Genomic DNA, 57,218 nt, shown 5'->3' on the forward strand with positions numbered 1-57,218 from the left:
GGCGGCCGTGCCCGGCCCACGAGGGCGCTCGGCCACTGCGCACGCCGGGCGATCAGACGGAAGACGAGCGAGACGATGACCGTGATCAGCGCGGCGGCGGCCACGGCGATCGCGATCGATACAGCCAGGGCGATCCAATCCTCCCACACGGGGCGACTCCTTCCTGTCGGAGCGACCCAGGCTAGGCGCCGACCCCCACCGCAGCGCAAATCGAGCGGCGGCGCGGGGCGGTGCCGGCGGTGCCGGAGGCGGCGGGCGCGGCGGAGGTCAGGCGCGCAGGCGCGCGCGCAGCGCGGTGAGCTCGTCGCCGGTGAGCCCGCCCGCCTGCTGCAGGTAGGCCGCCGCGCCGCCGTGCTCGGCATCGAGCCAGCCGAGGGCGTGCGTGATCGCGGCAGCGGGGGAGCCGGTGACCAGCTCGACGATCTGCGGGGTCAGCGGCGCCCCGAGGCGCTCGACCATGGCGAGCATCCCATCGGCCCACGGCCCGGCGAGGTTGTCGGCGCTGGCGGCGTAGTCGGCGGTGATCGCCGCGCGGTCGACGCCCACGGCATCCAGCAGCAGCGCGACGGCCACGCCGGTGCGGTCTTTGCCGGCGGTGCAGTGCACGACGACGGCCGTCGGCGCCTCGTCGGTGGAGGCGGCCACGAGCCGGGCCACCTCGGCGAAGGCGGGGCCGCTGTGCTGCAGCATCCCGACGTAGAGCTCGCCCAGCGTGGGCAGGGAGGCCATGGCCTGCGCCAGCACGGCCGGGTCGGCGCCGCCGGCCTTCATGAGGTCCTGCGCCATCGACGACATCGCCCCCTCGAGGATCGACAGCTCCACGACGTGGAACGGCCGGTCGCCGGGGAGCAGATCGGGGGCCATCGCCCGCTCGGTGGGCGTGCGGAAGTCGACCACCACGCCGATCGGGCTCGCCGACAGGGCCGCCAGGCCCGCCGGGGTGAGCGACTGCAGTCCGTCGGAGCGCAGCAGCACGCCGCTGCGCACGACCCCGCCGCCCACCAGCGGCAGGCCGCCGGTGTCGCGGAAGTTGTGGGTGCCCTCTATCACGATCGCCATGGCGCCGGGCTGGGCCTCACGGCGCCAGACGCGTCGGGCCGCGGAACAGGAAGGTGACCTCGCGGATCGACGACTCGCCCAGCAGCAGCATCAGCAGGCGCGCCAGGCCCATGCCGAACCCGCCGTGCGGCGGCGCGCCGAAGCGGAAGAAGTCGAGGTAGAAGTCGAGGTGCTCGGGGTCGAGCCCCTTCTCCTTGGCCTGCTCGATCAGCACGTCGACGCGGTGCTCGCGCTGGGCGCCGGTGGTGATCTCCACGCCCTGGAACAGCAGGTCGTACGACTTCGTCAGCCCCGTCTCGGCGTCGCGCATGTGGTAGAACGCACGGATCTCGGGGTGGTAGTCGGTGATGAACACGAACTGGTGCCCGTAGGTCTCCAGCGCGTGCGCGGCGATCTGACGCTCGCCCTCGGGGTCGAGGTCGCCGTCGGTGCGGGGGATCTCGTAGCCGCGGGCGGCGACGATCTCGCGCGCCTCGGCCAGCGGGATGCGCGGGAACGGCACCGCCGGCACCACGACGTCGACGTCGAAGAGCTCCTTGATCTCGGCGCCGTGCTTGTCGGCGACGGCCTGGATGGCGGTCTGCAGCAGTTCCTCCTGCATCCGCGCGACGTCTTCGTGCGAGTCGATCCAGCTGATCTCGGCGTCGATCGAGGTGAACTCGGTGGCGTGACGGCTGGTGAACGACGGGTCGGCGCGGAACGCGGGCGCGATCTCGAAGATCTTGCCGAAGCCGGCCGACTGGGCCATCTGCTTGAAGAACTGCGGGCTCTGGGCGAGGTAGGCGGTCTTGTCCTCGAAGTAGTCGAGGCTGAACAGCTCGGCGTTGGACTCCGACGGGCTCGCCATGAGCTTGGGGGTGTGGATCTCGATGTAGTCGCGCTCGATCCAGTAGGAGCGCATCGCGTGCTCGAGGGTCGTCTGCACGCGGAAGATGAGGTTGTTGCGGCGCTGACGCAGGTCGAGGAAGCGCCAGTCCATGCGCTTGTCCAGACCGCTGTCGGCGGCGATCGGCGTCTCGGGCAGGGCGGATGCCGCCACGTCGAGGCCCGAGATCTTCACCTCGACACCGCCGAGCTTGACGCGCTCGTCGTGCTTGAGGGTGCCGGTGACGGTGAGGAAGGTGCCGGTGGTCAGCTCGGAGATGAGCGACGTGAGCGCGAGCGCGTCGGCATCCTGAGCGGCCGCATCGGCCTCGTCGACCGCCGGGCGCGTGGCCGGATTGACCAGCTGCACGGCGCCGGTCTCATCGCGGAGGATGACGAACTGCACCTTCTTCTGATCACGGACGGTCTCCACCCATCCGGACACCGAGACGGGGCCGTCTTCACGGGACTGCAGCTGGCTGACGAGAACGCGTTCACTCACGGGGGAACAGTCTACGTTCAGGTTCCCGTTACCTCGGGTCCGTAGCCTCGGGCGTTATGACGACCGGTACCGACGGCTCCTGGCTCACCACGCTCGTCGACGCCGTCGTCGGCCTCATGCACGTGATCGGCGCCCCCGGCGCGGGGCTCGCGATCGCGCTCGAGAACCTCTTCCCGCCGCTGCCCAGCGAAGTGATCCTGCCGATGGCGGGACTGGCCGCCAGCCAGGGCACCTTCACGCTGTTCGAGGCCATCGCGTGGACCACCGCCGGCTCGGTGGTGGGCGCCCTCGCCCTCTACGCCCTCGGCGCGTGGCTCGGCGTCGCACGGCTGCGCGCGATCGCCGCAAAGGTGCCGCTGCTGCACCCGGAGGACATCGACCGCACCGTCGCGTGGTTCACCAGGCACGGGAGCAAGGCCGTGTTCTTCGGCCGCATGATCCCGCTGTTCCGCAGCCTCATCTCCATCCCCGCCGGGGTCACGCGCATGCCGGTGTGGCGCTTCACGCTGCTCACCCTCGCCGGCAGCGTCGTCTGGAACAGCGTGTTCGTCGTGGCCGGGTTCCTGCTGGGCGAGTCGTGGCACGTCGTCGAGCAGTACGCCGACATCCTGCAGTACCTCGTGATCGCCGCGGTCGTCGCCGGTGTCTCGTGGTTCATCGTCGTGCGGGTGCGGCAGGTGCGCGGGCGCCGTCCCGACCTCGACGCCGCCTGACCGCCGACGCACGCCGGTCGGGCGCCGGGCGCCGGGGCGGACCGGGTTCGGGGTCCCTCCGAACCGGGGGTCTCCCAGGCTGTCCATAGTCCCCCCGCCCGTAGAATCGAGGGGTGCCTGCCGACCGTCTCCACCTCGTGCGCCATGGAGAGGTCCACAATCCCGAGCGCGTGCTGTACGGCCGCCTCCCGAACTACCGGCTGAGCGAGCCCGGGCGGGGCATGGCCCGCGCCGCGGCGGAGTACGTGCACGGGCTCGAACGTCCCGTCACCGCGCTCTACGCCTCGCCGCTGCAGCGCACCCGCGAGTCGGCCGAGCCGTTCACCGAGCTGTTCGGCCTCGACCCGGTGATCGACGAGCGCGTCATCGAGCCCACCAACGTCTTCGAGGGCACCCAGATGCGCCGCGCGCTGCGCGATCCGCGCAACTGGCGCCACCTGCGGGCGCCGTCGATCCCGAGCTGGGGCGAGCCCTACCTCGACGTCGTCGCGCGCATGGACGATGCGATGGACGACGCCTGGGATGCCGCGCCGTCGGGCGACGTCGTCGTCGTCTCGCACCAGCTGCCGATCTGGATCACCCACCTCTCGGTGGCGGGGCTGCCGCTGCGGCACGACCCGCGGCGGCGCCGGTGCAGCCTGTCGAGCATCACCAGTTTCGAGCGCGTGGGCGACGTGTGGCGCGAAGTGTCGTACGCCGAGCCGGCCGCCACCGGCGGCGCCGTGGATGTGGGGGCGGTATGAGAATGCGCAAGATCACGGCATCCGTCGCGGCGGTGCTGCTCGCGGTGGGCCTCGCGGCCTGCACGAGCCCGAACGACTCGCTCGCCGACCAGTACAAAGAGGGCAGCAACAAGGGCTTCGTCTCGGGTGACGGCCGGGTCGAGGAGATCCCCGCCGATCAGCGCGGCGAGCCGATCGTGTTCGACGGGGTCACCGTCGACGGGTCGCGCCTGTCGAGCGACGACTACGCCGACGAGGTGCTCGTCGTGAACTTCTGGTACGCCGCGTGCGGTCCGTGCCGCGCCGAGGCCCCGATCCTCGAGGGCGTCGCCGGGGCCACCGCCGAGGCCGGTGCGTCGTTCCTCGGCGTCAACATCTACGACGGCTCCGAGCAGGCCGCCTCGTTCGAGAAGACCTACGGCATCACCTACCCGTCGCTGCTGGCCGATGAGGATGCCGAGCTCAAGCTCGCCTTCGCGTCGGTGACGACCGTGATGGCCGCGCCCACCACGCTCGTGCTCGACCGGCAGGGGCGCGTGGCCGCCCGCTTCGTCGGCGCCGTGCAGAGCGAGTCGATCCTGCGCACGGTCATCGAGGACACGATCGCGGAGGATTCGTGAATCCGGGCGCGATCGTCTTCGACGGCGCGCTGTGGGTGGCGATCCCGATCGCCGCACTCGCCGGCCTCGTCTCCTTCCTCTCCCCGTGCGTGCTGCCGCTCGTGCCCGGCTACCTGGGCTTCCTCGGCGGCGCGGCGGCGCCCCGCACCGGCGGCACGCGCACCCGCACCCGCTCCCGGCTGGTGCTCGGGGTGCTGCTGTTCATCGCCGGTTTCACGCTCGTGTTCGTGTCGATGGGCATCTTCGCCGGCACCGTGGGGCGCTTCTTCATCCAGTACCAAGAGCTCATCACGCGCGTGCTCGGCGTCGTGGTCATCGCGCTCGGTCTCGTCTTCATCGGCGTCTTCGGCTTCGCTCAGCGCACCTACAAGCCGCAGGTGCGCCAGAACCTGGGACTCGTCGGCGCCCCCCTGCTGGGCATCGCGATGGGCGTGGGCTGGGCGCCGTGCATCGGCCCGACCCTCACCGCCATCCTCTCGATGGGCATCAGCCAGGCCGACCCGTGGCGTGCGGCGCTGCTCGCCGTCGCCTACTCGCTCGGCCTGGGCATCCCGTTCCTGCTGCTCGCGGTCGGTTTCGGCTGGGCGACGCGCTCGGTGAGCATCCTGCGGCGCCACATCCGCGCCGTCAACATCCTCGGGGGGATCCTTCTCATCGTGCTCGGCATCCTGATGGTCACCGGCGTCTGGACCGCGATCATGTCGCAGCTGCTGGGGGTGATCGGCGGTGTCGAACTCCCGATCTGACGGCTCGTCGGGCCGCACCGACCCGTTGCGTCCCTCCGACCACGCGGATGCCGCCGCTCCCGCCGCCGACGGCATCACCCAGCCGGCCCTCGGCGTCGTCGGCTGGCTGCGCTGGGCGTGGCGTCAGCTGACGAGCATGCGCACCGCCCTGGTGCTGCTGCTCATGCTGGCCGTCGCCGCGATCCCCGGATCGATCGTGCCGCAGCGCAGCGCCGACCCCAACGGCGTCAGCCAGTTCCGCGTCGACAACCCCGACCTGTTCCCGATCCTCGACGGCATGCAGCTGTTCGACGTGTACACGTCGGCGTGGTTCTCGGCGATCTACATCCTGCTGTTCATCTCGCTCATCGGATGCGTCATCCCGCGCACCAAGCACCACTGGCAGGCCCTGCGGGCCCGGCCGCCGCGCACCCCCGTGCGCCTCGCGCGCCTCGACGACCACGCCGAGGTCGTCGTGCCGGTGGCCGCCGGCGATGACGCCGTCGTCGCCGCCGGCCGCGCCGTCGATCTCGCCCAGGCCCAGCTCAAGCGCGCCGGCTACCGGGTGGAGCGCTACGACCGCGGCGACGTGGCATCCGTCTCGGCGGAACGCGGATACCTGCGCGAGACGGGCAACCTCGTCTTCCACGGCGCCCTGGTGGGCGTGCTCATCGCCGTCGGCATCGGCGGCGGGCTCACCTACACGGGGCAGACAGTCATCACCGAGGGATCGAGCTTCGTCAACTCGCCCGGCCTCGGCTACACCTCCTTCAACCCGGGACGCTTCGTCGACACCGGCGCCCTGCCGCCCTACACCGTCACCCTCGACAGCTTCGACGTCACCTACACGCCCCTCGGCGAGCAGGGCCAAGGGCAGGCCGGCGACTTCGCCGCCCACGTGACCGTGCAAGAACCCGGCGAGCAGCCCGAAGAGGGCAGCATCCGCGTCAACCACCCCCTCGGAGTGGCCGGGGAGCGGCTCTATCTGATGGGCAACGGCTATGCGCCCTCGATCACCGTGCGCAACCCCGACGGCGAGGTCGTCTACCGCGAAGACGTCGAGTTCCTGCCGCAGGATGCCAACATGACCTCGCTCGGCGTCGTGAAGGTGCCCGACGGGCTGGCCCAGCAGGTGGGCCTCGTCGGCTTCTTCTATCCGAGCGCGGCCAACCTCGCCACCGGGGCGATCAGCTCGGCCTTCGGCGACCTGCTCAACCCGCTGCTCACCCTCGACGTCTACGTCGGCGACCTCGGCATCGACGACGGCACGCCCCGCAACGTCTACGCCCTCGACACCGGCGACATGACCCAGCTCACCGGTCGCGCCATCGACGTCGACTCGATCGAGCTCGCGCCCGGGCAGACCAGCGACCTGCCCGACGGGCTCGGCACGATCACGTTCGAGGATGCGACCCAGCAGGGCGCCCCCGAAGCCGTGAAGCGCTACGTGTCGCTCTCGGTGCACCGCGACGTCGGCGCGCCGTGGGTGCTCGGCTTCGCCGTGCTCGCCCTGGCGGGCCTGCTGGCCGCCCTGTTCGTGCCGCGGCGACGCATGTGGGTGAAGGCGACCCCCACCGGCGGCGCCCTGCACATCGAGTACGCCGGACTCGCCCGCGGCGAGGACCCCGCCATCGCCACCGCCGTCGCCCAGCTGGCCCGCGAGCACGGGGAGGCGCTCGCGGGCGCTGGTGCGGGTGCTGGTGCTGGTGCTGGTGCTGGTGCTGGTGCTGGCGCTGGTGCTGACCGTGAGGGGCGCCCCGGCGACCCCGCCTCCGAGACCCCTCCGAAAGTAGACTGACCCGCATGCCCGACACCGGCCTCTCGCTCGACGACATCTCCAAGCTGCTCGTATGGACGGCCGTCGCCATCTACACGCTGGCCTTCATGGCCTACGCGATCGATCTGGCCCGACGCTCCGACCAGGCCGCGAAGATGAAGGACGTCGCCACCGCCCGCACGCTCGTGGGCGTGGCATCCGGTGGCCGCTCGCAGACGATCGACGAGGTGCGCGCCGAGGAGGCCGACGCCCAGACGCAGCTGGAGGCGGGGCTCGGGTCGCGCCGGCGCTACCTGTGGGCGCGCATCGGCACGTCGCTGACCGTGCTCGGGTTCCTGTTCCACGTCGGCGGCGACGTGCTGCGCGGCATCGCCGCCGAGCGTGTGCCGTGGTCGAACATGTACGAGTTCGCCCTCACCGGCACCATGCTGATCGTCGCGGTGTACCTCGTGGTGCTCTTCCGCTACGACCTGCGCTTCCTCGGATCGTTCGTCACCGGGCTCACCATCGTGCTGCTGGGCGGGGCGATCCTCGCCTACTACGTCGAGGTCGTGCCGCTGGCCGATCCGCTCAAGAGCGTGTGGCTGGTCATCCACGTGTTCGTCGCGTCGCTGGCCACCGCCTTCCTCGCGCTGGCGTTCGCCCTGTCGGTGCTGCAGCTCATGCAGAGCCGCCGCGAGCGCCTGGCGATCGCGGCCCTCGACGCGGACGAGGGTGACAAGCCCCGCCGGCAGGGGCCGCGCTTCCTGCGCACCCTGCCCTCCGCCGACGCGCTCGAGTCGCTGGCCTACCGCTTCACGATCATCGGCTTCATCTTCTGGACGTTCACCCTCATCGCCGGGTCGATCTGGGCCAACGACGCGTGGGGTCGCTACTGGGGCTTCGACACCAAGGAAGTCTGGACCTTCGTCGTCTGGGTGCTCTACGCCGGCTACATCCACGCCCGCGCCACCCGCGGCTGGCGCGGCACCCGCTCGGCCTGGCTCTCGATCGTCGGCTTCTCGGCCGTGATGTTCAACTTCACGATCGTCAACCAGTTCTTCAAGGGCCTGCACGTCTACAGCGGCCTGAACTGAGGTTTCGGGGGCCTCGGGGGTTCTCGGGGGTTCTCGGGGTTCCGGGATCCTGGGGGTCCCGGTTCTTGCCGAGTGTCCAAGACACGCGGCATCCGTCGCGCGCGTACCGCGTGTCTTGGACACTCGGCGGGGTGTTGAGCGCCTGACGTCGGGTGAGCTGCGGGCAGCAGGGGTCTGACCGATCCGGCCGGCCTCTGCCGGGTCGCTGGGGCGGCGCCGCCTGCCGGCGCGTGCCCGGATGCCGAGTGTCCCGGTTCTTGCCGAGTGTCCCGGTTGATGCCGCGTGTCCCGGTTCTTGCCGAGTGTCCAAGACACGCGGCATTTGTCGCGCGCGTGCCGCGTGTCTTGGACACTCGGCCCGGTGGGGACGCGCGGAGCGCGACGGCGTGCCGAACGCGGAGGCTCAGGCGCGCCAGCCGTGGGCCGCCAGCGCGCGGCGCACGCGCGGGACGATCGTGCGGTGCGGGTCGTCGAGGTGGTGGGCGAGCACCCGCACTATCGCCCAGCCCTCGTTCTCGATCTCGGCCCAGCGGTCCGCGTCGCGGCGGAACTGGATGCCGTCGGCGTGCTGGCGCCCGTCGTACTCGATGCAGGTGCGCCAGCGCGGATAGGCGAGGTCGAGGCGCGCCACGAAGCGGCCGCCGGGCGTGCGCAGCGTCCAGTTGAGGTCGGGTTCGGGCAGCCCGCTGCGCACGAGGACCAGTCGCGTGCGGGTCTCCTGCGGCGATTCCGCGCCGGCGCGCGCTTCCTCGAGCGCGAGGGTCAGCGCGACCGCGCCGCGCTGACCCGGCCTGATCGCCGCGGCGAGCTCCTCGGCGGGCAGCCGCAGCGCGCCGAGCAGATGATCGGCGGCGATCACGAGGTCGTCCTGCCGCAGGCGCCAACCGAGCTGGGTCCAGACGGTCACGGCATCCGGCACGGGCATGCCGTCGATGAGGGTGAGGGCGGACGGGTCGAGTCGCAGGCGATGTCCCTGCACGCCGTGGGTGCGCGGCTCGCGGGTGGCGAGGATCGCGCCGACGTGCAGCGGCTCGTGGGTCGCCGACGCCGGCAGCGGGATGCCGTGGATCGCCGCGGCGGTCGAGTGCGTGAACACCTGTGTCGGGGTGAGGCGGGGCAGCAGCAGCCGCGCGCGTTCGACGATCGTCGTGTCCGCGGCATCCAGCGGCGCCCGCACCGCGTGGAACGGCGCGACGAGGTCGCGTGCCCGCAGCCTGCCCGCGGGCACCTCGAGCGCGCGGGCGTCGGCGGGCGTGAAAGCCACGCCGCGCAGGGCGACGGGAAGCGGAGTCGGGTGCATCCCGGCATCCCACCGCACGCGGCGCGCGGATTGTTCCCGGCATCCGCGATCTGTGGAGTGTTGCGCGAATCTCGGCGTGGGGGAGGAAGCTGCGGCCCCCACGCGAGGGCGGGACGATGCCGCACGCACCCCCGCGAGTGCGAGTGTCCAAGACACGCGGCTCGGGGCGAGTGGATGCCGCGTGTCCTGGACACTCGGCAGGCGCAAGCGCAGGCGCAGGCCCAGGGGCAGGGATATTGGGGCGGGGCCGGGCCGTGCACCCCCGCGAGTGTCCAAGACACGCGGCTCGGGGCGAGTGGATGCCGCGTGTCTTGGACACTCGACAGGGACAGGGGCAGGGACAGGGGCAGGGGCAGGAGCAGGCGCGCGAGCAGGGTATGGGGTGGGGCCGGGCCGTGCACCCCCGCGAGTGTCCAAGACACGCGGGTGGGGGCGAGAGGATGCCGCGTGTCTTGGACACTCGGCAGGACGGCGACCCGCCGGCGCCAACACCCACACGGCACCCGCGGGCCAGACGGGAACGGGGGAGGGGGCGGGATGCCGTGGCATCCCGCCCCCTCCGGAGCGCAGCGCGCGCGGGTCAGGCCAGGGCGGGCGAGGCCTTGAGCAGGGCGGCGGCGCTGGTCGTGCGGCGGCGGGCGACGGCGATCACCGTGACCACGAACGCGAGCGCGCCCCACACGATCATGCCGATCAGGCCCGCGGCCACGCCGGTGGCGGGGGTGAGGGCGGCGAGCATCGCGTTGTAGGCGGGGGTGGTCGGCATGAGGCCGGCGACGGATGCCAGCACTCCCGGCGCGGTCGAGACGATGCCCGTGGCGACGGCGAGCACACCCACCAGGGCGGCCAGCCACCGGCCCGCGCCGCCGAACACGGCGACCAGGGCCTGGTTCACGGCGGCGAACACCATGCCGGCGACCACGCACAGGGCGGCGAAGACCCACCAGGTGCCCGCGTCGTATCCGGCGGCGATCTGCACGATGCCGGCCACCAGGGCGCCCTGGGCCGCACCGATGCCGGCGGCGGGCAGGAGGCTGCGCGCGGCCAGCGCGATCGACGGGCGGCGCGAGGTGAGCGCCCCGCGGGGCACCGCCTGCAGCGCGACGAACGAGGCCAGGCCGCCGAACCACAGGGCGAGCATCGTCAGGAGCGGGATGGCGGAGGCGCCGAAGAAGTCGGATCCGATGCCCTCGGCGGCCACCGGGTCGGCGACCACGCCGGCGAGGTCCGTGGCCTCGGCGTCGGTGTAAGAGGGCACCTGGTCGACGGCCTGCGACAGCCCGTCGGCCAGCGACCCGGTGCCGTCGGCGACCTGCGCGACGCCGTCGGAGAGCTGCGTCGCGCCGTCGGCGAGCTGGGTGGCGCCGTCGGAGAGCTGCGTGGCGCCGGTCGCGATGCCCGAGGCTCCGGTCTGCAGCTGCCCCGCCCCGTCGGCCAGGCGATCGGCGCCGGTGGCCGACTGGTCGATGCCGCCGGCGAGCTGGCCGAGGCCGCCGGCCAGCGTGCCCACGCCCGCGCCGAGCGCGTCGAGCTGCCCGGCGATCTGCTCGGTGGCCTGCGTGTCGAACTGCGTGAGTCCGCCCTGCAGGCCCTGGGCGAGCGCCTGGGTGCCCTGCGTCGCGGCGACGAGACCGCCGGCGCCCTGCATGTCGGTCACGTCGACCGCGGCGGTGAGCTGGTCGCAGTAGGCCGGGGCGGCACCGGATGCCACGCAGCCGTCGGACAGCAGCTTCAGGCCCGCGAGGTACTGCGTCGTGCCCGACGCGGCGGCGGCCGCGGTGGTCGCGGTGCGGTCGGCGACGTCGGACAGTTCGGCGGGAACGAGCCCGGTGGCGCGCAGCTGCGCGGCGCCGCCGGTCGCGCCGTCGGCGATCTGCTGGGCGCCCGCGGCGGCTTCGCGGGTCTTGCCGGCGATCGTGCCGAGGCCCCCCGCGAGCTGGGTGGCGCCGTCGCCCAGTCCGCCGACGCCGTCGGCGATCTGCGTGGCGCCGTCGCCGAGCTGCGACGCCCCCGACGCGAGCTGGGTCGCGCCGTCGGGCAGCTGCGCGGCGCCGTCGGCGGCCTGTGCGGCGCCGTCGGCGAGCTGGTGGGCGCCGTCGGCGGCCTCGCCCAGCTGGTCGCCGAGCGTGGTGAAGCCGAGGAAGACGTTCTCGAGGTAGACCTCCGACAGCTGCCGGCCCATGAGCGCGGCGGCGGCCTGGGTGACCTGGGCGGTGATGGCGTCGTCGACGATGAGGCTGTCGGGCGAGGTCGAGACCTCGATGGTCGCGCGCTCGGGCGTCGATCCGGGCGCCGTGGAGGTCGCGGCGGCCGAGAAGTTCTCGGGGATGGTGACGACGGCGTTGTAGGTGCCGTCGGCCAGTCCCTCGGCCGCGTCGTCGGCGTTGGAGATGGTCCAGGTGAGGTTGCTGGGCACCTCGTCGGACCCCTCGACCAGGCCGGCGGTGAGCTGGCGGCCCAGCGGCGCGGTCTGCCCGTTGATGGTGACCGGCTCGTCGTCGTTGACGACGGCGACGCTCATCGCGTCGAGACGCTCGGTGGGGTTGTACAGCGCGGCGATGAGGATGCCGCCGATGACGACGGGCAGCAGCAGCACGCCGACCAGGGTCAGCCAGGTGACGGGCTTGCGGGAGCGGGCGCGTTCGATGGGGAGGGTCATGAGGAGATCACCTGCGAGTCGATGGAAGTCTCGGTGGGTCGGGTGCGCAGCGCCAGCGAGGTGATGCCCGGGCGGTGCGCGTCGGAGAGGATGTCGAGGGCGGGGCCTTCGCGGCGGGCCGACACGACGAGGGACAGCGGCACCGCGGCATCCCCGCGGCGCGTGCGTGGCGACGCGGCCGCGTCGCGCAGGATGGCGGCGGCCTGGTCGCGCTCGGCGCCGGTGAGGGTGTCGAGCCCGTCGATCACGGCGAGACGGGTGCGCCCGCCCACCGCGCGGCGCAGTTCGCCGAGGGGGTCGGCGGCACCGTCGAGCAGAGCGACGCCGACGTGGGCGCGCACCCAGGCGGCGCGACCGGGCAGCAGGTGCCCGCCCACGCGCAGGCGCCCCGCGCTCGGGTCGACGCGACCGGCGACGGCGAGCACGAACGCCCGCCCGGCGCGGGGATCTGCCGCCGTGACCAGCAGCGTGCCGCCGTGGTCGATGCGGAAGTCGGCATCCGAGAACAGTGTGATGTCGCCGGTGCGCGACCCGCCTTCGGCCGCGACGCCGACGCCCTCGCCCACGAGGGGTCCGGTGTAGCCCGGCTCGGGCCACTCGGCGAGCTTCAGCTCGCGCTCGACGGCCTCGCCCTCGATGTCGAAGTGCGGCAGCACCCGGTCGAGCCAGCGCGGCATCCACCACGCCTTCTCGCCCAGCAGCGCCATGACCGCCGGCACCAGCGTCATGCGCACGAGGAACGCGTCGACGGCGATGCCGACCGCGAGTCCCAGCGCGATCGGTTTGATCGAACTGTCGCCCTCGGGCACGAACGCGGCGAAGACGGCGAACATGATGACGGCGGCGGCGGTGACGACGCGGGCGGATGCCGTGAAGCCGCTGCGCACGGCGGCGATGGCGGTGGCGCGGTCGGCGCGGCCGCCGCGGGCGCGGCTGCTGTGCACGTAGTCCTCGCGCATGCGCGAGACGAGGAACACCTCGTAGTCCATGGCCAGGCCGAACAGCACGCCCATGAGGATGATCGGCATGAAGCTGATGACCGGCCCGGTGCGGGTGACGTGCAGCGCCTCGGCGAACCAGCCCCACTCGAACACCGCAGCCACCACGCCGAAGGCGGCGAGGATCGACAGCAGGTAGCCGAGCGTGGCCTTCAGCGGCACCCAGATCGAGCGGAACACGATCATCAGCAGGACGAACGAGAGCCCGACCACGAACAGGCCGAAGGGGAGCAGGGCGGCGCCCAGCCGGTCGGAGATGTCGATGCCGACGGCGGTGAAGCCGGTGACCTTGAGGTCGACGCCGTACTTCTCCTGCCACTCGTCGTGGTGCGAACGCAGCTCGCGCACGAGGTCGGCGGTGGCGGGGTCGTCGGGCGCGGTCTCGGGGATGATCTGGATGAGCCCGGTGTCGGCGGTCTCGTTGGGGGTCGCCAGGGCGACCTCCTTGACGCCGGGGATGTCTTCGACCTCGGCCTTGAGATCTGCCATGAGGCCGAGCGGGTCGGTCGAGGTGACGATGGTGCCCGCCATCACGAGCGGTCCGTTGGAGCCGGGGCCGAAGTACTCGGCGTTCAGGTCGTAGGCCTGGCGGGCTTCGCTGGAGGTGGGCTGCACGCCCGCGTTGGGCAGGGCCAGGTGCAGGCTCGCGGCGGGGATCGCCATCACGCCGAGGGTCACGATCACCGCGATGGTGGTGACGATCGGATGCCGAGTGACGAGCATCACCCAGCGGTTGGGGCGCTTCGCCGCGGCCGCCGGTGCGGCCACGGCATCCGCGTCGGTGTCCGTCGCTGCGGCATCCGTCGCGACGGCCTCGGTGCCGGTGCTGTCGGCGGCGGGGGCGGCGCCGCGACGGGGCGTGCGCACCCCGCGGCGCAGCATCCCGTAGCCCCAGCCGACGACGCGGCCCTTCGAGAAGCCGAGGAGGGCGGGGGTGAGGGTGACGGCCACGAGCACGGCGATGGCGACGGCGACGGCCGCGGCGATGCCCATCGTGGTGAGGAAGGGGATGCCGGCGAAGCTCAGCCCGATGAGGGCGATGAGCACGGTGACGCCGGCGAAGACGACCGCCGAGCCGGCGGTGCCGGTGGCGCGGGCGGCCGATTCCTCGGGGTCCATGCCGGTGCGCACCTGGTCTTGATGTCGCGCGACGATGAACAGCGCGTAGTCGATGCCGACGGCGAGGCCGAGCATGATCGCGAGCATCGGGGTGGTCGAGGAGATGGTGGCGAACGCCGTCGACACGTAGATGAGGGCGATCGCGAGGCCCACGCCGATGAGTGCGCTCACGAGCGGGAACCAGGCCACGGCGAACGAGCGGAACGTGATGATCAGCACGAACAGGGCGATGAGCACGCCCACCGCCTCGATGATCGACAGCGCCGGGATCGAGGTGGAGAACAGGTCGCCGCCCAGCGCCGAGCGGGTGCCCTCGGGCGCTGCGGCGCGGAAGTCGTCGGCGGCGGCGGTGACCGCGTCGATGGTCTCGTCGGAGACGCTCGTGGCCTGCCCGTCGAACTGCAGCTGCACGATGGCGGCCTGGCCGTCGTCGGAGATGAGACCCTGCACCATCTCGTTGTAGGGGTCGGTGACGGCGGTGACGCCTTCGATGTCGCCCAGGGTGCTCGCGACGGCCTCGATGTCGCCGCGCAGCGGCTCGTCTTCGACCGAGGTGCCCTCAGGGGCGACGACCACCAGCTGCGCGCTGGCGCCGCTGGCCTGCGGGAAGGTGCGGTCGAGCAGCTGGATGCCCTCCTGCGCCTCGGTGCCCGGGATCGAGAACGAGTTGTCGGTGCTGCCGGCGAAGAGCGCGACACTGCCGCCGGCGATGCCCAGGAGCACGAGCCACGAGACCAGCACGCGCCAGGAGTGGCGGTAGGACCAACGGCCGAGGGAGTACAGGAGTGTGGACACGGGCGCTCCGGGGTGGGTGGGTCACGGACGATCGATACAGCGCTGTATCCAATACATAGATGTATCCTAAGGGCGTCACGCCGTGCAAGTCTGGGCAGTGGGTGTGAACATGGGCAGCAGGAAGGAGCCGCGATGACGGAGACAGCCACCCGCGCCGGGTCGCGCCGCCGCGAACAGACGCGCGCCCGCCTGCTCGACGCCGCGCACGAGGTGTTCGCCGAGGTCGGCATGGATGCCGCGTCGGTGGAGACGATCTGCGAACGTGCGGGCTTCACCCGCGGCGCGTTCTATTCGAACTTCGAGTCGAAGGACGAACTGTTCATCGCGCTCGTGAGCCAGCTCACCGAGGCCAAGCTCGAAGAGGTCGCCGTGCGCGTGCGCGACCTCGGCCCCCGCGACAACGTCGACCCCGCCCTGCTCGTGCACGAGGTGATCGGCCGCGGCGTCGGAGCCGACCTCGAGCCGCACCTCATCAGCGAACTGCGCACCCAGGCCCTGCGCGACGCGCGTCTGGCCGCCGCCTACCTCGGCTGGCAGGATGCCATGGCCGGCCGGGTCGGCGAGATCATCCGCCTGGTGGTCGACGCCTACGGCCTGCGGATGCGCCTGCCGCTGGACGAGGCCGCGCGCCTCCTCGTCGACGTGGCCGACGACACGTGCACGCGCGCGCTGCTCGAGGGCGCCGACGCCGACGAGGTCACCGTGCAGCTCAATGCCCGCATGGAGCGCGTCGCGGCGCTGCTGTTCGACCCGCCCGCGGCCTGACCGCGGGTCGCGACCCGGGGTGGCGTCAGTCGCGGCATCGCGACCCGGGGCCGACCATGACGGCATCCGAACGCCGGCGGATGCCGCGGCGTCAGGGCGTCTCGAGGGCGTCGATGCGCCGCGGCTCGGGGATGCGCCCCGGCTCGGGGAACAGCAGGAGCGCGAGCCCGACCGCGACGGCGGCGCCCACGAGCTGCGCGCCGATGAACGGGACGGCGGAGGCGGGCGCGATGCCGGCGAAGGTGTCGGTGAAGATGCGCCCGACGGTGACGGCGGGGTTGGCGAAAGAGGTCGAGCTGGTGAACCAGTAGGCCGCGCCGATGTAACCGCCGACGGCGGCGGCGATCACCGGCACGCTGCGGTGCGCGCGGGTGAGCCCGATGATCAGCAGCACCAGGCCCGCGGTGGCCACGACCTCGGCGAGGAAGGTCGCCGGGGTGGCCCGCTCGGTGCGGGAGATCGCGGAGGGGACGGCGAACATGGCGTCGGCCAGCACCGCGCCGCCGACCGCGCCGATGAGCTGGGCTGCGACGTAGACCAGCAGTGCCGTGGGCGCGAGGCCGGTGCGGTCGCGGCGGCCCAGCACGGCGTCGGCGAGCGAGACGACCGGGTTGAAGTGCGCACCCGAGACGGGTGCGAGCAGCAGGATCAGCGCCCCGAGTCCCAGTGCGGTCGCGGCGGAGTTCTCGAGCAGTTGCAGCCCGGCATCCGTCGACAGCCGCGACGCGGCGATGCCCGAGCCGACGACGACGGTGACCAGCAGGCCCGTGCCGAGCAACTCGGCCAGCGCCCGTCGCCACAGGGGCGTGCGGGTGAGGGCGGGGGAGTCGACGGTCACCGCGGGCCGGTCACGACCGGTCGCCGGCGGGCGCCAGCTCGCCGATGAGAGCCTCGACCCGACGGCGGATGTCGTCGCGGATGCGCCGCACGGTGTCGGCATCCTGACCGGCGGGGTCATCGAGCTGCCAGTCCTCGTAGCGCTTGCCGGGGAAGATCGGGCACGCGTCGCCGCAGCCCATCGTGATCACCACGTCGGACTCCTTGACCGCGTCGACGGTGAGCAGCTTCGGGGTGTTCGCGGCGATGTCGATGCCTTCTTCGGCCATCGCCTGCACCGCGACCGGGTTGATCCGGTCTTTCGGCTCGGAGCCCGCCGACAGCACCTCGATGCGGTCGCCGGCGAGGTGCTGCAGGTAGCCGGCGGCCATCTGCGAGCGTCCGGCGTTGTGGACGCAGACGAACAGGACGGTGGGCGTGTCGCTCATGGTGGTCTCGTTTCCGTGGTCGACAAAAGCATAGATGAAGATCTATGGGTCACGACGCGACGGATGCCGCATCGCCGGGGAACAGTTCGTCGAGGAGCGCACGCACGCGACCGTCGATGTCATCGCGGATGCCGCGGACCACGCTGAGCGGCTTGTCGAGCGGGTCTTCGAGATCCCAATCGAGGTAGCGCCGGCCCGGATAGACGGGGCACGCGTCACCGCATCCCATCGTCACCACGACGTCGGCGGCCCTCACGGTGTCGTCGGTGAGGGGCTTGGGGAACTCGGCTCCGACGGCGACGCCGATCTCGTCGAGGGCGGCGAGGATCGCCGGGCGCACCTCGGTCGCCGGCGCCGACCCGGCACTGCGGACGATCACGCGGTCGCCGGCGAGCCGGCGCAGGATCGCTGCCGCGAGCTGAGAGCGCCCCGCGTTCTGCACGCAGACGAACAGCACGGTCGGCACCTCGGAGGCGGGGTGGGCGGTGCGCTGCAGGTCGTCGAGGCGGGTCGCGGCGAAGGTCGCGGTGCGGGAGGCGAGCAGTGGTGCCGTCCCGGCGGCGGCGAGCAGGTCGCGCGACTCGGCGACGCAGCGGGCGACCGTCTCGCGGCTGACGGTGCCGCGATAGCGCGCGGCGAGATCGTCGACCACGCGTCGCCAGTCGGGCTCGTCGACCGTGGCCGGGGCCGTGCCCAGCAACGCACGGATGCGGCTCTGACGGTCGGGGTGGAGCGAGTACCAGGTGCGGCGCCCCTCGCGCTGGCGCACCACGAGACCCTCAGCGTGCAGGGCTGCCATGTGGTGGCTGACCGTGGGTTGGCGGAGGTCGAGGTGCTCGGCCATCTTCCCGACCAGCGCGCGCCCGTCGGGGGCGTCGTCGATGAGGCGCAGGATCCTCGTGCGCGTGGGGTCGGCCATCACGCCGAGTCCGGCGCCCCGCGCCTGCGAAGTCATAGACGCGAGTCTATGTCTCGGGGTCGACGGGGTGGTCGTGCGGCGGCGGGCGCGGGGTGGGCGCGGGGTGGGGCGGGCGGGCGGGTCAGCGTCCCGCGAGGCCGCTGCGCCGTTCGACCAGGATCGTGTCGCGCCACCGCCCTGCGTGCGGACCCCGCGTCGACTGTGCGATCCGCTCCCGCCGCCCGACCACGCGGAAGCCCGCCGACTCGTGCAGGCGGAGGCTCGCGACGTTCTCGGGGAAGATGCTCGACTGGATCGTCCAATACCCCGCGCCGTCGGCCGCGGCGATGAGCGCGACCAGCAGCGTCCGACCGATGCCTTGGCCGTGATGCGACGGGTCGACGTAGACGGAATGCTCGATGACGCCGCGATACGCCGAGCGGGTCGACACGGGGGAGGCCGCCGCCCAGCCGCGTACGGCGCCGGTGTCGTCTGCGGCCACCAGCCGGAGATCTGCCGCCTTGCCGGCGTCGAACTGCTCCCAGGTCGGCGTGCTCGTCTCGAACGTCGCCTCGCCCCCGGCGATCCCGGCGGCGAAGATCTCCTCGACCCGGGGCCAGTCGGCTGCGGTGAGGGGCCGGATGCGCGTCATGAGCAGCACGCGCCCGTGCCGACCGGGTCGACTGAGCACACTCCGGTCGCCGGCAGGGTCAGCTGCACCCGCGTCGCGGCGCTCATGTCACCGTCCAGCCACGCCACCACGGAGCGCACCTGCTCGTAACCGGTCGCCAGCAGGAACGTCGGGGCGCGGCCGTACGACTTCATGCCGACGACGAACAGCCCCGGTTCCGGGTGCCGGAGTTCATCGAAGCCGTGCGGGGCCACGGTGCCGCAGGAGTGGAGGTTCGGGTCGATCAGCGGTGCCAGGCGCACCGGCGCCTCCACGATCTCGTCCACCCCGAGGCGCACCTCCCGCAGCATCTCGAGATCGGGACGGAAGCCGGTGGCATTGACCACGAGATCGGTGTCGTGGGCGGCCGGTTCGCCGCGCCGCCGTCCGATCAGCTGCGCTCTGCCGTCGCGACGCCGCACGTCGGAGATCTCGAACGAGTCGATCCGTTCGATCGAGCCGGCGGCGACCAGCTGATCGACGCGAGACCCGAGCCGGGCCCGGTCGGCGAGCTCGTCGTCGGCAGAGGACGACACGCGCGCGGCCGCCGCGTTGCGGATGAGCCAGCTGACCCGGGTGCCCGGGACCGCTTCGGCGAGCTCGGTCAGTGCGATGAGGGTGTTGGCGGCCGAGTGTCCGGCACCGACCACGGTGGTGTGGCGCCCCGCGAACCGCGCCCGGTCGGCGCCGCGCACATCGGGGAGGGCCTGCACGATCAGCCCGTCGAGGTCGGCGACTCCGAGCGGGTCGAGGCCGGAGGAGGTGAGCGGGTTCGGGGAGGTGTACGTGCCGGATGCGTCGATCACCGCGCGCGCGGTGATGTCGTCGCGCCGACCGCCGGCGGTCTCGATCCGCAGCAGAAAAGGGGCCTCGGCCCGCCCCGCGGTGCGGGTGCGATCCATGCCCTCCCGTGAGACGGCGACCACGCGGGTGCCGAACGCGATATGCGGTGTGATCGCGGCCAGGCCCGCCAGCGGCGTGAGGTATTCGTCGACGAGCTCGTGCCCCGTCGGCGCCCGCCCCTCGTCGAGCGGAGGATGCCAGTCGGCCGCAGCGAGCAGGCGGCGGGAGGCGGGGTCGATGAGATGGCGCCACGGGGAGAAGAGCCGCGTGTGTCCCCAGCGGCGCACCGACGACGCCACGGCGTCGCCGGCTTCCAGCACGGTGAACTCGATGCCGCGCTCGACGAGGTTCGCCGCCGCGGCGAGGCCGATGGGCCCCGCTCCGATGATGACCACCGGCAGCGTCGCGAGACGGTCGGTGAGCGCCGCGCGCGGGGTGAGGTCGATCAGTGTCATGAGGTCCTCCGCAGGATATCGACGAACATCGATGTCAGTATGGGCGGTCTATCGATCACTGTCAATATCGACTAGTATCGATGCATGGTCACGATGCTCGAGGTCGCCGACGTCTCCGCGAGGCCTGTCGCCTGCTGTGCACCGCTGGTGCGCGAGCCGCTCGGGCACGACGACGCGGAGCGGCTCGCCGCCACGCTGAAAGCGCTCGCCGATCCCGCTCGGCTGCGACTGCTGTCGATCGTCGCCGCCTCCGAGGGGCAGGAGGCGTGCGTCTGCGACCTCATCGCCCCCATCGGGCTCTCGCAGCCGACGGTGTCGCACCATCTGAAGGTGCTGACCGAGGCGGGGTTCCTCTCCCGGTCCAAGCGCGGCACCTGGGCGTACTACCGGCTGCAGCCCGAGGCGCTCACCGGGGTCGCGGGCGTGCTCGCCGGCTGACCGGGCGCTGGGGCCGTCGACGGCGCGCGATCTCGTTCCGGGTGCGATCTCGGTCCGGGTGCGATCTCGTTCCGGGTGCGATCTCGATCCGGGGTGCGGTCTCGTTCCGGGTTCAGGGGAGGAGGGCGTGGCAGCGGCGCAGGCGCTCTAGCCACCACTGCTCCCGCTCGGGGGCGGCGCGGTGCGCATCGAGCAGCGCCGCATCGGCGGCGGGGCGCTCGAGGGGGAGCACGCCGCCGCGCGGCCGCAGCGGCGCCGCGGTCACGTCGGCGGCCAGCAGGGAGGCCGTGCCCAGCCCGCAGTCGTAGTCGAGGCGGGGGAGGGCAGCGGCCAGCGCGACGCCCATCGACAGTCCGATGCTGGTGTCGAGGGCGCTCGAGACGACGGCGGGAAGGCCCGCCTCGGCGACGATCTCCAGCGCGCGGCGGATCCCCCCCAACGGCTGCGCCTTGATGACGAGCAGGTCGGCGGCCCCGGCGCGCGCGACGGCGAGCGGATCAGCGGCCTTGCGCACCGACTCGTCGGCGGCGATCGGGATGTCCCAGTCGGCCAGGCGCTCGCGCAGGTCGGCGAGCTCGTCGATCGTCGCACACGGCTGCTCGGCGTACTCCAGATCGAACTCCGACAGCGCGTGGAGGGCGCGCTCGGCCTCGTCGACGTTCCAGCCGCCGTTGGCGTCGACGCGCACCCGACCCTCGGGGCCCATCTCGCGGCGCACCGCCCGCACCCGCTCGACGTCGTCGGCGAGCGACTGCCCGCGTTCGGCGACCTTCACCTTGGCCGTGCGGCATCCGTCGAACAGGGCGAGCACGGCGGGCACATCGGCGGCGGCGACGGCGGGCACGGTCGCGTTGACCGGCACCGCGTCGCGGTGCGGCGCCGGCACGGCATCCCACCCGTACTCGATGGCGGCGGCGAGCCAGGTGGACGCCTCGGCATCCTCGTATTCGACGAACGGCGAGAACTCGGTCCAGCCGCGGGGGCCCTCGAAGAGCACGGCTTCGCGCACGTCGACCCCGCGGAAGCGGGTGGTGAGCGGCAGCGCCACCACCCGCGCGGTGGCGAGGATGTCGGCGAGCGGGGGGATGTCGATCGGTGCGGCGCTGCTCACTCACCCATCCTGCCTGCCCGCACCGCGATGCGCCATCGACGATGAGTCGCGATGGCGCACCATCCGTCGGATCGGTGGGGCTGCTGTATTCCGGGCGCCCGGCCGAGTCGACACGTGTCACACCGATCCGACGGATGGTCACGTCATCGACGCCGGGCGCCGTCGCCCGCCGCCGTAGAATCGCGCCGTGACTTCGCCTCGCTTCGCCCTCGACATCGACGGCGTGCCCCGCCCGCCCCGCGCGCAGGCGCTGCTGGATGCCCTCGCCGAACGCGTCGTCGTCGCCGACGGGGCCATGGGCACGATGCTGCAGCGTCACGAGCTGTCGATCGAGACAGACTTCGCCGGGCTCGAGGGGTGCAACGAGATCCTCAACGAGACGCGCCCCGACGTCGTCGCCGCCATCCACGACGCCTATTACGCGGTCGGCGTGGATGCCGTGGAGACCAACACCTTCGGAGCCAACTGGTCGAACCTGTCCGACTACGGCATCGACGACCGCATCGCCGAGCTCGCCGAAGCCGGCGCCCGCATCGCGCGGGAGCGTGCCGAGGCGGCGGAGGTCGCCGACGGGCGGATGCGGTGGGTGCTGGGCTCGATGGGTCCGGGCACCAAGTTGCCGTCGCTGGGCCACACCACCTATGCGCACCTGCGTGACACGTTCGCCCTGCAGGCCGAGGGGCTCATCGACGGCGGCGCCGACGCCTTCCTCGTCGAGACCTCGCAAGACCTGCTGCAGACCAAGGCCGCCGTCAACGGCTGCAAGCAGGCGATCGTCGCGCGCGGCATCCGCCTGCCGATCTTCGTCGAGGTGACCGTCGAGACCACCGGCACCATGCTCATGGGCTCGGAGATCGGCGCCGCCCTCACCGCGCTCGAGCCGCTCGGGGTGGATGCCATCGGCTTGAACTGCGCGACCGGCCCTGCCGAGATGAGCGAGCACCTGCGGCACCTGTCGAAGCACTCCACCGTCACGATCGCCTGCATGCCCAACGCGGGTCTGCCGGTGCTCACCGCCGACGGCGCGCACTACCCGCTCTCGCCCGACGAGCTCGCCACCGCGCACGAGCAGTTCGTGCGCGAGTTCGGCATCGGCCTGGTCGGCGGATGCTGCGGCACGACGCCCGAGCACCTCGCCGCCGTCGTGGGGCGGCTGCGCCCGTCGCGGTCGTTGAGCGAGGGGGACGCGGGGGACCGAGACGCCTCGGGGGCGGTGGGGCGTTTCGACTCGCCTGCGGCTCGCTCAACGACCGGAGGGGCGGTGGGGCGTTTCGACTCGCCTGCGGCTGGCTCAACGACCGGGGGTGCGGCTCGCTCGACGACGGGGCGGGGCGGGGGTGCGGAGGTGGAGCCGGGGGTGGCGTCGCTGTACCAGCACGTGCCGTTCGCGCAGGATGCCTCCTACCTCGCCATCGGCGAGCGCACCAACGCCAACGGATCGAAGGCGTTCCGCGAGGCGATGCTCGAGGGCCGGTGGGACGACTGCGTCGAGATCGCGCGCAACCAGACGCGCGTGGGCGCGCACCTGCTCGACGTGTGCGTCGACTATGTGGGCCGCGACGGTGTCGCCGACGTGCGCGAGGTCGTGTCGCGGTTCGCCTCGGCATCCACCCTGCCGCTCGTGATCGACTCGACCGAGCCCGGCGTCATCCAGGCGGGTCTGGAGCTGGTCGGCGGGCGCCCCGTAGTCAACTCGGTCAACTACGAAGACGGCGACGGGCCGGCATCCCGGTTCGGACGCATCATGCCGCTCGTCAAGGAGCACGGCACCGCGGTGATCGCCCTGACCATCGACGAGCAGGGGCAGGCGCGCACCGCCGTCGACAAGCTGCGCATCGCGTCGCGGCTGGTCGATGAGCTGGTCGGCGACTGGGGGATGCGCGTCGAGGACATCGTCGTGGACTGCCTCACCTTCCCGATCGCGACCGGCCAGGAGGAGACCCGCCGCGACGCGATCGAGACCATCGAGGCGATCCGCGCACTCGTGGCGAAGTATCCCGGCATCCAGACCACCCTCGGCGTCTCGAACGTGTCGTTCGGGCTCAACCCCGCCGCCCGCTCGGTGCTCAACTCGGTGTTCCTGCACGAGGCGACCCAGGCGGGGCTCACGAGCGCGATCGTCGACGCGGCGAAGATCGTGCCCCTGGCCTCCCTGCCCGACGAGCAGCGCACCGTCGCGCTCGACCTGGTGTGGGACCGGCGGCGCTACGACGACGAGGGCAACCTCGTCTACGACCCGCTCGCGGTCATGCTCGACCTGTTCGCGGGCGTCGACACCGCCGCCCTGCGCGACCAGCGCGCCGCCGAGCTCGCCGCCCTCCCGGTGGGCGAGCGCCTGCAGCGCCGCATCATCGACGGCGAGCTGAAGGGCCTCGAGGCCGACCTCGACCTCGCTCGCGCCGACGGCATGACGGCCCTCGACATCATCAACGAACAGCTGCTGGAAGGCATGAAGGTCGTCGGCGAGCGGTTCGGCTCGGGGCAGATGCAGCTGCCGTTCGTGCTGCAGTCGGCCGAGGTCATGAAGACGGCCGTCGCCCTGCTCGAACCGCACATGGAGAAGGCGGATGCCGGGGGCAAAGGCACGATCGTGCTGGCCACCGTGCGCGGCGACGTGCACGACATCGGCAAGAACCTCGTCGACATCATCCTCACCAACAACGGCTACGACGTGATCAACCTGGGCATCAAGCAGCCGATCGCCGACATCATCGCCGCCGCCGAAGAGCACGACGCGGATGTCATCGGCATGAGCGGTCTGCTGGTGAAGTCGACCGTGGTGATGAAGGAGAACCTCCAAGAGCTGCAGGCGCGCGGGCTCGCCGGCAAGTGGCCGGTGATCCTGGGCGGGGCCGCCCTCACCCGCGCCTACGTCGAGTCCGATCTCGCGGGGCTCTTCGACGGCGAGGTGCGCTACGCGAAGGACGCGTTCGAGGGGCTCGCGCTGATGGAGCCGCTCGTGCGCATCGCCCGCGGCGCCGACCCGGCATCGGTGGGTCTTCCCGCGCTGAAGCAGCGCATCCACCGCGAAGGCTCGCTGCTGACGGTCACCGAGCCCGAGCACATGCCCGCGCGCTCCGATGTCGCCGCCGACAACCCGGTGCCGTCGCCGCCGTTCTGGGGCACCCGCATCGTGCGGGGCATCGCCCTGGCCGACTACTCCGCCTACCTCGACGAGCGCGCCACGTTCATGGGCCAGTGGGGGCTCAAGCCGGGGCGGGGCGAGGACGGGCTGTCGTACGAGCAGCTCGTGCAGACCCAGGGCCGGCCGCGGCTGCGCTACTGGCTCGACCGCATCCTCGCCGAGGGCATGCTCGACGCGTCGGTGGCCTACGGCTACTTCCCGGTGGTCTCCGACGGCGACGACCTCGTGGTGCTGCACCACGGCGACGACCCCACGGGGCTGCTCGGCACCCCGGGCCTGCTCGCTCCCGACGGCGGATCCGTCGCCGGGGCAGCCGGTGCTGCCGGGGCCGTGCTGGGCGGCGACCGGCTGCGCTTCCACTTCCCGCGGCAGCGCCGTGACCGCCACCTGTGCCTGGCCGACTTCGTGCGCTCCCGCGACGCGGGCGTCGTCGACGTGCTGCCGGTGCAGCTGGTGACGGCGGGGGCGGCGATCGACCAGGCCACCGCGAAGCTGTTCGCCGAAGACCGCTACCGCGACTACTACGAGCTCAACGGACTGGTCATGCAGCTCACCGAGGCGCTGGCCGAGTTCTGGCACGCCCGTATCCGCGACGAGCTCGGCTTCGCCGCCGAAGACCCGACCGACACCGCCGGCCTGTTCAAGCTGGAGTACCGCGGCGCGCGCTTCTCGCTCGGCTACCCGGCCTGCCCCGACATGGAGGACCGTCGGAAGGTGGTCGAGCTGCTGCGCCCCGAGCGCATGGGCGTCGAGCTCAGCGAAGAGCTGCAGCTGCACCCCGAGCAGTCCACCGACGCGTTCGTGTTCCACCACCCCGAGGCCAAGTACTTCTCGGTGTGACCTCGCGCCTCCGCGCGCCCGGTGGAAGGATGGCGGGAGCGAAGGCGTGCGAGGGAGGCTCCATGCGACGGCGGGACGGGCGGCGTGACCGGCGGCGCGACATGCGGATCGGCGGGGCGGTCGCCCTCGCCGCGGTGACGGCCGCGCTCGCCGGATGCGGGGGCATGCAGGTGTTCGGCATCGGCGAGACCCAGGCATGCGCGTCGTGGGTGGAGTACCTCACCGACGAGCAGATGGCCGAGGATGCCGACGTCGTGGCGGTCGTGGGCGAGGTGCGCCCCGACGGCACCGAGAAGCTGATGGGCTTCGACATGAACGCCTACGCCGTGACGGTCGAGAAGGCCGTGGCGGGAGAGGTCGACGCGGGCGAGGAGCTGCGGGTGGTGTCGACCGCCGACACGTGCGCCGCCCAGCCCTACGGCGAAGGCGACCCCATGCTCACCGGGGGCACGCTCACGCTCTACCTCACCGAAGACGGCGAGGTGCTGCGCACGCTCACTCCGTTCGCCGGCGTGGTCGTCGCCGACGACTGAGCGCGGCGCGGGGCGTCAGCCGACGCGGGTGCCGCACATGCCGCAGACGCCGCTCGGGGGCACCTCGACGAAGCACTCGGGGCAGAGGGCCGCGACGCGTTCGGGCACCTTCGGCGCGGCGGGACGGCGCTCGGCACGCTCGGCTCGTGCCCGACCGGAGGGTGCGCGCGCGGCACGCACCGGCGCGACCGGCGCCGACTTCACGGCGGGTCGGTGGTCGAGGCAGTAGAAGCGCACGAATCCGGCGGGGTTGTTGGGATGCCGGTGCTTCAGGGCCCACAGCTCGGTGCGCGGCAGAGCGACGGCATCCGCCCCGCATCCCGCGCAGCGGGTGGGCTCACCGGGCACGGCCTCGGAGGCGAGCACGGGGGTCTCGAAGGGGAGGGCGTCTCGCCAGTCTGAGGAGTTGGTGATCTTCACGGCGAGGCCCTTCCGTGGCGTCCGTCGGGAAGGATGCCACCCTTCCAGCATCGCACGTGAAGAGGGGCGCCGGGAGCCGTCCCCCTGCCGCGGAGGGTCATCCTCACGGTGAGGTTCAGCCTTCGCGGTGAGCCGACCAGCCCGCCCATCCGGCCGCATCGACGACGCAGAACCGGTTGCCCTCGGGGTCTTCGAGGATGACGTAGTCGGCGTCGGCGGGCCGCCCGTCCCAGTGCACCTCGCGCGCCCCCAGCGCGATCAGCCGGGCGACCTCGGCACCCTGATCGTCGGCGTAGAGGTCGAGGTGGATGCGCGGCGGCAGCGCGCGCTCGGACGCGACGGCATCCAGCGACACGCTCACCCCCGCGCCCTCCCGCGGGCGCAGCAGCACGAAGTCGTCGGAGCGATGCCCCGCGACGTAGTCGAGCGCCGCGCTCCAGAACGCCTCTTGGCGGGCGCTGTCGCTCACGCGGATGACGATCGAGCCGACGGCGAGCATCGTCAGCGCCCGCGTCTGGCGGATGCCGGGCGCCGGGCGATCACGCCCAGCCAGCGGTCGGCGGCGCCGGGCGCCGTGATGTCGGTGACCTCGATCTCGCGCCAGCCCGCCGCGCGGAACGCCTCGCCCAGCGCCTCGGCGCGCCAGTAGGTGTAGTGGCGCGGGGCGGCGAGCTTGTGGGTCGACCACCCGTCGCCGTCGCCCTCTTTGAACGAGGCGGCGATCGCGCCACCCGGGACGGTGGCGCGCAGGGCGGTCGCGAGCACGCCGCGCAACTGCGCGCGGGGCACGTGCAGTAGCACCGCGTTGGCGAACACCGCATCGTACGGGCCGCCGAAATCGGGGGCCCGCACGTCGAGCAGGCGACCGGCGTGCCCCGCGGCGCGCTGCAGCGTGACGAAGGGCGCCGCCGCGTCGGTGCGGTCGACGACCAGCCCGGCCGCCTCGAGCGCATCGGCGTCGCGGCCCGGCCCGGTGCCGAGTTCGAGCACGCTGCCGCCGGGTCGGGCCTGCGCCACCAGCGCCGCCGCCAGCGGGGAGAGGCCGCTGCCGATCGGCGTGGTCTGGATGTAGAGCAGCGCCCCGGCGCGGTAGGCGGCCAGGGTGAGGTCGGCGGGGTCGCCGAGCGGCGGCGCCGTGCAGGCGTAGCGGGGACGGTCGGCGGGGCCCACCGTCTCGAACTCGAAGCCGACGTCGGCGTAGAAGCCGATCGCCTCCGCGTCGGCATCCGTGCGCACCGGCAGGGCGCTGTGCGCGCGGCGCACGGCATCGATGAGCTTCTGGCCGATCCCCTGGCCGCGACGGTCGGGATCGACGGCGATGTAGCGCAGCACCACGGCGCCGCCGGTGACCGTCGAGGCCGCGAAGCCGACGATGCCGGGATCGAAGCATCCGATCACGTCGAGCCGGGGCAGCTCGACGTCGCGCACCCACGGCAGCGCATCGGCCTCGACGCCGGTCGCCTCCCACAGCAGCGGCCACAGCTCTGCAGAGCCGATCTCGTCGCGGGTGAGCGGCCGGATCGTGGCGGTCATGTCGTGACTCTAGCGAGCGGCGCCGACGTTGTCAGGGGTGCCGCCACCGGTCGGGCGCGGCGCAGCGACGACAGGGCCACGCGGCCGAGCACCAGCACGCCGATCACGGTCGTGATCGCGCGGAGGGTGTCCCACCCGGCCGTCGAGGTGACGAGCGAGTAGACGAGGAAGCTGCCGACGTTCTGCGCGAGCGGCGCGCCCGCGACGTAGGAGATGCTCGCCTGGCCGCCCACGGCGAACGGCCAGAACCATAGGTTCATCAGCAGCCCGAACAGGTACGACGCCGCGATGCCGTAGACGCACAGCATCGCGATCTCGCCCGCCCCGCGCACCCGGCGCGGCAGCAGCCCCGCACCCGCGCCCACCCAGCCGCACGCGAACATCTGGAACGGCAGCCACGGCCCCACCCCGCCCCACAGCACGGCCGACACCGCGATCGACGCCGCCCCCAGCAGCAGCCCGAACCGCGGGCCGAACGCCCGGCCGGCGAGGATCAGCAGCACGAACAGCGCTTCGACCCCACCCACGCCGGTGCTCGCGATGCGCACTGCCGCGCCGAGCGCGGCCAGCACCGCGAGGTGGGCGAGGGTGTGCGCCGACCGCACCGAGGTGTCGAGGGCGGCGAGCACGACCAGCACGGCGAGCGGCGCGATCGCGAGGGCGATGTAGGGCACAGCGGCCTGCGCCTGCGCGGGCACGGCGCTGGCCACCAGCGGCCAGCAGAACGCCGCCAGCGCCGCGACGTTCGCGGCCACCAGCGCGGCGGTGCGCCAGCGCGGTGCGGTGGGGGTGGGGCGGTGGGAGGCGTCGGGTGCGGGGCGGTGGGCGGCGCCGGGGGTGGGGCGGTGGGAGGTGTCGGGGTTGGGGGTGCGGCCGGGGGCTGGCGGAACCTGGGCATCGGGTCGATGGGCGGGCGGGGCCGCGGCGTGCGGGGTGCGGCCGGGGGTTGCCGGAACCAGGGCGTCGGGTCGATGGGCGGGCGGGGCCGCGGCGTCGGGGGTGCGGCCGGGGGCCGCCGGAACCTGGGCATCGGCTCGATGGGCGGGCGGGGCCGCGGCGTGGAGGGCGTCGCCCGACCCATCCGTCGGGCCCGTGGGGCGGGAGTCGTCTCGGCGGTCACGCGAGTGACCACCAGCCCCACCGATCCGACGGATGGTGTGGAAGAGGACGTGAGGGCGGGTGGCGCCGCGGCGCTCGGAGGGTGGCGTCTCGGGTTCGACGGGCGGGGCGTCGGGGGCGTCGGACGTGTCCAGGGAGTCGGCCGTGACGGCGCCGTCGGGGGCGTCGGTTACGGCTGGGACGTCGGTCGTGGTGGGGGCGGCGGCTGGCCCATCCGTCGGGCCGGTGGGGCAGCAGTCGCCTGGGCGGCCACAGGAGTGTTCATCAGCCCCACCGATCCGACCGATGGTGCGAAGGTCGGCCGGTGGGAGCCCGGTCGGGGCCGCGGTGCCGGCGCCGGAAGGGGCGACGGCGGGGGCGTCGGGGACGGGGTGGGAGGGCGCGATGGCGGGGGCGTCGGGGACGGGGTGGGAGGGGGAGAGGGAGCCGGCGGCGAGGGGGAGGACGCGGTCGACGATGGACGAGACGAACGCGGCGTCGTGGGTGGCGATGAGCACCGCGGCACCGGCATCGGCCTGGGCGACCAGTGCGTTCGCCACGAGCGCGCGGGCGGCGGGGTCGAGGCCCCGTGTCGGCTCGTCGACCAGCAGCACGGCGGGGTGCCGCGCGGTCTGCAGCGCGATCGCCAGACACCGGCGCTGCCCGGCGGACAGGTCGCGCGGATGGGTGTCCAGCAGGCGGGTGAACGTCGCATCGGCGGGCGCGAGCCCCAACAGCCCGGCGAAGCGGCCGGCCGTCGAACCGGCCGCCCTCGACCCGGCGGCGCGGGCGGCGCCGGGTCCGTGGTCGCCGGTGACACGGTGGTCGCGGGCGGCGCGGCGGTCAGCGCGGCGGCACTCGGCGCGCACGGTGTCGCGCACGAACAGGTCGTCCGAGGCGTCGGGAACGAGCGCCGCCGTGCGCTCGCCCGTCGCCAGAGCGATCAGCAGGCTCGATTTGCCGGCGCCGTTGGGCCCGGTCAGAGCGACGATCTCGCGGGGGAACAGCGTCACGGCCGCGTCGCGCACCGCCACATGCGCGCCGTGGCGCACCGTGATGCCGGCCCGGTCGAGCACCGCGGGCTCCGCCCCCGGCGCGGATCGGGAGGAGCGGGTGCGTGTGGCATCCGAGGGATCGCCACCGTGCGCCGCGGCCCCGTGCCCCAACCCCCCGGACGGCAGCCCTCCGGGCGCCACGGCCCCGTGCGCCGCGGCGCCGTGCCCCAACCCCCCGGACGGCAGCCCTCCGGGCGCCAACCCCCCGGACGGCAGCCCCACAGGCGCCACGGCCCCAGGCGCCACGGCCCCGTGCGCCGCGGCCCCGTGTCCCAAGGCCCCGTGCCCCAACCCCCCGGGCGGCAGCTCGCCAGGCTTCAACCCCCCGTGCCCCAACCCCGCGGGCGCCACCCGGCCGTCGGCGACGCGCAGCAAACCGTCGGCGATGCCCGCGAAGGCGTCGGCGCGGTGCTCTGCGACCACGACGCACACGCCCGCGGTGTGCGCCAGGGCGTCGAGCGCCGCCACGATGCGCGCGCGGGCCTGCCGGTCGAGGTCGGCCAGCGGCTCGTCGACCAGCAGCAGGATCGGGTGGTCGACGACGGCCGCCGCGATCGCCACCAGCGTCGCCTCACCCGCCGAGAGGCCTCGCAGGTCGCGGCCGAGCAGCGCCGTGATGCCCAGGCGCCCCGCCACCTCGGCCACGCGCGCGGTGCGGATGACGGCGGCGACCCCGCGCAGCTCGAGGGCCAGCGCGATCTCGTCATCGACGCGCGCTGTGGCGAACCCCTCACGCGGATGCTGGAGCACCACGCCCACCGTTCGGGCGGTGTCACGCGGGGGTGTGGCCGCGCGGTCGACGCCGACGATCTGCATCCGGCCGGTCAGCCACCCGCCGTCGAGGTGCGAGTGCAACCCGCTGAGGGCGCGCAGCAGCGTGGTCTTGCCCGACCCGGTGTCGCCGGTGAGCAGTGTCAGCGTGCCCGGAGCCAGCGCGAGGTCGTCGGCGCACACCGTCGCGGCGGAGCCTGCCGAGCCGAAGCCCGCCGCGGCCTGCTGCAGCACCACGGGGTGCGTGCAGTCGCCCTCGAGCCCCCGCCCCGCATACCCGCGCAGCTCGAGCGCGGCCGCGACCGCGGTGGCGCGCTCGATCGCCCGCTGCAGCACCGGCGCCAGCAGCCGCACCCCCGCGCGCTCGCCGCGCAGTCGGGCGGCCAGTCGCGCCGCGCGCACGGCATCCGCCAGCGACGGCAGCGTCGCCCACGCCACCGCCAGCGCCCGGGCGAGCCCGCGGAAGGGACCGGAGCGGGCCGCGCGCGAGAGCAGGCGCGCGATGTCGATCACCGAGCTGAGCAGCCCGAACGCGAGGATGGTCAGCGCGATCGGCACCGCGCTGACCGCGGCCGTCCACAGCCCGTCGACCGTGGCCGGCCCCAGCAGCTCGACGTGCGCGAACGGCGCGGGCAGGCGCCACAGGGGGAGGGGCAGCACCACCGCGCCGGCGCCGTCGGCGCCGTGGAAGAGCACCCGATAGACGACCCGGACGGCGATGAAGGCCGCGGCGAGAACCGCCGCGGCCTTCATCGGTCCGGATCGGAACCTCACGGGGCGGCCGGCGCCCCATCGAGGGTGAACAGCAGCTCGACGCTGTCGCCGGGGGCGACCTGTTGGGTCGCGAGGCCCTCCTGGGCGTAGTCCCAGTCGCCGCCGGCGGGCTTGACCCACAGCGACCAGTAGGCGAACGCGGCGGGCATCGCCTCGCAGGCCTCCACGTAGGCGGGGTCTTCGGTCGAGCCGACCGGCTCGGTCGCCGACGGCAGACCGTCGACACGGCACACGACCTGGTCGCCGTACTCGGTCGTGCCCTCGGTCTCGAAGCCGGCGGTGGTGAACGCGTCGCCGGCGGTGACGGCATCCGACGTCGCCAGGCAGTGCTCGGTCTTCTCGCCGCCCTCGAGCGCCGATGCGTCGACGACGAGCGTGACGCCCTCATCGTCGGTGCACGCGGCGTCGGTGACGACCGACGCCGCAGTCGTCGGCGACGGCGTGGTGGTGGCGGAGCCGGCGGGGGCCGCCGAACCGGAACAGGCGGACAGGCCGAAGGCGAGGGCCGCCGTGGCGGCGAGCGTCAGGATGCGGGAAGTCGTGGTCACGCGTCCCAGGCTAGAGGCAGGCCCGAGCCCCCCGTGCGCGTGTGACGCCCGCGTAGGCTGGGCGGGTGACCGTCTCCGACCTGTTCGACCCCGCCGAGTGGGTGCTCGCGCCCGGCGCCGAGGACTACACCGACATCACCGCGCACGTCTCCGTCGACGGCGGCGTCGCCCGCATCGCGTTCGACCGGCCCGAGGTGCGCAACGCGTTCCGCCCGCACACGGTCGACGAGCTGTACCGCGCGCTCGACATCGCCCGGCAGAACCCGCGCATCGGCGTCGTGCTGCTCACCGGCAACGGGCCCAGCGCGAAGGACGGCGGCTGGGCGTTCTGCTCCGGCGGCGACCAGCGCATCCGGGGCCGCGACGGCTACAAGTACAGCGACGACGAGGCATCCGTCGCCGACCCGGCCCGTGCCGGGCGCCTGCACATCCTCGAGGTGCAGCGACTCATCCGCTTCATGCCCAAGGTCGTCATCGCCGTCGTGCCCGGGTGGGCGGCCGGCGGCGGACACTCGCTGCACGTCGTGTGCGATCTGACCGTGGCATCCGCCGAACACGGCCGTTTCAAGCAGACCGACGCCGACGTCGGCTCGTTCGACGCCGGGTACGGCTCGGCGTACATGGCTCGGCAGGTGGGGCAGAAGTTCGCGCGCGAGGTGTTCTTCCTCGCCGAGGAGTACTCGGCCCAGCGCGCCTACGAGATGGGCGCCGTCAACCGGGTCGTGCCCCACGCCGACCTCGAGCGCGAGGCGCTCGCGATGGCCCGCACCATCCTCACCAAGTCGCCCACGGCGATCCGGATGCTGAAGTTCGCGTTCAACGCCGTCGACGACGGCATGGTCGGCCAGCAGGTGTTCGCCGGCGAGGCCACGCGCCTGGCCTACGGCACCGACGAAGCCGTCGAAGGGCGCGACTCGTTCCTCGAGAAGCGCGCCCCCGACTGGTCGGCGTTCCCGTACCACTTCTGAGGCCGACGATGCACGCCACCGAGGTGCTGCGCGGACTGCGCGCCGTCATCGACGGAGCCGGGCCCGCGCTGCGACTGGGCGCCTCCGACGACGACGCGCCGCTGCCGGTGCCGCCCGGCACCGCCGTTGTTGTGACCACCTCGGGCTCGACCGGCTACCCCAAGAGCGTCGTGCTGAGCCGGTCGGCGCTCATCGCGAGCGTGACCGCCACCGCCGAGCGCATCGGAGAGGGGCGGTGGCTGCTGGCGCTGCCGGCCACCTACATCGCCGGCGTGCAGGTGCTGGTGCGGAGCCTCATGGCCGGGCACGAGCCGGCGCTGCTGTCGGGCTCGTTCACCGCGGGCGGCTTCGCCGCGCTCGCCGCGACCATGCGCTCGCGCATCGGCGACACCGCCGTGCCCACCTACACCTCCCTCGTGCCGGCGCAGATGCAGACCCTGCTCGACGCCGAAGACGCCGGCACCGACACCGGGTTGGCCGGCTTCGCCGCCGTGCTCGTCGGTGGGCAGGCCCTTCCGCCTGCCCTCGCCGAACGCGCCGCCGCCGCGGGCGTGCGCATCGTGCGCACCTACGGATCGAGCGAGACCGCCGGCGGATGCGTGTACGACGGCGTGCCGCTGCCCGGAGTGCGCGTGCGCATCGCCGACGGCGAGGTGCAGCTGACGGGGCCGATGCTCGCCGACGGCTATCTGGGCGATTCCGAGCGCACCGCCGCCGCGTTCGTGCCCGATGCCGACGGCATCCGCTGGTATCGCACCGGCGACGCGGGAGTGCTGGATGACGGGGTGCTGCGGGTGACCGGGCGCCGCGACAACGTGATCGTCTCGGGCGGCGTCAACATCTCCCTCGACCGGGTGGAGCAGGCCGTGCGGGCGCTGCCCGGCCTGGCCGGCGCCGTCGTGGTGCCCGTGCCCGACGAGCGGTGGGGGGAGGCGTCGGTGGTGGCCCTGGATGCCGCCGCGCGCGCCGCGCACACCGACCCGCTCGCACTGGTTCGCGAGGCCGTCGGAGCCGAGCTCGGCGCACCCGCCCGCCCTCGTGCGGTGCTGCCGGTGGACGTGATCCCGGTGCTCCCCAACGGCAAGCCCGACCGCGTCGCCCTGCGCGCCCTCGCCCTCCGGGCCTGAGCTTCGGCGGGTCGGGGCTCCGGGGCTCCGGGGCCGCACCATCCGTCGGATCGGTGGGGCTGGTGGTTGCTCCTATGGCTGCGGACGCTACTTCTGCCCCACGGTCCCGACGGATGGTGCGCCGCCGGGGCCCGGGCGGGTGGGCGGGCGGTGGCTGGTGGTCCGACCCCGGGTGGGCCGGGTACGCCGCCCGACCGGGCTCGCGGCGCCCGCCTCCGAAGCGCCGGGCGAACCATCCGTCGGACCGGTGGGGCTGGTGGTTGCTCCTGTGGCCGCGGACGCTACTTCCGCTCCACGGACCCGACCGATGGTGCGGTGGCTGCGCCATCGAGTCCCACCGACCCACCGACCCACCGCCCCACCGGCCCACCGCCCGCCCGACCCACCGCCCCGCCCGCCGCCCGCCCCATCGGCCCACCGCCCCACCGCGCCCACGGGGGCGGGGGCGGCGGGCGGGGGCGGCGCGCGGATCTAGGATGAACCTTCGTGGCAGGACGCACGAAGAAGAAGCACGGGCCGAAGAAGCAGCGGCATCACGGCAACCCGCAGAAGGCGCACGAGTCGCAAGACCCCAGCCGGGTCGAGCCGGCGACCCTGGGTGACTGGATCGGCGCGGCGCGCCTGCGCACCCTGCCGCTGGCGATCACGCCCATCCTCATCGGCACCGGCGCGGCCCTGATCGTCGAGGGCCCGTTCCACTGGGTCATCGCCCTCTGCTGCCTCATCGTCGCCCTGGCGCTGCAGATCGGCGTCAACTACGCCAACGACTATAGCGACGGCATCCGCGGCACCGACGACCACCGCGTGGGCCCCGCCCGCCTCACCGCGTCGCGCAAGGCGTCGCCGCGCGCCGTGCTCGCGGTGGCCCTGGCGTTCTTCGGCATCGCGGCCGTCACGGGCCTGGCGATCGTCGTGCGCACCGGGCACTGGTGGATGCTGGCCGTCGGGGCGGTGTGCATCGTCGCGGCCTGGTTCTACACGGGCGGCAAGCGCCCCTACGGCTATTACGGCTTCGGCGAGGTCGTGGTGTTCGTCTTCTTCGGGCTTGTCGCCACCGTCGGCACCACGTTCGTGCAGGTCGGGTTCGTGCCCGACGAGGCGTGGGTGGGCGGTGTCGCGGCGGGCATGTTCGCGTGCGCCGTGCTCGTGGCCAACAACCTGCGCGACATCGACCAGGACCGCGTCGCGGGCAAGCGCACGCTGACGGTGCTGATCGGCCGCCGCTGGTCGCAGATCCTGTTCACCGTGCTCGTGACGGCGCCCTTCGCCCTGGTGCTGCTGCTGGCGCCGTTCTACCCGATCGCCTGGCTGGTGCTGCTGGGGCTCATCCCCGCCGCGGCGGCGGTGCTGATCGTGTGGACCTACCGGCTGCCGCGCGAACTGGTCGTCGCCCTGTCGGTGACCTCGCTCACCTCGGTCGCCTACGGCGCGCTGCTGTTCTGGGCGTTCGCGGGCTGACCGCGACCCACGCCCACCAGACCGCGTCGGCGGGCGATCAGGCGTCTTCGGCGGCGGCGTCGTCTTCGGCGACGGTGCGGCGGGTGCGTGCCGCGCGGCGCTCTTCGAGGTCGCCGGCCATCTCTTCGCGCGGGCGGCGCAGCAGCAGCATCGACAGGCTCAGTCCGATGAGGGCGGCGAAGATCGCCGCCAGCCAGTAGTACTCGCGCAGGATCGGGAACAGCATCATGATCCCGAACGGCACGAGGAAGGCGAGCAGACGCAGCACCGTGAACACGGCGGTCGAACGGATGCGCATCATTCCAGTCTAGGCGGGCTCTCGGATGCCGTTCCCGCGCACCCCCGCGCGCCCGGCGGATGCCGTTCCCGCGCACCCCCGCGCGCCTGGCAGGCCCCGTTCCGCGCACCCCCGCGCCTGGCAGGCCCGCAGCGCGCCTAGGATGGAGCCGTGGCGCGTGTGTATCTCATCTTGGCGCTGCTGGCGATCACGTTCTGGGTCTACAGCATCGTCGACTGCGCGTTGCAGCCGCCCACCCGCCACCGCGGGGTGAGCAAGCCGGTGTGGGTGCTCATCGTCGTGCTGCTGCCGGTCGTCGGCGGCATCCTCTGGTTCGTCATCGGCCGCTCGTCGCGTCGGGTCGCGCCGGTCTACCGCGCCCCCGACGACGACCCCGACTTCCTCGGCACGATCGGCTCGGTCTCCGACCAGGACGAGCGCATCCGCCGCCTCGAGGAGGAGCTGGCCGCCCTCGACGCCGAAGACGAAGACCCGCGCACGCCTCCCGCGACCGGCGACGACGACCGGCCCACCCGCAGCTGATGTCGGCGACGCCTGATCCCGGGCGCGCGCCGGCGACCGACGCCGCGGCGGCGCTGCTGGGGCGCCTCGTCGAGCTGGGCGTGCGGCATCTGGTGGTGAGTCCCGGCTCGCGTTCGCAGGCGCTCGCACTGGTGGCCGCCGAGCTCGATGCCCGCGGGCTGGCGCGGGTGCACGTGCGCATCGACGAGCGCGTCGCCGCCTACACGGCGCTCGGCATCGGCCGCGAGACGGGGATGCCGGCGGCCCTCATCTGCACGTCGGGCACCGCCGCGGCCAACTACCTGCCCGCCGCCCTCGAAGCCCACCACTCCGGCGTGCCGCTGCTGCTGCTCACGGCCGATCGTCCGCCTGAGCTGCGCGGCGTCGGCGCGAACCAGACCACCCGCCAGCCCGGCATGTTCGCGCCGAACATGCGCCTGGAGGCCGACCTCCCCGTGCCCGACGAGGTCGATGCCGACGGCACCGGCGAGGCCTCGGGAATGCTGCGCACCGTCGCTGCGGATGCCGTGGCCGCCGCGCTGGGCGCCGGCACCCGCCCCGCCGGCCCGGTGCACGTCAACGTGCCGCTGCGCGAGCCGCTGGCGGGGGTGCTGCCGCCGTGGCTGGGCGCACCGGCGACGGCGCTGACGGCGCCGGAGCCTTCGCTCGACGAGGTCGCCGACCCGCTCGTCGAGCCCGAGCCGTCGGGCGCGCTCTACCAGGGCGGCGGCGGCATCGGCGAGGCCGACGTCCCCGCCGACCCCGAGAGCGACCCCTTCGTGCTCGAGCGCGGCCCCCGCACGATCGTCGTCGCCGGGGCCGATGCCGGCCCGGCCGCCGAAGCGCTCGCCCACGCCGGCGGGTGGCCGCTGGTCGCCGAGATCGTCAGCGGCGCCCGCTTCGGCCGCAACATCGTGCACGGCTACCGTGCGCTGCTGTCCGACCCCGAGCTGGGCGGACGGGTCGAGCGTGCGGTCGTCTTCGGCCACCCGACCCTCAGCCGCGAGATCGTGCGGCTGCTCTCCCGCAGCGACGTCGAGGTGCTGGCGGTGCGCGGGCCGGGCGAGCCGCTCAACCTGAACGATGCGACCATCGCCGTCGATGAGGTCGTCGCCGCCGTCGGCCCCGCCGACCGCGACTGGTTCGGCGACTGGATGCGCGCCTCGCGCGCGGCATCCGTCGATCTCAGCCCCGCCGCCCCCGACGGCGCGGGGCTCGCCTCCGCCGACCCGCAGGCGCGTCTCGGGGCGATCGCCGCCGAGCTCGGCGCGATCCGCGCACCGATCGACCGTGCTGCGCTCGTGGATGCCGTGTGGCGGGCGACCTGGCCGCACGACCGGCTGCTGTTCGCGTCGTCGCGCCTGGTGCGCGTGGCCGACGAGCTGCTCGGCGGCAAGAAGGTGCCGGTGCACTCCAACCGCGGGCTGGCCGGCATCGACGGCACCGTGGCCACCGGCATGGGCATCGCGATCGCCAGCCAGGAGCGCGGCGCCCCCGGCGTCACGCGCGTGCTCATCGGCGACGTGGCCTTCCTGCACGACGTCGGCGCCCTGCTGCTGCCGCCCGACGAGACGGCTCCGCGCATCCAGGTGATCGTCGGCAACGATCACGGCGGCACGATCTTCGACGGACTCGAGGTGGCGCAGGTCGCCCCGCCGGCCGCGATGGACCGCGTGCTGTACACCCCGCAGGCCGTGCAGCTGGAGCCGCTGGCCCGCGCCTACGGCTGGGAGTACGTCAGCGTCACCGGTCGCGCCGCCCTCGACCAGGCCCTCACCGGTCAGGTCGCCGGGCGCCAGCTCATCGAGGTCGTGCTCGACCGCTGAGCCCGCGAGTCGCCCAGGGGCCGATCGACCTCTCGCCCGCGCGGCGCCGCGGCCCTAGAATCGGCGGATGCCCGAGGTCATCGTCGACCCGTCGCGCCCCCGCTGGGACGGCGACGGCGCCCGCCCGATCCGTGTCACCGTCTGGGAACCGCCCGGTGACGGCCCGCATCCGGTGGTGCTGCTCTCGCACGGCACCGGCGGACGCGTGAGCGACCTCGCCTGGCTGGCCGAGCCGCTCGCCGCCGACGGCATCCTCGTGGCGGGCGTCGACCACCACGGCAACACGGCCGCCGAGCCCGCCTATCTGCCCGAGGGGTTCGCGCTCGTGTGGGAGCGACCCCGCGACCTCTCGTTCCTGCTCGGGCATCTGCTCGCCACGCGGGGCGATGTGGATGCCGGTCGCGTCGGCGTCGCGGGCTTCTCGCTCGGCGGCTACACGGCGATGGCGCTGCTCGGCGCCCGCATCGACCCCTACGTCGCCACGGCCGTGCTGACCGGGGAGGCACCGCTGCCGCCGCTGCCCGAGTTCCCCGATCTCATCGCGAGCCTGCACGAGCGCGCCCCGGTGCCCGAGCTGCTCGCCCACGCGCGCGACGGATCGGTGTCGCTGCGCGACGACCGCGTACGCGGGGCGTTCGCCATCGCGCCGTCGATCGGACCGCTGGTCGAGACCGCGAGCCTCGGCGAGATCACGGCGCCCCTCATGCTGTGGTGGGGCGACGCCGACGACAACGCCGTGCCGGCCGACAACGCGCGGCGCTACCTCGACGCGGTGCCGACGGCATCCGGTCGCAGCCTCGGTCCCGAGGTCGGCCACTACGAGTTCCTCGGTGCGTCCGCCGACCCGCACCGCGCGCGCGATCGGGTCGCCGCCGACGCCACGGCGTTCTTCGCCGGGCTCTTCGCCGCCGGAGACGGCAGGATGGGCGCATGACCGCACGAAGCCAGAAGGACTGGACCGCCGACCCCGCCGTGCTGCTGCGCGTGGGCGAGGGTTTCCGACTCGACGACGTCGACCCGCACGCGACCCCCGGGTACGACCACGGCAAGAAGCACGCCGCCGCCGACCTCGAGGCCGGCGCCGCGCAGTTCGACGAGCTGCAGGAGCGGCTGTTCGCGCAGAGCCGCGAGAACCCCGACGCCCCGTCGCTGCTGCTCGTGCTGCAGGCGATGGACTCGGCCGGGAAGGGCGGGATCGTCCGCCACGTCATCGGCGCGACCGACCCGCAGGGCATCCACCTCAAGGCGTTCAAGAAGCCCTCCGACGAAGAGCTCGCCCATGACTTCCTGTGGCGCATCGAGAAGGAGGTGCCCAAGGCCGGGTACATCGGGGTGTTCGACCGGTCGCACTACGAGGATGTGCTGATCGGGCGGGTGCGCTCACTGGCATCCGACGAAGAGATCGAGCGGCGCTACGGCGCGATCGTCGACTTCGAGAAGCGACTGACGGATGCCGGTGTGCACATCGTCAAGGTGATGCTGCACATCTCGCACGACGAGCAGAAGGCGCGCCTCATGGAGCGGCTCGACCGCGCCGACAAGCACTGGAAGTACAACCCGGGCGATGTCGACGAGCGCAAGCTCTGGCCCGACTACATGGCCGCCTACCAGACCGTGTTCGAGCGCACCTCCACCGACCACGCGCCGTGGTTCGTGGTGCCGGCCGACCACAAGTGGTACGCGCGGCTGGCGGTGCAGGCACTGCTGCTGGATGCCCTCGAAGGCATCGACCCGCAGTGGCCGGTCGCGTCGTTCGACGTCGCGGCCGAGCGGGCCCGGCTCGCCGCCACCTGAGATCGGGGTCTCGACGTGCGGCATCCGCAGGGTTGAGACCGCGTGTTGCGACCCCGATTCTGCGCACGCGCGAAATCGGGGTCCCGACAGGTGGCATCCGAGTGGCTGAGGCCGCGTGCTGCGACCCCGATTCGCCCAGGGCGCGAGGCGATGGGGTCAGGCCAGGGCGTCGACGATGGGCCGGAACTTCACCCGGGTCTCGAGCAGCTCGGCTTCGGGGTTGCTGCCGGCGACGATGCCCGCGCCGGCATGCGCCGTGAACGGGATGCGGTCGGCGGCGTCCGCCCCGGCGGTGCGGAGGTCGAACTGCGCGCAGCGCAGCGCGATCGCCCACTCGCCGTCGCCGTGGCCGTCGATCCAGCCCACCGGGCCGGCGTAGTAGCCGCGGTCGAAGGGCTCCAGCTCGTCGATGAGGGCGAGGGCGGCCGGGGTCGGGGTGCCGGCGACCGCGGCGGTCGGGTGCAGGGCACTGACGAGATCGAGCGCCGACCCGGCATCGGCGAGTGTGCCCTCGACGTCGGTGGCCAGGTGCCACACGTTGGGCAGCTTCAGCATGAACGGCTGCTCCTGCGCGACGATCGCGCTGGTGTGCGGGCGCAGCGAGGCGAGCACGCTCTGCACCGCGTACTCGTGCTCGTCGAGGTCTTTCGCGCTGGTGGCCAGGGCGACCGAGGCTGCGGTGTCGGCGTCGGCGTCGGCGCCGCGGGCGATCGTGCCGGCGAGCACGCGCGCGGTGACCGTGCCGCCCGAGACGGTCACGAGAGTCTCGGGGCTCGCCCCGATGAGGCCGTCGTAGGCGTAGGTCCACGTGTCGGGGTACCCGGATGCCAGGGCGCGCACGAGCCGGCGCAGGTCGGAGCCCGCCGGGATCGAGCCGACGAGGTCGCGCGCCAGCACGACCTTCTCCACCGTGCCCGCGGAGATGGCATCGAGCGCGGCGCGCACGGAGGCCTGATACCCCTCGGGGCTCTGCGTGCCCGGCGCGATGGTCGGCGCCCAGTAGGTGCCGTAGGGGGTCGGCTGGGGGGCTGCGGGGGCGAGGGCGTCGGGCGCGGCGGCGTCGAGATCCCGCGCGGCGGCGTCGGGCTCGGGCGCGCCGGGCTCAAGAGCCCCCGACTCAGGAGCATCGAGCCGGCTGATGCGGGTGACCCAGTGGCGGTCGCCGCGACGACCGATGACGATGCTCGGGATCGTCAGGCGCGCGGTGCGCGCTGACCCGGACGCGAACGGCAGCGCGCCGAAGGCGATGAGGCCGGTGCCCGGCAGCCCGATCGGGTCGTCGACCTCGGCGGCGTCGGCCACGCCGCGCCACCAGTCGGCGATCTCGGAGATCGGCGCGCCAGGAGTGCCCGCGTACTCGTGGATCGGGTCGCACCCCACCAGCACGTCGCCGCGACGCGACCAGACCGTCGGATCCGCCGGCGAAGCGAACTCGAGCATGTCGTCGACGGCATCCGTCTCTCGGGTGACGACGCGCAGACGCAGGGGGGCGAGCGGCGAACGGGTCACCGCTCCAGCCTAGACTCGCAGGTGTGACCACTCGCCCCGCCGCCGGAACCGCGCTCGAGTTCCGTTGGCGCAAGTGGGACGGCTCGCCCCACTGGGTGCACGAGTGCGTGTACCTCGGCTCCGACCGCTGGGGCGACTGGTTCGGCCAGCGCGTCGGCATGCGCAGCGCCCGCACCGGCCGCGAGATGATCGTCGAGCACCCCAACGTCAGCCTGCTGCCGCCGTCGGGTGAATGGGTGCTGACGATGAACGACACCGGGCACCGCACCCGCGTCTACATCGACCTCGCGTGGGATGCCGTCTGGGACGGCGCCGAACCCACCGGCATCGACATGGACCTCGACGTCATCGACCAGCAGCCCCGCGGCATCTGGATCGACGACCGCGACGAGTGGGACGAGCACCGCGTCGCCTTCGGGTACCCGCTCGACATCGTCGCCCGGCTCGAAGAGGTCGCCGTCGACCTGGAGCGCCGCGTCACCGCCCACGAGGCGCCGTTCGACCCCCGCACCGCCGCGCACTGGCTCGACGTGCTCGCACGTCTCGCGCCCGAGGCCCCCGCATCCACCACCCCTGTTACCGCTTCCGAGGAGGCATCCGCCGATGGCCGCTGACGACAACCGAGCCGACCTGCACAAGGATGCCGCACGCGTGAGCGGCATGTTCGACGAGGTCGCCGAGGCGTACGACCGCACCAACACCGTGCTGAGCCTGGGCAACGACCAGCTGTGGCGCATCGCCACGACGCGCGCCGTCGCCCCCAAGCCCGGTCAGCGCGTGCTCGACCTGGCCGCCGGCACCGGTGCCAGCTCGGTGAGCCTCGCCCGCAGCGGCGCCGACGTGGTCGCCGCCGACTTCTCGCCGGGCATGCTCGCCGAGGGGCGCCGCCGCCACGGCGACCTGCCCAACCTCTCCTTCGTCGAGGCCGACGCGACCGCGTTGCCCTTCGATGACGATTCGTTCGACGCCGTGACGATCTCGTTCGGGCTGCGCAACGTGAACGAGCCGAAGAAGGCGCTCGCCGAGATGCTGCGGGTCACCGCCCCCGGCGGCAAGCTCGTCATCTGCGAGTTCTCCCACCCGCAGAACCGCACCTTCGCGTCGCTGTACCGGTTCTACAACGACCGGGTGCTGCCCGTGGTCGCCAAGACCGTCAGCTCCAACTCGCCCGCCTACGACTACCTCAACGAGTCGATCCAGGACTGGCCCGACCAGCGCACCCTGTCGGGCTGGATCCGCGAGTCGGGCTGGGGCGAGGTCGCCCACCGCGACCTGACCTTCGGCATCGTCGCGCTGCACCGTGCCCGCAAGCCCCTCGCCGTCTGAGCGGGGCACGTCCGCTCCCCGGCTGTCCCGGTAGGCTGTGACGGTGACTGCGAGCCCCTCCGCGCCCGGCGCGCGCCTGACTGCGAACCTCGGTCTGACCGAGCGTGTTCTCGCGGGCCCGCGCATGCGCAAGCTGCTCGCGATCGTCGAGGAGGGCCTCGACCGCGTCGAGGAGAACCTCGCCGCCGAGCTGCGCGTCACCGATGCGCTGGCCGACTCCACGACCCGCTACCTCTATGAGGCCGGCGGCAAGCGGGTGCGTCCCATGCTCACCCTCCTCACCGCGCAGCTGGGCACCGGCGTGACCGACCAGGTCATCGCGGGAGCCACGGCCCTGGAGATGACCCACCTCGGCTCGCTCTACCACGACGACGTCATGGACGGCGCCGACAAGCGCCGCGGCGTTCCGAGCGCCCACGTCGTCTGGGGCAACAGCGTCGCCATCCTCACCGGCGACCTGCTCTTCTCGCGCGCCAGCCAGCTCATGGCCCAGATCGGCGAACGGGCCATCCGTCTGCAGGCCGACACGTTCGAGCGGCTCGTGCTCGGCCAGATGCACGAGACCGTCGGCGCCCAGGGCGGCGACGACCCCGTCGACTTCTACCTGCAGGTGCTCGCCGACAAGACGGGGTCGCTCATCGCGGCATCCGCGCAGGCCGGCGTGCTGTTCTCCGACGCGCCCGCCGAGCTCGAGGCGCCGCTGCTGGCCTACGGCGAGCGGATGGGCATCGCCTTCCAGCTGCTCGACGACGTGATCGACCTCTCCAGCGACCCCGCCGAGACCGGCAAGGTGCCCGGCACCGACCTGCGGGCTGGTGTGCCCACCATGCCCTACCTGCTGCTCGCGCGCGCCGCCGACCCGGCATCCCGCGCCCTCAAGGCCACCATCGACGACGGCGTCGCCCGCATCGCCGACGGCGCCGACCCGGCCATCCTCGACGAGGCGATGACGCAGCTGCGCGACCACGCCGTCACCGAGGCCACGCGCACCCGCGCCTACGAGTGGTCGGATGCCGCGATCGCCGCGCTCGCACCGCTGCCGCACGGCGCCGTGCGCGACGCGCTCGAGAAGCTCGCCCACGTGGTCGTCGACCGGTCCAGCTGACCGCGCGCCCACGCACCGCCCCACCGAAGGAAGCACTCCCATGACCAAGCTCAGGCTGGCCATCGTCGGCGCCGGACCCGCCGGCATCTACGCCGCGGACATCCTGCTGAAGGCCGAGCGCAAGTTCGACGTGTCGATCGACCTGTTCGACCACCTGCCCGCCCCGTACGGGCTGGTGCGCTACGGCGTCGCCCCCGATCACCCGCGCATCAAGGGCATCATCAACGCCCTGCGCGACGTGCTCGACCGCGGCGACATCCGCATCTTCGGCGGCGTGCGCTTCGGCGAGGACATCACCCTCGACGACCTCAAGCAGCACTACAACGCGGTCATCTTCGCCACCGGCGCGATCCGCGACGCCGACCTCGACATCCCCGGCATCGACGCGATCGGCTCGTTCGGCGCGGCCGGCTTCGTCAGCTGGTACGACGGGCACCCCGACTTCCCCCGCGAGTGGCCGCTGGATGCGGCATCCGTGGCTGTCGTCGGCGTCGGCAACGTCGCCCTCGACGTGGCCCGCGTGCTCGCCAAGCACGTCGAAGACCTCATGCCCACCGAGATCCCCGCCAACGTGCAGGCCGGTCTCGAGGCGTCGCAGATCACCGACGTGCACGTGTTCGGTCGCCGCGGCCCCGCCCAGGTGAAGTTCACGCCGCTCGAGCTGCGCGAACTCGGCGAGCTGCGCGACGTCGACATGGTCGTCTACGACGAGGACTTCGACTACGACGAGGCCTCCAAGGCCGCGGTCACCTCCAACAAGCAGGTCATGGTCATCGACCGCGTGCTGCAGTCGTGGCGCAAGCGGCCGTCGGTCAACGGCGAGGGCGGCGAGGCCTCGCGCCGGCTGCACCTGCACTTCTACGCCAAGCCCGTCGAGATCGAGACCGACGACACCGGACGCGCCAGCGCCATCGTCTACGAGCGCACCAAGCCCGACGGCCAGGGCGGAGTCGTCGGCACCGGCGAGCTGCGCCGCATCGAGGTGCAGCAGGTCTACCGCGCCGTCGGCTACTTCGGTTCGCCGCTGCCCGGCGTGCCCTTCGACAAGAAGCACGGCGTCATCCCCAACCACGAGGGACAGGTGCTGCACAAGGACTCCAACGAGCGCGTGCCCGGCGTCTACGCCACCGGCTGGATCAAGCGCGGCCCCGTCGGCCTCATCGGCCACACGAAGTCGGATGCCATGGAGACCATCAGCCACCTGATCAACGATCAGGGGTCGTGGTGGACCCCCGCCGACCCGTCGCCCGAGGCCATCACGCGCCTGCTCTCCGAGCGCGGCGTGCGCTGGACCGACCTCGACGGGTGGCACCGCCTCGACCAGCACGAGGTCGCCCTCGGCGAGCCGCACGGCCGCGCCCGCATCAAGCTCGTCGAGCGCGACGAGATGGTCCGCGTCTCCCGCGGGGAGTAGGGGCCCCGGGGGTCTCGGGGGCGGGGGCTTCCGGGCTTGGGCTCTGGGCCCTTTGGGTTGTTGCCCCCCCCAGGTCGAGTGTCCAAGACACGCGGCATCGGCGTGACGGCATCCGCGTGTCTTGGACACTCGGCGGGGTGTAGGCGACGCGGGGCGTCAGGAGCGCTCAGGGTGCGGGGCGTAGGCAGCGCGGGGCGGCGCGTGCTCGGGGTGCGCAGTGCGCGGGGTCTCGTTCCCTCCGGGTGGCCGGTGGTCTGGCTCGACCCACAGGTCGAGTGTCCAAGACACGCGGCATCGGCGCGACGGCATCCGCGTGTCTTGGACACTCGGCGGGGTGGCAGCACGAGGTGCAGGGAAGCACGAGGCGCGGGGCGCCGGGCGGAGCACCGGAGTGCGGGGGTGCGGGGGCGGCCGTAGGCTGGCGTCATGTCTGACGGCTGGGGTCCCGATGTGCTGGGGGCGCCGTTCGAGCAGCGCACCCTCGACCTCGGGACGGATGCCGAAGGGCCGGTCGTCGCGACGCTCGTGCGCTCGGTGGCGCGGGGCATCGCGGCGCTGACCGGTCCGCTGCGCGACGTCGACGTGCTGCACGTGCACGGCTGGTCGGATGCCTTCTTCCAGACCGACCTCGCGCGGTTCTGGAACACCCTCGGCGCGCGGTTCTTCGCGCTCGACCTGCGCAAGTACGGGCGCAGCATCCGCCCCGGGCAGACCCCCGGCTACATCGCCTCGCTCGACCAGTACGACGACGACATCGCCGCGGCCCGCGCGGTGATGGGAGACGGCCGGCGGCTGGTGCTGCTGGGCCACTCCACCGGAGGGTTGACGCTCACGCTGTGGGCGTCGCGGCATCCGGGTGCGGCGGCGGCACTCGTGCTCAACAGTCCCTGGCTCGAACTGCAGGTCGGCGGCTTCGGGCGGCAGGCGCTCGCGCCGCTCATCCAGGCGCGCGCCCGCTTCGACCCGCTGGGCGCGCACCCCGACGTCGACCTCGGCTTCTACACGCGCGCGCAGCGGGAGCTCGGCACGCTGCCCGACATCCCCGACGGCTGGCGCCCCGAGCGCGGGTTTGCCACGCATCCCGGCTGGCTGGCGGCCGTCGTCGCCGGACAGGCGAAGATCGCCGGGGGAGTGGATGCCGGTGCGCCGGTGCTCACGTTGCTCTCGACCGGCTGGACGCCCCCGCTGCAGTGGACGCCCGCGATGACGCAGACCGATTCGGTGCTCGTCGTCGACGACATCGCCCGCGCGGCCACGCGTATCGGCACCGATGTGACCCTCTCGCGCATTCCGGGCGCGATCCACGACGTGTTCCTGTCGGCGCCGCAGCCGCGCTCCACCGCCTACGCGGCCATGCGGCGGTGGGCCACCCGCGGTGCCCTCGCGCGCTGACGACCCGCGGATGCCAGGGGCCGCGCCCCCGCCGGGCTCAGCGCCCGGCGACCCCGTGCCGGGTCAGCGCCCGGCGACCCAGCGCGCGAACTCGTCGACGCGCGCGTCGTCGGGCACGGCAACACCCGTCTGGGAGAACCGCTGGCGCAACACGCGCACGATCTCGTCGTGGTCGGCGCCGGCGAGGTCTTGACGGGTCTGCTTCACGATGCCGTCGATCTTCTCGTCGTCGGTCGCGTTGTTCTGCGACATCGCCGGCACGTTCTGCTCGGCGTCGCCGGCGGCCTGCTGCTGCGCGCCGCTGACGGTGAGGGTGTCGCGGCCGCCGTCCTGCCCGTAGTGGTCGGGGTCGCCGGTCGCGGCCGCGGTCGTCTCGTCACCGGACGGCGCGGGGGTCGCGACCGCGTCGGGCGTCTCGGGGGAGTCGGCGGGGTCGTTCTGGTGCTCGGTCATGGCGAGTCCTTTCCTCACACCAGAGTCTGGGCGCGATCGCCGCGTCGGGTGAGCCCCTTGACGTGGCGGACTTCCGCCTCCCGCTGCCCCGCATCCGCGTGTTCGGCACCCACGGCCACCGGACCCCCCGGCACCGCCTCCGACCGACCCGCAGCCCTCGACTCGGCACCCACCGGCACCGCCCCCGCCCCCGCACGCCCACCCGCGACCGCATCCACGGCCTCGGCGACGGCACCGGCGATGCGGTCGGTCTGCCGCAGCGACAGCGAATCGGCGCGGGGGCGGGTGAATGCGCCCGCCTCGGTGAGCGAGGTGAACGGTCCGATCGCGAAGAGCCGGTCGTGCGGGGTGCCGTCGGGGCCGCGGACGCGTCCGCTGTCGTCGACGTCGATGCGGCCGAGCGATCCGCGGAACTGCGCGTCGGCGACCTGCAGTTCGCGGCCGTGCCGCAGGGCGAGTTCGCGCAGCACCAGGTTGTCGCTGACGGCCGCCCCCGACCCGGGCAGCCACGCGTCGACGAGGTATCCGGCGGTGACCTCGCCCGGCACGCGCGGTGAGGCGGCGACGAACCCGCGGTCGGGATCGAGCCGCACCGTGACGTCGGGCCCGAGAAAGCGCACCACTCCGGCGCGGGCGAGCGCGAGCAGCTCTTCGAGGCGGTGGGCGGGCGGTCCCGAGGCGACGTAGCTGAAGAACGTGTGCCAGGTGACGGGAAGGTCCACAGCCCGCGACCGCGCGCTCCAGCGCTCGGTCGGGATCTCGGCGAGCGCCATGAACGACAGCAGCACGGTGAGAAACAGCGCCTGCGCGGTGCTGCGCTCGGCCTGGGTGCGCAGCACCAGGTCGTCGCCGATGTGCCGACGGATGCGGTCGTGCACGGCATCGGCATCGGCGAACACCTCGTCGCCGAGCGGGCGGTCGAGGGCCGGCACGTCGAAGCGGTCGAGCGGATCGGGGACGACGGCGGCCACGGCACGGCGGAGGGCCTCGACGTCGCCCGCGGTCTCGCGCAGAACGGGGCGGAACTGCTCCCACGTCACATCCACCCGCGTGGGGTGCCCGGTGAACAGCTCGCGGTAGTGCCCCCAGACGAGCTCCTGCGCGATGAGCGGCCAGACGTCGACGGCGAAGTCGATCGTGCCGGGCCGAGCCAGCAGCGCAGCGATCGCCTCGGCGGTGAGCACCTCGCGCGCCGGCGGATCGCCCTGGATCGTCGACGACACCTTCGAGCGGTAGGGCACGCCGCGACGCGACCCGAGGTGCAGGCGCGGCTCGCGGCCCGACGGCGCGTAGTGCAGCGTGCCGTCGGCGGCGGGGGAGAACCGCCCGCCGCGGCCTTCGGCCAGCAGCACGATGGCATCGACGGCAGCCAGCCCCATCCCGCGCACGATCACGTCGCCGCCGGCCGGCAGGGCGCTGAGGTCGGCGTCGGCGGTGAAGGCGGGCGGCACATAGGTGAGGCCGGCGCGCGCGGCCGCGGCGATCAGCTCGCGGGTCTGCCCCTCCGGTTCCCGTCCGTTGTGCCCGACGGCGTACACGACGAGGTCGGCGGGCAGCCGGATGCCGTCGTCGACGGCCACCGTGAACCGTGCGGCCCCGCCCGGCCGCTGCCCCTCATCGGCCCAACTCGACCCCGCCCCGCCAGTCCCGCCCGCCCCGCCCGCACCCCGGCCGCCGGCATCCGCCGATTCGGTCACCCCGCGGACGGTGCCCCGGTGCCAGCGCACCACGACGCCGTCGGGCGCGGCGGCGACGGTGGTGCGCCAGAACCAGTCGAGGTAGCAGCTGTGCAGGCGTCGGGTGGGGAAGCTGTCGCCGCGCAGCTGGGCGAGCTCGGCCGCGATGCCCGGGTCGTCGATCACGGCTCCGGGGAGCGCGCCGCCGCGCACGAGCTCTGCCCATTCGATGAGCGACGGACCGGGGCGCACCGGCCCGTCGATGGTGGAGGTCTCGTCGGTGAAGACGGTGACGTCGCGCGCCATCGAGTTGAGCTTCAACAGCGGCGACTGCTCGCGCCGCCAGATGCGGCCGGCGCCGGGCGGGTGCGGGTCGACGAGCGTGATGTGCAGGGCCCCGGTGTGCGGGGTGCGGCGGGCCAGCAGGCGCTCGAGCAGCATGACGGCGCGCGGACCCGCGCCCACCACCACCAGGCGCACCGGCGCCTGCGCACCGGCACCCCCGCGGCCGCTCACACCCGGCCCCGCCGACCTCACGCCGCCGCCCCGCTCACGACCCGGCGGGTACGGGCGTGGCCGCGTCGACCGGCGGCAGACCCAGCAGGTCGTGCAGCGTCGCGCCGTCGTCGTACGACTCGCGGTACGAGCCGCGCTCCTGCAGCAGCGGGATGACCCGGTCGGTGAACTCGTCAAGGCCGTGCGGGCTCAGGTGGCCGACCACGGTGAACCCGTCGGTGGCGCGCTGCTGCACGTAGCGGTCGATCTCGGCGGCCACGTGCGCGGGAGTGCCCACGAAGGTGTGGTTCGCGGTGATGCGGATGATGAGCTCGCGGATGCTGAGGTTCTCGGCCGTGGCGATGCCGCGCAGCTGGTCGATGCGGGCGCGCACCGCCGCGTGCCGGTTGGCGAAGCCCTGCGCGCTCTCGGGCCCGGTGTCGGGCTCGACGTCGGGCAGGGGCCCGTCGGCGTCGTAGCCGCTGAAGTCGCGGTTCCACACCTGCTCGAGGTAGGTGATGGCCGTCTCGGGCCGCACCTGCGCCAGCGCGATCTCGCGGGAGCGCTCGGCGGCCTCGGCGGCGGTGTCGCCCAGCACGAAGGTGGCGGCGGGGAGGATCTTCAGCGAGTCCTCGGTGCGCCCGTGTGCGGCCAGCCGTCCCTTCACGTCGCGGTAGAACTGCTGCGCCGCGTCGAACTCGGTGTGCATCGAGAAGATCACGTCGGCGTGGGCGGTCGCGAAGTCGCGCCCGTCGGCCGAGTCGCCGGCCTGCACGATCACCGGGCGGCCCTGGGGGGAGCGGGGCACGTCGAAGACGGCATCCACGTCGAACAGGCGCGAGTCGTGGCGCACCCGGGCGATGGCGTCGGGGCGCAAGAACTCGCCGGTGTCGGCGTCGGCGGCGATCGCGTCGGGCTGCCACGAGGCCCACAGCGCCTTCGACAGCGCCGCGAACTCGGCGGCGCGAACGTAGCGGTCGGCGTGGGCGAGGTAGCCGCCGCGGCGGAAGTTGGCACCGTGGAAGGCGTCGGAGCTCGTCACCGCGTTCCAGCCCGCCCGGCCGCCGGAGAGCAGGTCGAGGGTGCCGAGCTGGCGGGCCAGCTCATAGGACTCGTTGAAGGTGGTGCTGAGCGTGCCGACCAGGCCGATGTGCTCGGTCACCGCCGCCAGCGCCGTGAGGATCGCCAGCGTGTTCGGCCGCCCCAGCACGTCGAGGTCGTGGATGCGGCCGCGGTGCTCGCGCAGCCGCAGCCCCTCGGCGAGGAAGATGTAGTCGAACAGGCCACGCTCGGCGTTGCGGGCGAAGTGCTCGAACGAGGCGAAGTCGATCTGGCTGCCCGAGGTCGGGTCGGTCCAGACGGTGGTGTTGTTCACACCGGGGAAGTGGGCGGCGAGGTGCACCTGGCGGGTCATGCCGAGACCTCCTGTCGGGCGTAGCGACTGGCGCGCACCGGCAGCCCCAGGCGCTCCCGCAGCGTGCGGGGGTCGGCGTCGTTCGTCGGGTCGGCGGCGAGGATGCCGGCGGCCGCGGCGCGCGGCACCACCTGACCGGCGATGGCGTCGAGGTCGGCGGGAAGGCGCGCGGGGCGCAGCCGCACGCCGTCGACGCCGGCGGCGGCGAGCTCGCCGATCGCGGCCACGACGCGCTCGGCGGTGCCGACGAGCACGCGGGCGTCGGTGGTGAGCGGGGCGCGCTGCTCGAGACGCGCCCACGCGGCCTGGGCGTGCTCGTCGCTGTCGTCGACGAGCACGAGCAGGTCGGCGAACACCTGCAGCGGTTCGGGGTCGGTGCGCACCAGGTCTGACGCGGCCCGCACCTCGGCGATGATGCCGGCGGCCGCGGCCGCGTCGGCCGGGGTGATGAAGACGAGGTCGGCGTGGGCGGCGGCGAACCGGTAGGGGATGCTCTGGTGGGCCAGGGCGGTGATGAGCGGCTCGCCCTGCGGGGAGCGCGGCACGATGGAGGCGCCGGTGACGGAGAAGAACTCGCCCTCGAACTCCGCGTTGTGCACGCGGTCGCGGTCGAGGAAGCGGCCGGTCTCGACGTCGCGGATGATGGCGTCCTCCTCCCACGAGTCGGCGAGCCGGCGGATCACGTCGACGACCTCGCCCGCCTCGCGGAACGCGGCCTCCCAGGCCCCGTCGTCGTCGACGCCGTCGGCGGGGAACCCGGCGGGCCCGTCGGTGCGCCGCCCGAAGTTGGCGCGCTCGGCGGGGAAGGCCCCGGCGACGATGCGCGCCCCGGCCCGGCCGTGGCTGGCGTGGTCGAGGGTCTGCAGCCCGGTGGCCAGGTGGAACGGCTCGGTGTGGGTGGTCGTCACCGTCGGCACCAGACCGATGCGGGTGGTCAGCGGCGCGAGGTAGGAGGCCAGCAGCACCGCGTCGAGGCGGCCGCGCACGCGGTCGCGGCGGGTCTCGGCGTCGGGCTCGTACGACCGGCCGCCCAGCGACAGCGCGTCTTCCAGCGTCGCGAACACGATGCCGGCGGCATCGGCGGTCTGCACCAGGTCGCGCCAGTAGGCGGCCGTGGTGAGGGCCGCAGGCCGGGCGGTGGACTCCCGCCAGGCGGCAGGATGCCAGCCGGCGCCGTCCAGGGCCACGGCGATGTGTACACGCTCCGACACGGCGTGCTCCCTTCCTCGATGCGGCCGGGTGGCCGCGGTCTCACTGTCGCCGCGTCGCGGCGGCGGGACAATTCGCGTCGTAACCTGGCGCCGCGAAACGCCCGCTCGTGTCGGAGACGGAAAGGCCCCCGGTCAGACGGGGGTGCGCACCGCGGCGAACTGGTTGTGCCGGCGCAGCACGAAGCCCAGGCGCTCGTAGGCGGCGATCGCGCCGACGTTCGAGGCGGCCGCGTGCATCAGCGCGCTGTCGCCGCGCTGCTGGATGTGGAAGGCCACGTCGAGCACGAGACGCGACGCGAGCCCCTGGCGGCGGTGGTCGGCGTCGACGGCCACGGCGCTGATCTCGGTCCAGCCCTGCGGATGCAGGCGCTCGCCGGCCATCGCGACCAGACGCCCGTCGCGGCGGATGCCGATGTAGCGGCCGAGCTCGTAGGTGCGGGGCCGGAAGGGGCCGGGCTGGTTGCGTTCGACGATCGCCATCATCTCGGCGGCGTCATCGGCCCCGAGTTCGATCGCCTCGTCGTCGGGACGCGGCTGCAGGGCGTCGGTCTGCACGAGCTGCACGCCGTCGCCGCGACCGAGCACCTCCCAGCCCGGCGGCACCTCGCCCTCATAACCCGACAGCCCGATCTCGGCGCCCGTGCCGACGAGGTCGATGAGCGCGTCCCACACGTCGGGGTGCTCCCACGTGCGCACCCCGACGAACGGGGCGACGTCTTCGGGGTAGCGGCGCACCAAGTCGCCGCCGAGGGCGAAGGTCGCGTGGGGTCCGGCGAGCGAATGCCAGGCGGCGTTGTCGAGCACGCTCTCGTCGGCGCGCACGACCTCGCGTGCCGCGGCGACGGAGGGGACGGTGGTGAGGGTGCCGGTGGCGGGGGAATCGGGCATCGCTCCACTCTGCGCCCCGTCACCCCCGGCGGCAACATCGCCCGTCACCGCACGCAACAGCCGCCCGCACCCGCGCGCCACCCCGCCCCGGCCCGCGCGGCGAACCGTGGCATCCGCCCGGCGAACCCGCGCGGTATGTATCGCCGCGTGACGCGACACGACGGGGGATGACGTGACACGACGTCGCGTGTCACGGCCGGTCGCCGCGCCGGCTTCGCGGCGCGCATCCTCGCTCAGCGGCACCTCGCCGCACCGACATCCCCCCGACACGAATCCGGAAAGGAGGCGCCGATGTCCGCCGTCACCCCGCGCCGCGCCAGCCGCGGCGCCGCCGTGCGCTACATCGCCTCGCGTCTCGGTCAGGCCGTCGTGGTGCTGTGGGCCGCGTACACGGTGTCGTTCATCGTGCTCTATGCGCTGCCCAGCGACCCGGTCGCCCTGCTGGCCGGCGGCGACGCCACCGACATCTCGCCCGCGCAGCTCGACGCGATCCGGCAGCAGTACGGCCTCGACCGTCCGCTGTGGGTGCAGTACTTCGCGCAGCTGGGCGGCATCCTCACCGGGCAGTTCGGCTCGTCGATCAGCCTGGGGAGGCCGGTCGCCGAGGTGATCGGCGAGGCCATCGGGCCCACCCTGCAGCTGGCGGCGCTCGGCTTGCTGCTGGCGGTCGTGGTCGGGGTCGGGGTCGCGGTGCTCGCCACCTTCGTGCGCTCGCCGTGGCTCTCGTCGGTGCTGCTGGGCCTGCCCCCGCTCGGGGTCGCGATCCCCTCGTTCTGGTTCGGGCTCATGCTCATCCAGTGGTTCTCGTTCCAGCTGCCGCTGTTCCCGGCGATGGGCGACAAGGGGTTCGTCTCGCTGGTGCTGCCGGCCATCACTCTCGCCCTGCCCACCGGCGCCACGATCGCGCAGCTGCTGGCCAAGAGCCTGTCCACGTCGCTGCGCGAGCCCTACATCGACACCGCGTGGGCCAAGGGCGCCGGGCGCGCCCGCGTGCACTTCCGTCACGCGCTGCGCAACGCCGCGCTGCCCGCCCTCACCGTGACCGGGCTCGTCATCGGGCAGCTGCTGTCGGGCACCGTCGTCACCGAGACGGTGTTCTCGCGCCCCGGCATCGGACGGGTCACCGCCATCGCCGTGCAGCAGCAGGACATCCCGGTCGTGCAGGGAATCGTGCTGTTCGCCGCCGCGGTGTTCGTGCTGGCCAACCTCGCCGTCGACCTGGTCTACCCCCTGCTCGATCCGCGCATCGTGCTGGTGGGTCCGTCGCTGCGTCCGCGGCGACGGCTGGCGCAGGCGGATGCCGCGGCGACGACGCCCGACGAGGCGCCGCCCGCGGTGGATGCCGCATCCGAAGAAGAACTGACGGCGGTGCGCTGATGTCCGAGACCACGGCCCTCCTCCCCGACACTGCGCAGCGCCCCGCCGACACGTTCGGCGCGACCGCCGGCAACCGCTTCGCCGACGCGGTCTCGCAGCGCTCCGCCGGGCGCCCCGCGCTGCGCGTGCCTGCGCTGCTGCGCCGGCCGCTCGCGGTGGTGGCGCTGCTGTGGCTGCTCGTCGTGCTCGTCGCGGCGCTGTGGCCGGGGCTGCTCGCCCCCGGCGATCCCCTCGTGGGCACGCCCGCCGACAACCTGCAGCCGCCCTCGGCGGCCCACTGGTTCGGCACCGACCAGATCGGCCGCGACCTCTACACGCGCGTCGTGCACGGCACCTCGCTGACGCTGTCGGCCGCCGCCATCGCCGTCACCGTGGGCCTGGTGGCAGGGTCGCTGCTGGGTCTTCTCAGCGGCTTCGCCGGGGGTCGCACGGATGCCGTCATCATGCGCATCGCCGACGTGCTGCTAGCGATCCCCGGGCTGCTGCTGTCGCTGGCGATCATCACCGCTCTCGGGTTCGGCACCGTCAACGTCGCCGTCGCGGTCGGCATCGCCAGCGTCGCGTCGGTCTCGCGCATCATGCGCTCCGAGGTCATGCGGGTGCGCGGGTCGGCGTTCATCGAAGCGGCGCGGGCCTCGGGCAACAGCCGGCCCCGCATCCTCGTGCGCCACGTGCTGCCCAACTCGGCCGGCCCGGTGGTGGTGCTCGGGGTGCTCGAGTTCGGCACCGCGATCCTCGCCGTCTCTGCGCTGAGCTTCCTCGGCTACGGCGCCCCGCCGCCGGCCCCCGAGTGGGGCGCCCTGGTCTCGGGCGGGCGCGACTATCTGCGCACCGCCTGGTGGCTGACGACGCTGCCCGGTCTCACCATCGCCCTCACCGTGCTCGCCGCCAACCGGCTGGCCCACGGGCTCGACACCGAAGGACGGTCACGCCGATGAGCGAGAACCTGCTCGAGATCGACGGACTGTCGGTCTCGTACCGCACACCGCAGGGCCCGATCGACGCCGTGCGCGATGTGAGCCTGACCGTCGCCCCCGGCGAGACGGTGGCCATCGTCGGCGAGTCGGGCTCGGGCAAGTCGACCACCGTGCACGCCGTCATCCGGCTGCTGCCGGGGGCCGCCGCCATCAGCGACGGCGCCGTGCGCTTCGAGGGGCGAGACCTCGTTACCGCATCGGCGGCGGCACTGCGCGCCGTGCGCGGCGGGCGCATCGGCTTCGTGCCGCAAGACCCCACCGTGAGCCTCAACCCGGTCGTGCGCATCGGCGCGCAGGTGGCGGAGGTGCTGCGCGTGCACGGGCGGGCCGATCGCCGCACCGCGGCGATCGAGGCGGTGGCGGCGCTCGAGCGGGCGGGTCTGCCCGACGCGCACCTGCGCGCCCAGCAGTACCCGCACGAGCTGTCCGGCGGCATGCGCCAGCGCGTGCTGATCGCGATCGCGATCATCGCCGACCCGCCGCTGATCATCGCCGACGAGCCCACCAGCGCCCTCGACGTCACCGTGCAGCGCCAGATCCTCGATCACCTCGACGCCCTCAAGCGCGAACGCGGCACGAGCCTGCTGCTCATCACCCACGACCTCGGCGTGGCCGCCGACCGCGCCGACCGGATCATCGTGATGTCGCAGGGCGGCATCGTCGAGCAGGGCACGCCCGCGCAGGTGCTGCTCGACCCGCAGCATCCCTACACGCGGCAGCTGATCGCCGCGGCGCCGAGCCTCAACGCCCGCCAGGCGCTCCCCGCCGTCGTCACCGCCCCCGCCGTCGCCGCGTCGGCGGGCGCGCCGGCCGTGCTCGAGGTCGACGGGCTGGTCAAGGAGTTCGCACTGCCGGGCGGCGGCGGCGTGCAGCGCGCCGTCGACGGCGTCGGCTTCCGCATTCAACGCGGTCGCACCCTCGCCCTCGTGGGCGAGTCGGGGTCGGGCAAGACCACCACGGCACGCCTCGCCCTTCGCCTGGCCGACCCCACCGCCGGCCGGGTGCTCTTCCACGGCGACGACGTCACCCGGCTGGGCGGATCGGCCCTGCGCACCCTGCGCCGCCGCATCCAGCTGGTGCAGCACAACCCGTATGCCGCGCTCAACCCGCGCCTGAACGTCGAGGCGCTCATCACCGACCCCCTCGTCGCGCTGCGGCTCGGGTCGCGCGCGCAGCGCCGGGCGCGCGCGGCCGAGCTGGTCGACCTGGTCGCCCTGCCCGCCGGCACCCTGCACCGCAAGCCCGCCGAGCTCTCGGGCGGTCAGCGTCAGCGCGTCGCGATCGCCCGGGCGCTGGCGATCGAGCCCGAGCTGCTCGTGCTCGACGAGCCGGTCTCGGCGCTGGACGTGTCGATCCAGCATCAGATCCTCACCCTCCTGGCCGACATCCAGCGCGAGTTCGGCCTCAGCTATCTGTTCATCTCGCACGACCTCGCCGTGGTGCGCCAGATCGCCCACACCGTCGGGGTGATGCAGCGGGGCCGCCTCGTCGAGATCGGCGATGTCGACGACGTGTTCGAGCGGCCCGCCTCCGACTACACCCGGGCGCTGCTGGATGCCATCCCCGGCCGCGCCGTGCTGCACCCCTGACCGCCCCGTCCCACCCGACCCACCCCACCTCACCGACCGTCCCCTCACCAGGAGCATCATGTCCACCAGACGCCTCACCCTCGCCGCGGCGCTCGCCGCCGCGGCGGGCCTCATCCTCACCGCCTGCGCGAGCGGCGCCGCCCCGGCCGGCACCACCGCCGCCGACGACGCCACGCCCGTGGCCGGCGGCGACCTCACCTTCGCGATCGCCAACGACCCCATCTCGCTCAATCCGTCGGGCACGGGCTCGGGCAACGACACCCTCTACGTCACCCGTCAGCTCGTCGACTCGCTGCTCTACCAGAACCCCGACAGCGGGGCGCTGGACC

General features: G+C 73.4%; 50 protein-coding genes (2 of these 50 only partly in view). 26 read left to right on the plus strand and 24 right to left on the minus strand.

Annotated features, from left to right (window positions below):
• The 3 genes from N3K63_RS10605 to aspS form a co-directional block, all read right to left on the minus strand.
• On the minus strand, positions 1-149 hold the 5' portion of the coding sequence (locus N3K63_RS10605) for a mechanosensitive ion channel family protein (RefSeq protein ID WP_261580145.1). The gene continues 1,036 nt to the left of window position 1, outside the view; only the first 149 of its 1,185 coding nucleotides appear in the window; the start codon lies at positions 147-149; the stop codon falls past the left edge of the window.
• Between the two features lie 118 nt (positions 150-267).
• Positions 268-1,059: a tyrosine-protein phosphatase gene (locus tag N3K63_RS10610; RefSeq protein WP_261580146.1), complete on the minus strand. Its 792-nt coding sequence runs from the start codon at positions 1,057-1,059 to the stop codon at positions 268-270.
• A gap of 16 nt (positions 1,060-1,075) precedes the next feature.
• A complete protein-coding gene (gene aspS / locus N3K63_RS10615) occupies positions 1,076-2,425 on the minus strand; it encodes an aspartate--tRNA(Asn) ligase (protein WP_261580147.1) in 1,350 nt (449 codons plus the stop codon).
• A 56-nt stretch (positions 2,426-2,481) separates the two neighbouring features.
• Here aspS and N3K63_RS10620 point away from each other — a divergent pair, with 56 nt between their 5' ends.
• From N3K63_RS10620 to ccsB, 6 genes are all read left to right on the plus strand, one after another.
• The gene (locus N3K63_RS10620) at positions 2,482-3,138 is read left to right on the plus strand and encodes a DedA family protein (protein ID WP_261580148.1); all 657 of its coding nucleotides are present in this window, start codon (positions 2,482-2,484) and stop codon (positions 3,136-3,138) included.
• Between the two features lie 113 nt (positions 3,139-3,251).
• Positions 3,252-3,881, plus strand: a complete 630-nt coding sequence (locus N3K63_RS10625) for a histidine phosphatase family protein (RefSeq protein ID WP_261580149.1) — start codon at positions 3,252-3,254, stop codon at positions 3,879-3,881.
• A complete protein-coding gene (locus N3K63_RS10630) occupies positions 3,878-4,480 on the plus strand; it encodes a TlpA family protein disulfide reductase (protein WP_261580150.1) in 603 nt (200 codons plus the stop codon). Before N3K63_RS10625 ends, N3K63_RS10630 begins: the two co-directional genes overlap by 4 nt.
• Complete coding sequence (locus N3K63_RS10635; protein WP_261580151.1) at positions 4,477-5,226, plus strand: cytochrome c biogenesis CcdA family protein; 750 nt, start codon at positions 4,477-4,479, stop codon at positions 5,224-5,226. Before N3K63_RS10630 ends, N3K63_RS10635 begins: the two co-directional genes overlap by 4 nt.
• Positions 5,207-7,003 carry a cytochrome c biogenesis protein ResB gene (gene resB / locus N3K63_RS10640; protein WP_261580152.1) on the plus strand — a complete coding sequence of 599 codons (1,797 nt, stop codon included), beginning with the start codon at positions 5,207-5,209 and terminating at the stop codon, positions 7,001-7,003. Before N3K63_RS10635 ends, resB begins: the two co-directional genes overlap by 20 nt.
• 5 nt (positions 7,004-7,008) lie before the next feature.
• Positions 7,009-8,058 (plus strand): c-type cytochrome biogenesis protein CcsB, encoded by a 1,050-nt coding sequence (gene ccsB / locus N3K63_RS10645; protein WP_261580153.1) that lies wholly within the window; start codon positions 7,009-7,011, stop codon positions 8,056-8,058.
• A 403-nt stretch (positions 8,059-8,461) separates the two neighbouring features.
• On the opposite strand, the gene N3K63_RS10650 is transcribed toward ccsB, so the two are convergent.
• The 3 genes from N3K63_RS10650 to N3K63_RS10660 all read right to left on the minus strand — a co-directional run bounded on the left by N3K63_RS10650 (position 8,462) and on the right by N3K63_RS10660 (position 14,929).
• Positions 8,462-9,358, minus strand: coding sequence for an endonuclease domain-containing protein (locus N3K63_RS10650; RefSeq protein WP_261580154.1), 897 nt, complete (start codon positions 9,356-9,358; stop codon positions 8,462-8,464).
• Positions 9,359-9,938: 580 nt separating this feature from the next.
• On the minus strand, positions 9,939-12,017 hold the full coding sequence (locus tag N3K63_RS10655; protein ID WP_261580155.1) for a YhgE/Pip family protein: 2,079 nt from the start codon (positions 12,015-12,017) through the stop codon (positions 9,939-9,941).
• A complete protein-coding gene (locus N3K63_RS10660) occupies positions 12,014-14,929 on the minus strand; it encodes an MMPL family transporter (protein WP_261580156.1) in 2,916 nt (971 codons plus the stop codon). Before N3K63_RS10660 ends, N3K63_RS10655 begins: the two co-directional genes overlap by 4 nt.
• A 132-nt stretch (positions 14,930-15,061) precedes the next feature.
• On the opposite strand from N3K63_RS10660, the gene N3K63_RS10665 reads away from it, so the two are divergent.
• On the plus strand, positions 15,062-15,694 hold the full coding sequence (locus tag N3K63_RS10665; RefSeq protein WP_261580157.1) for a TetR/AcrR family transcriptional regulator: 633 nt from the start codon (positions 15,062-15,064) through the stop codon (positions 15,692-15,694).
• A 91-nt stretch (positions 15,695-15,785) separates the two neighbouring features.
• Here the strand turns inward: N3K63_RS10665 and N3K63_RS10670 are convergent, their stop codons facing one another.
• The 5 genes from N3K63_RS10670 to N3K63_RS10690 form a co-directional block, all read right to left on the minus strand.
• Entirely contained in the window at positions 15,786-16,532 is a 747-nt protein-coding gene (locus N3K63_RS10670; protein WP_261580158.1) for an aquaporin, read from the minus strand.
• A gap of 10 nt (positions 16,533-16,542) precedes the next feature.
• A complete protein-coding gene (locus tag N3K63_RS10675; protein WP_261580159.1) occupies positions 16,543-16,959 on the minus strand; it encodes an arsenate reductase ArsC in 417 nt (138 codons plus the stop codon).
• Between the two features lie 49 nt (positions 16,960-17,008).
• Complete coding sequence (locus tag N3K63_RS10680) at positions 17,009-17,914, minus strand: metalloregulator ArsR/SmtB family transcription factor (protein WP_261580160.1); 906 nt, start codon at positions 17,912-17,914, stop codon at positions 17,009-17,011.
• Positions 17,915-17,999: 85 nt separating this feature from the next.
• A complete protein-coding gene (locus tag N3K63_RS10685) occupies positions 18,000-18,509 on the minus strand; it encodes a GNAT family N-acetyltransferase (RefSeq protein ID WP_261580161.1) in 510 nt (169 codons plus the stop codon).
• Positions 18,506-19,825, minus strand: coding sequence for an NAD(P)-binding domain-containing protein (locus tag N3K63_RS10690; RefSeq protein ID WP_261580162.1), 1,320 nt, complete (start codon positions 19,823-19,825; stop codon positions 18,506-18,508). Before N3K63_RS10690 ends, N3K63_RS10685 begins: the two co-directional genes overlap by 4 nt.
• 84 nt (positions 19,826-19,909) lie before the next feature.
• On the opposite strand from N3K63_RS10690, the gene N3K63_RS10695 reads away from it, so the two are divergent.
• Positions 19,910-20,263, plus strand: coding sequence for an ArsR/SmtB family transcription factor (locus tag N3K63_RS10695; RefSeq protein ID WP_261580163.1), 354 nt, complete (start codon positions 19,910-19,912; stop codon positions 20,261-20,263).
• Between the two features lie 112 nt (positions 20,264-20,375).
• Here the strand turns inward: N3K63_RS10695 and N3K63_RS10700 are convergent, their stop codons facing one another.
• Positions 20,376-21,356, minus strand: coding sequence for an o-succinylbenzoate synthase (locus tag N3K63_RS10700; RefSeq protein WP_261580572.1), 981 nt, complete (start codon positions 21,354-21,356; stop codon positions 20,376-20,378).
• A gap of 205 nt (positions 21,357-21,561) precedes the next feature.
• On the opposite strand from N3K63_RS10700, the gene N3K63_RS10705 reads away from it, so the two are divergent.
• Both N3K63_RS10705 and N3K63_RS10710 read left to right on the plus strand, forming a co-directional pair.
• Positions 21,562-25,359 (plus strand): methionine synthase, encoded by a 3,798-nt coding sequence (locus N3K63_RS10705; protein ID WP_261580164.1) that lies wholly within the window; start codon positions 21,562-21,564, stop codon positions 25,357-25,359.
• Between the two features lie 62 nt (positions 25,360-25,421).
• Complete coding sequence (locus tag N3K63_RS10710; protein WP_261580165.1) at positions 25,422-25,892, plus strand: hypothetical protein; 471 nt, start codon at positions 25,422-25,424, stop codon at positions 25,890-25,892.
• Between the two features lie 15 nt (positions 25,893-25,907).
• Here N3K63_RS10710 and N3K63_RS10715 read toward each other — a convergent pair whose 3' ends face one another.
• The 5 genes from N3K63_RS10715 to N3K63_RS10735 all read right to left on the minus strand — a co-directional run bounded on the left by N3K63_RS10715 (position 25,908) and on the right by N3K63_RS10735 (position 32,091).
• Positions 25,908-26,312 (minus strand): glucose-6-phosphate dehydrogenase, encoded by a 405-nt coding sequence (locus tag N3K63_RS10715; RefSeq protein ID WP_261580166.1) that lies wholly within the window; start codon positions 26,310-26,312, stop codon positions 25,908-25,910.
• Positions 26,313-26,427: 115 nt separating this feature from the next.
• Positions 26,428-26,811 (minus strand): VOC family protein, encoded by a 384-nt coding sequence (locus N3K63_RS10720; RefSeq protein WP_261580167.1) that lies wholly within the window; start codon positions 26,809-26,811, stop codon positions 26,428-26,430.
• Positions 26,812-26,813: 2 nt separating this feature from the next.
• Positions 26,814-27,845 (minus strand): GNAT family N-acetyltransferase, encoded by a 1,032-nt coding sequence (locus N3K63_RS10725; RefSeq protein ID WP_261580168.1) that lies wholly within the window; start codon positions 27,843-27,845, stop codon positions 26,814-26,816.
• A complete protein-coding gene (locus tag N3K63_RS10730; RefSeq protein WP_261580169.1) occupies positions 27,842-31,522 on the minus strand; it encodes an ATP-binding cassette domain-containing protein in 3,681 nt (1,226 codons plus the stop codon). Before N3K63_RS10730 ends, N3K63_RS10725 begins: the two co-directional genes overlap by 4 nt.
• A gap of 17 nt (positions 31,523-31,539) precedes the next feature.
• Positions 31,540-32,091 (minus strand): hypothetical protein, encoded by a 552-nt coding sequence (locus N3K63_RS10735; RefSeq protein ID WP_261580170.1) that lies wholly within the window; start codon positions 32,089-32,091, stop codon positions 31,540-31,542.
• Positions 32,092-32,156: 65 nt separating this feature from the next.
• Here N3K63_RS10735 and N3K63_RS10740 point away from each other — a divergent pair, with 65 nt between their 5' ends.
• The 3 genes from N3K63_RS10740 (at position 32,157) to N3K63_RS10750 (ending at position 35,644) form a co-directional block, all read left to right on the plus strand.
• Positions 32,157-33,059 (plus strand): 1,4-dihydroxy-2-naphthoyl-CoA synthase, encoded by a 903-nt coding sequence (locus tag N3K63_RS10740; RefSeq protein WP_261580171.1) that lies wholly within the window; start codon positions 32,157-32,159, stop codon positions 33,057-33,059.
• A gap of 8 nt (positions 33,060-33,067) precedes the next feature.
• Entirely contained in the window at positions 33,068-34,186 is a 1,119-nt protein-coding gene (locus N3K63_RS10745; protein ID WP_261580172.1) for an AMP-binding protein, read from the plus strand.
• 486 nt (positions 34,187-34,672) lie between these two features.
• Positions 34,673-35,644, plus strand: a complete 972-nt coding sequence (locus N3K63_RS10750; RefSeq protein ID WP_261580173.1) for a 1,4-dihydroxy-2-naphthoate polyprenyltransferase — start codon at positions 34,673-34,675, stop codon at positions 35,642-35,644.
• A gap of 37 nt (positions 35,645-35,681) precedes the next feature.
• Here N3K63_RS10750 and N3K63_RS10755 read toward each other — a convergent pair whose 3' ends face one another.
• On the minus strand, positions 35,682-35,942 hold the full coding sequence (locus tag N3K63_RS10755; RefSeq protein WP_261580174.1) for a DUF4229 domain-containing protein: 261 nt from the start codon (positions 35,940-35,942) through the stop codon (positions 35,682-35,684).
• 150 nt (positions 35,943-36,092) lie between these two features.
• On the opposite strand from N3K63_RS10755, the gene N3K63_RS10760 reads away from it, so the two are divergent.
• From N3K63_RS10760 to N3K63_RS10775, 4 genes are all read left to right on the plus strand, one after another.
• On the plus strand, positions 36,093-36,464 hold the full coding sequence (locus N3K63_RS10760) for a PLDc N-terminal domain-containing protein (protein WP_261580175.1): 372 nt from the start codon (positions 36,093-36,095) through the stop codon (positions 36,462-36,464).
• Positions 36,464-38,269 (plus strand): 2-succinyl-5-enolpyruvyl-6-hydroxy-3-cyclohexene-1-carboxylic-acid synthase, encoded by a 1,806-nt coding sequence (menD, locus tag N3K63_RS10765; protein ID WP_261580176.1) that lies wholly within the window; start codon positions 36,464-36,466, stop codon positions 38,267-38,269. Before N3K63_RS10760 ends, menD begins: the two co-directional genes overlap by 1 nt.
• Positions 38,270-38,336: 67 nt before the next feature.
• Positions 38,337-39,203 (plus strand): alpha/beta hydrolase family protein, encoded by an 867-nt coding sequence (locus N3K63_RS10770; RefSeq protein ID WP_261580177.1) that lies wholly within the window; start codon positions 38,337-38,339, stop codon positions 39,201-39,203.
• On the plus strand, positions 39,200-40,063 hold the full coding sequence (locus tag N3K63_RS10775; protein WP_261580178.1) for a PPK2 family polyphosphate kinase: 864 nt from the start codon (positions 39,200-39,202) through the stop codon (positions 40,061-40,063). The genes N3K63_RS10770 and N3K63_RS10775 overlap by 4 nt, the downstream gene beginning before the upstream one ends.
• A gap of 156 nt (positions 40,064-40,219) precedes the next feature.
• Here N3K63_RS10775 and N3K63_RS10780 read toward each other — a convergent pair whose 3' ends face one another.
• Complete coding sequence (locus tag N3K63_RS10780; RefSeq protein ID WP_261580179.1) at positions 40,220-41,572, minus strand: isochorismate synthase; 1,353 nt, start codon at positions 41,570-41,572, stop codon at positions 40,220-40,222.
• A gap of 23 nt (positions 41,573-41,595) precedes the next feature.
• Between N3K63_RS10780 and N3K63_RS10785 the strand changes: the two genes are divergently transcribed.
• The 5 genes from N3K63_RS10785 (at position 41,596) to N3K63_RS10805 (ending at position 46,809) form a co-directional block, all read left to right on the plus strand.
• On the plus strand, positions 41,596-42,186 hold the full coding sequence (locus N3K63_RS10785) for a hypothetical protein (protein ID WP_261580180.1): 591 nt from the start codon (positions 41,596-41,598) through the stop codon (positions 42,184-42,186).
• On the plus strand, positions 42,176-42,898 hold the full coding sequence (ubiE, locus tag N3K63_RS10790) for a bifunctional demethylmenaquinone methyltransferase/2-methoxy-6-polyprenyl-1,4-benzoquinol methylase UbiE (RefSeq protein ID WP_261580181.1): 723 nt from the start codon (positions 42,176-42,178) through the stop codon (positions 42,896-42,898). The genes N3K63_RS10785 and ubiE overlap by 11 nt, the downstream gene beginning before the upstream one ends.
• A 43-nt stretch (positions 42,899-42,941) precedes the next feature.
• Positions 42,942-44,003, plus strand: coding sequence for a polyprenyl synthetase family protein (locus tag N3K63_RS10795; protein ID WP_261580182.1), 1,062 nt, complete (start codon positions 42,942-42,944; stop codon positions 44,001-44,003).
• Between the two features lie 40 nt (positions 44,004-44,043).
• Positions 44,044-45,417, plus strand: a complete 1,374-nt coding sequence (locus N3K63_RS10800; protein ID WP_261580183.1) for an FAD-dependent oxidoreductase — start codon at positions 44,044-44,046, stop codon at positions 45,415-45,417.
• Positions 45,418-45,843: 426 nt separating this feature from the next.
• A complete protein-coding gene (locus tag N3K63_RS10805; protein WP_261580185.1) occupies positions 45,844-46,809 on the plus strand; it encodes an alpha/beta hydrolase in 966 nt (321 codons plus the stop codon).
• 63 nt (positions 46,810-46,872) lie between these two features.
• Here N3K63_RS10805 and N3K63_RS10810 read toward each other — a convergent pair whose 3' ends face one another.
• The 5 genes from N3K63_RS10810 to N3K63_RS10830 form a co-directional block, all read right to left on the minus strand.
• Positions 46,873-47,262, minus strand: coding sequence for a hypothetical protein (locus N3K63_RS10810; RefSeq protein ID WP_261580186.1), 390 nt, complete (start codon positions 47,260-47,262; stop codon positions 46,873-46,875).
• A 14-nt stretch (positions 47,263-47,276) separates the two neighbouring features.
• Positions 47,277-49,454, minus strand: a complete 2,178-nt coding sequence (locus tag N3K63_RS10815) for an FAD/NAD(P)-binding protein (protein ID WP_261580187.1) — start codon at positions 49,452-49,454, stop codon at positions 47,277-47,279.
• 34 nt (positions 49,455-49,488) lie between these two features.
• On the minus strand, positions 49,489-50,847 hold the full coding sequence (locus N3K63_RS10820; RefSeq protein ID WP_261580188.1) for an NtaA/DmoA family FMN-dependent monooxygenase: 1,359 nt from the start codon (positions 50,845-50,847) through the stop codon (positions 49,489-49,491).
• Entirely contained in the window at positions 50,844-52,058 is a 1,215-nt protein-coding gene (locus N3K63_RS10825; protein WP_261580189.1) for an LLM class flavin-dependent oxidoreductase, read from the minus strand. The genes N3K63_RS10820 and N3K63_RS10825 overlap by 4 nt, the downstream gene beginning before the upstream one ends.
• A gap of 132 nt (positions 52,059-52,190) precedes the next feature.
• Complete coding sequence (locus tag N3K63_RS10830) at positions 52,191-52,946, minus strand: GNAT family N-acetyltransferase (RefSeq protein WP_261580190.1); 756 nt, start codon at positions 52,944-52,946, stop codon at positions 52,191-52,193.
• Between the two features lie 291 nt (positions 52,947-53,237).
• Between N3K63_RS10830 and N3K63_RS10835 the strand changes: the two genes are divergently transcribed.
• The 4 genes in view from N3K63_RS10835 to N3K63_RS10850 are tightly spaced (at most 58 nt apart) and all read left to right on the plus strand, a layout consistent with a single transcriptional unit that may run on beyond the window.
• Positions 53,238-54,323 (plus strand): ABC transporter permease, encoded by a 1,086-nt coding sequence (locus N3K63_RS10835; protein ID WP_261580191.1) that lies wholly within the window; start codon positions 53,238-53,240, stop codon positions 54,321-54,323.
• Positions 54,323-55,261 (plus strand): ABC transporter permease, encoded by a 939-nt coding sequence (locus N3K63_RS10840; RefSeq protein WP_261580192.1) that lies wholly within the window; start codon positions 54,323-54,325, stop codon positions 55,259-55,261. Before N3K63_RS10835 ends, N3K63_RS10840 begins: the two co-directional genes overlap by 1 nt.
• Positions 55,258-56,889 carry a dipeptide ABC transporter ATP-binding protein gene (locus N3K63_RS10845; protein ID WP_261580193.1) on the plus strand — a complete coding sequence of 544 codons (1,632 nt, stop codon included), beginning with the start codon at positions 55,258-55,260 and terminating at the stop codon, positions 56,887-56,889. Before N3K63_RS10840 ends, N3K63_RS10845 begins: the two co-directional genes overlap by 4 nt.
• A 58-nt stretch (positions 56,890-56,947) precedes the next feature.
• Positions 56,948-57,218: the beginning of an ABC transporter substrate-binding protein gene (locus N3K63_RS10850; protein ID WP_261580194.1), read on the plus strand. It continues 1,352 nt past the right edge of the window; 271 of the gene's 1,623 nt are visible here — the first part of the coding sequence; it begins with the start codon at positions 56,948-56,950; the stop codon falls past the right edge of the window.

The organism is Microbacterium festucae, from assembly GCF_025421715.1.
GTDB lineage: Bacteria > Actinomycetota > Actinomycetes > Actinomycetales > Microbacteriaceae > Microbacterium > Microbacterium festucae.

Bases quoted from the DNA above. Each gene is read 5' to 3' on its own strand.
- N3K63_RS10620 (WP_261580148.1), top strand. From the start codon at position 2,482: ATGACGACCGGTACCGACGGCTCCTGGCTCACCACGCTCGTCGACGCC.
- N3K63_RS10630 (WP_261580150.1), top strand. From the start codon at position 3,878: ATGAGAATGCGCAAGATCACGGCATCCGTCGCGGCGGTGCTGCTCGCG.
- N3K63_RS10805 (WP_261580185.1), top strand. From the start codon at position 45,844: ATGTCTGACGGCTGGGGTCCCGATGTGCTGGGGGCGCCGTTCGAGCAG.
- N3K63_RS10730 (WP_261580169.1), bottom strand. From the start codon at position 31,522: ATGAAGGCCGCGGCGGTTCTCGCCGCGGCCTTCATCGCCGTCCGGGTC.
- N3K63_RS10710 (WP_261580165.1), top strand. From the start codon at position 25,422: ATGCGACGGCGGGACGGGCGGCGTGACCGGCGGCGCGACATGCGGATC.
- N3K63_RS10685 (WP_261580161.1), bottom strand. From the start codon at position 18,509: ATGACGCGCATCCGGCCCCTCACCGCAGCCGACTGGCCCCGGGTCGAG.
- N3K63_RS10830 (WP_261580190.1), bottom strand. From the start codon at position 52,946: ATGCCCGATTCCCCCGCCACCGGCACCCTCACCACCGTCCCCTCCGTC.
- ccsB (WP_261580153.1), top strand. From the start codon at position 7,009: ATGCCCGACACCGGCCTCTCGCTCGACGACATCTCCAAGCTGCTCGTA.
- N3K63_RS10680 (WP_261580160.1), bottom strand. From the start codon at position 17,914: ATGACTTCGCAGGCGCGGGGCGCCGGACTCGGCGTGATGGCCGACCCC.
- N3K63_RS10695 (WP_261580163.1), top strand. From the start codon at position 19,910: ATGGTCACGATGCTCGAGGTCGCCGACGTCTCCGCGAGGCCTGTCGCC.
- N3K63_RS10720 (WP_261580167.1), bottom strand. From the start codon at position 26,811: ATGCTCGCCGTCGGCTCGATCGTCATCCGCGTGAGCGACAGCGCCCGC.
- N3K63_RS10690 (WP_261580162.1), bottom strand. From the start codon at position 19,825: ATGACACTGATCGACCTCACCCCGCGCGCGGCGCTCACCGACCGTCTC.
- N3K63_RS10745 (WP_261580172.1), top strand. From the start codon at position 33,068: ATGCACGCCACCGAGGTGCTGCGCGGACTGCGCGCCGTCATCGACGGA.
- N3K63_RS10810 (WP_261580186.1), bottom strand. From the start codon at position 47,262: ATGACCGAGCACCAGAACGACCCCGCCGACTCCCCCGAGACGCCCGAC.
- N3K63_RS10770 (WP_261580177.1), top strand. From the start codon at position 38,337: ATGCCCGAGGTCATCGTCGACCCGTCGCGCCCCCGCTGGGACGGCGAC.
- N3K63_RS10845 (WP_261580193.1), top strand. From the start codon at position 55,258: ATGAGCGAGAACCTGCTCGAGATCGACGGACTGTCGGTCTCGTACCGC.
- N3K63_RS10610 (WP_261580146.1), bottom strand. From the start codon at position 1,059: ATGGCGATCGTGATAGAGGGCACCCACAACTTCCGCGACACCGGCGGC.
- N3K63_RS10820 (WP_261580188.1), bottom strand. From the start codon at position 50,847: ATGACCCGCCAGGTGCACCTCGCCGCCCACTTCCCCGGTGTGAACAAC.
- menD (WP_261580176.1), top strand. From the start codon at position 36,464: ATGTCGGCGACGCCTGATCCCGGGCGCGCGCCGGCGACCGACGCCGCG.
- N3K63_RS10650 (WP_261580154.1), bottom strand. From the start codon at position 9,358: ATGCACCCGACTCCGCTTCCCGTCGCCCTGCGCGGCGTGGCTTTCACG.
- N3K63_RS10800 (WP_261580183.1), top strand. From the start codon at position 44,044: ATGACCAAGCTCAGGCTGGCCATCGTCGGCGCCGGACCCGCCGGCATC.
- N3K63_RS10840 (WP_261580192.1), top strand. From the start codon at position 54,323: ATGTCCGAGACCACGGCCCTCCTCCCCGACACTGCGCAGCGCCCCGCC.
- N3K63_RS10655 (WP_261580155.1), bottom strand. From the start codon at position 12,017: ATGACCCTCCCCATCGAACGCGCCCGCTCCCGCAAGCCCGTCACCTGG.
- ubiE (WP_261580181.1), top strand. From the start codon at position 42,176: ATGGCCGCTGACGACAACCGAGCCGACCTGCACAAGGATGCCGCACGC.
- N3K63_RS10835 (WP_261580191.1), top strand. From the start codon at position 53,238: ATGTCCGCCGTCACCCCGCGCCGCGCCAGCCGCGGCGCCGCCGTGCGC.
- N3K63_RS10775 (WP_261580178.1), top strand. From the start codon at position 39,200: ATGACCGCACGAAGCCAGAAGGACTGGACCGCCGACCCCGCCGTGCTG.
- N3K63_RS10725 (WP_261580168.1), bottom strand. From the start codon at position 27,845: ATGACCGCCACGATCCGGCCGCTCACCCGCGACGAGATCGGCTCTGCA.
- N3K63_RS10755 (WP_261580174.1), bottom strand. From the start codon at position 35,942: ATGCGCATCCGTTCGACCGCCGTGTTCACGGTGCTGCGTCTGCTCGCC.
- N3K63_RS10675 (WP_261580159.1), bottom strand. From the start codon at position 16,959: ATGAGCGACACGCCCACCGTCCTGTTCGTCTGCGTCCACAACGCCGGA.
- N3K63_RS10665 (WP_261580157.1), top strand. From the start codon at position 15,062: ATGACGGAGACAGCCACCCGCGCCGGGTCGCGCCGCCGCGAACAGACG.